The 56,457-nt window shown below is 70.9% G+C and carries 53 protein-coding genes, 1 pseudogene and 2 riboswitches; of the genes and pseudogenes, 22 read left to right on the top strand and 32 right to left on the bottom strand.

Annotation, left to right across the window (positions count from 1 at the left end):
• Window positions 1–180 precede the first annotated feature (180 nt).
• A riboswitch (TPP riboswitch) is annotated at window positions 181–293 on the top strand.
• The 6 genes from thiO (at window position 291) to ACFV9D_RS31675 (ending at window position 6,056) form a co-directional block, all read left to right on the top strand.
• Window positions 291–1,448, top strand: a complete 1,158-nt coding sequence (thiO, locus tag ACFV9D_RS31700; protein WP_385153872.1) for a glycine oxidase ThiO — start codon at window positions 291–293, stop codon at window positions 1,446–1,448. (Overlaps the previous riboswitch by 3 nt.)
• Window positions 1,445–1,705, top strand: a complete 261-nt coding sequence (thiS, locus tag ACFV9D_RS31695) for a sulfur carrier protein ThiS (protein ID WP_385153869.1) — start codon at window positions 1,445–1,447, stop codon at window positions 1,703–1,705. Before thiO ends, thiS begins: the two co-directional genes overlap by 4 nt.
• A 5-nt stretch (window positions 1,706–1,710) precedes the next feature.
• On the top strand, window positions 1,711–2,505 hold the full coding sequence (locus ACFV9D_RS31690) for a thiazole synthase (RefSeq protein WP_385153867.1): 795 nt from the start codon (window positions 1,711–1,713) through the stop codon (window positions 2,503–2,505).
• A 90-nt stretch (window positions 2,506–2,595) separates the two neighbouring features.
• On the top strand, window positions 2,596–4,521 hold the full coding sequence (gene pknB / locus ACFV9D_RS31685; protein ID WP_385153864.1) for a Stk1 family PASTA domain-containing Ser/Thr kinase: 1,926 nt from the start codon (window positions 2,596–2,598) through the stop codon (window positions 4,519–4,521).
• A gap of 6 nt (window positions 4,522–4,527) precedes the next feature.
• On the top strand, window positions 4,528–5,379 hold the full coding sequence (locus tag ACFV9D_RS31680; protein ID WP_385153861.1) for a deoxyribonuclease IV: 852 nt from the start codon (window positions 4,528–4,530) through the stop codon (window positions 5,377–5,379).
• An 86-nt stretch (window positions 5,380–5,465) separates the two neighbouring features.
• On the top strand, window positions 5,466–6,056 hold the full coding sequence (locus tag ACFV9D_RS31675; protein WP_385153858.1) for a DUF4396 domain-containing protein: 591 nt from the start codon (window positions 5,466–5,468) through the stop codon (window positions 6,054–6,056).
• Between the two features lie 11 nt (window positions 6,057–6,067).
• On the opposite strand, the gene ACFV9D_RS31670 is transcribed toward ACFV9D_RS31675, so the two are convergent.
• Window positions 6,068–6,700: a sulfite oxidase-like oxidoreductase gene (locus ACFV9D_RS31670; protein ID WP_385153855.1), complete on the bottom strand. Its 633-nt coding sequence runs from the start codon at window positions 6,698–6,700 to the stop codon at window positions 6,068–6,070.
• A gap of 176 nt (window positions 6,701–6,876) precedes the next feature.
• Between ACFV9D_RS31670 and bfr the strand changes: the two genes are divergently transcribed.
• Window positions 6,877–7,353, top strand: coding sequence for a bacterioferritin (gene bfr, locus ACFV9D_RS31665; protein WP_385153852.1), 477 nt, complete (start codon window positions 6,877–6,879; stop codon window positions 7,351–7,353).
• A 30-nt stretch (window positions 7,354–7,383) separates the two neighbouring features.
• On the opposite strand, the gene ACFV9D_RS31660 is transcribed toward bfr, so the two are convergent.
• A complete protein-coding gene (locus ACFV9D_RS31660; protein WP_385153849.1) occupies window positions 7,384–7,629 on the bottom strand; it encodes a bacterioferritin-associated ferredoxin in 246 nt (81 codons plus the stop codon).
• A gap of 143 nt (window positions 7,630–7,772) precedes the next feature.
• Complete coding sequence (locus ACFV9D_RS31655) at window positions 7,773–9,125, bottom strand: class II 3-deoxy-7-phosphoheptulonate synthase (RefSeq protein ID WP_385153846.1); 1,353 nt, start codon at window positions 9,123–9,125, stop codon at window positions 7,773–7,775.
• 156 nt (window positions 9,126–9,281) lie between these two features.
• Here ACFV9D_RS31655 and ACFV9D_RS31650 point away from each other — a divergent pair, with 156 nt between their 5' ends.
• The 3 genes from ACFV9D_RS31650 to ACFV9D_RS31640 all read left to right on the top strand — a co-directional run bounded on the left by ACFV9D_RS31650 (window position 9,282) and on the right by ACFV9D_RS31640 (window position 14,243).
• Window positions 9,282–12,062 carry an N-acetylmuramoyl-L-alanine amidase gene (locus ACFV9D_RS31650; RefSeq protein ID WP_385153843.1) on the top strand — a complete coding sequence of 927 codons (2,781 nt, stop codon included), beginning with the start codon at window positions 9,282–9,284 and terminating at the stop codon, window positions 12,060–12,062.
• 104 nt (window positions 12,063–12,166) lie between these two features.
• Complete coding sequence (locus ACFV9D_RS31645; protein ID WP_385153925.1) at window positions 12,167–12,223, top strand: trp operon leader peptide; 57 nt, start codon at window positions 12,167–12,169, stop codon at window positions 12,221–12,223.
• Between the two features lie 97 nt (window positions 12,224–12,320).
• A complete protein-coding gene (locus ACFV9D_RS31640) occupies window positions 12,321–14,243 on the top strand; it encodes an anthranilate synthase family protein (RefSeq protein ID WP_385153840.1) in 1,923 nt (640 codons plus the stop codon).
• Here ACFV9D_RS31640 and ACFV9D_RS31635 read toward each other — a convergent pair.
• The 5 genes from ACFV9D_RS31635 to ACFV9D_RS31615 all read right to left on the bottom strand — a co-directional run bounded on the left by ACFV9D_RS31635 (window position 14,240) and on the right by ACFV9D_RS31615 (window position 19,110).
• A complete protein-coding gene (locus tag ACFV9D_RS31635; RefSeq protein WP_385153837.1) occupies window positions 14,240–15,238 on the bottom strand; it encodes a 2-hydroxyacid dehydrogenase in 999 nt (332 codons plus the stop codon). The two genes, ACFV9D_RS31640 and ACFV9D_RS31635, sit on opposite strands and share 4 nt — an antisense overlap.
• Window positions 15,239–15,314: 76 nt before the next feature.
• A complete protein-coding gene (locus tag ACFV9D_RS31630) occupies window positions 15,315–16,343 on the bottom strand; it encodes a 6-phosphofructokinase (RefSeq protein WP_385153834.1) in 1,029 nt (342 codons plus the stop codon).
• A gap of 87 nt (window positions 16,344–16,430) precedes the next feature.
• Entirely contained in the window at window positions 16,431–17,120 is a 690-nt protein-coding gene (locus ACFV9D_RS31625) for a response regulator (RefSeq protein WP_385153831.1), read from the bottom strand.
• Entirely contained in the window at window positions 17,117–18,328 is a 1,212-nt protein-coding gene (gene macS / locus ACFV9D_RS31620) for a MacS family sensor histidine kinase (protein ID WP_385153828.1), read from the bottom strand. The genes ACFV9D_RS31625 and macS overlap by 4 nt, the downstream gene beginning before the upstream one ends.
• Before the next feature lie 35 nt (window positions 18,329–18,363).
• Complete coding sequence (locus tag ACFV9D_RS31615) at window positions 18,364–19,110, bottom strand: lysophospholipid acyltransferase family protein (RefSeq protein ID WP_385153825.1); 747 nt, start codon at window positions 19,108–19,110, stop codon at window positions 18,364–18,366.
• A gap of 219 nt (window positions 19,111–19,329) precedes the next feature.
• On the opposite strand from ACFV9D_RS31615, the gene ACFV9D_RS31610 reads away from it, so the two are divergent.
• Window positions 19,330–20,115 carry an alpha/beta hydrolase gene (locus tag ACFV9D_RS31610; protein ID WP_385153822.1) on the top strand — a complete coding sequence of 262 codons (786 nt, stop codon included), beginning with the start codon at window positions 19,330–19,332 and terminating at the stop codon, window positions 20,113–20,115.
• Window positions 20,108–20,743: a hypothetical protein gene (locus ACFV9D_RS31605; protein WP_385153819.1), complete on the top strand. Its 636-nt coding sequence runs from the start codon at window positions 20,108–20,110 to the stop codon at window positions 20,741–20,743. The genes ACFV9D_RS31610 and ACFV9D_RS31605 overlap by 8 nt, the downstream gene beginning before the upstream one ends.
• Before the next feature lie 29 nt (window positions 20,744–20,772).
• On the opposite strand, the gene ACFV9D_RS31600 is transcribed toward ACFV9D_RS31605, so the two are convergent.
• The 6 genes from ACFV9D_RS31600 to ACFV9D_RS31575 all read right to left on the bottom strand — a co-directional run bounded on the left by ACFV9D_RS31600 (window position 20,773) and on the right by ACFV9D_RS31575 (window position 26,028).
• Window positions 20,773–21,519 (bottom strand): endonuclease/exonuclease/phosphatase family protein, encoded by a 747-nt coding sequence (locus tag ACFV9D_RS31600; RefSeq protein ID WP_385153816.1) that lies wholly within the window; start codon window positions 21,517–21,519, stop codon window positions 20,773–20,775.
• A 74-nt stretch (window positions 21,520–21,593) separates the two neighbouring features.
• Entirely contained in the window at window positions 21,594–22,535 is a 942-nt protein-coding gene (locus tag ACFV9D_RS31595; RefSeq protein WP_385153813.1) for an ROK family glucokinase, read from the bottom strand.
• Window positions 22,536–22,601: 66 nt separating this feature from the next.
• A complete protein-coding gene (locus tag ACFV9D_RS31590) occupies window positions 22,602–23,060 on the bottom strand; it encodes a DUF5304 domain-containing protein (RefSeq protein ID WP_385153810.1) in 459 nt (152 codons plus the stop codon).
• 41 nt (window positions 23,061–23,101) lie between these two features.
• Window positions 23,102–24,223 carry an ArsA-related P-loop ATPase gene (locus ACFV9D_RS31585; protein ID WP_385153807.1) on the bottom strand — a complete coding sequence of 374 codons (1,122 nt, stop codon included), beginning with the start codon at window positions 24,221–24,223 and terminating at the stop codon, window positions 23,102–23,104.
• A gap of 492 nt (window positions 24,224–24,715) precedes the next feature.
• A complete protein-coding gene (locus ACFV9D_RS31580) occupies window positions 24,716–25,159 on the bottom strand; it encodes an SRPBCC family protein (protein WP_385153805.1) in 444 nt (147 codons plus the stop codon).
• A gap of 101 nt (window positions 25,160–25,260) precedes the next feature.
• Window positions 25,261–26,028 carry a metallophosphoesterase gene (locus ACFV9D_RS31575; protein WP_385153802.1) on the bottom strand — a complete coding sequence of 256 codons (768 nt, stop codon included), beginning with the start codon at window positions 26,026–26,028 and terminating at the stop codon, window positions 25,261–25,263.
• A gap of 256 nt (window positions 26,029–26,284) precedes the next feature.
• Here ACFV9D_RS31575 and ACFV9D_RS31570 point away from each other — a divergent pair, with 256 nt between their 5' ends.
• The gene (locus ACFV9D_RS31570) at window positions 26,285–28,081 is read left to right on the top strand and encodes an AMP-dependent synthetase/ligase (protein WP_385153799.1); all 1,797 of its coding nucleotides are present in this window, start codon (window positions 26,285–26,287) and stop codon (window positions 28,079–28,081) included.
• A 151-nt stretch (window positions 28,082–28,232) separates the two neighbouring features.
• Here the strand turns inward: ACFV9D_RS31570 and ACFV9D_RS31565 are convergent, their stop codons facing one another.
• Complete coding sequence (locus tag ACFV9D_RS31565; protein WP_385153796.1) at window positions 28,233–29,375, bottom strand: glycosyltransferase family 4 protein; 1,143 nt, start codon at window positions 29,373–29,375, stop codon at window positions 28,233–28,235.
• 66 nt (window positions 29,376–29,441) lie between these two features.
• Between ACFV9D_RS31565 and ACFV9D_RS31560 the strand changes: the two genes are divergently transcribed.
• Window positions 29,442–30,704, top strand: a complete 1,263-nt coding sequence (locus ACFV9D_RS31560; protein WP_385153793.1) for a glycosyltransferase 87 family protein — start codon at window positions 29,442–29,444, stop codon at window positions 30,702–30,704.
• On the opposite strand, the gene ACFV9D_RS31555 is transcribed toward ACFV9D_RS31560, so the two are convergent.
• Window positions 30,665–31,987 carry an MATE family efflux transporter gene (locus ACFV9D_RS31555; protein ID WP_385153790.1) on the bottom strand — a complete coding sequence of 441 codons (1,323 nt, stop codon included), beginning with the start codon at window positions 31,985–31,987 and terminating at the stop codon, window positions 30,665–30,667. The genes ACFV9D_RS31560 and ACFV9D_RS31555 overlap by 40 nt on opposite strands.
• A 95-nt stretch (window positions 31,988–32,082) precedes the next feature.
• On the opposite strand from ACFV9D_RS31555, the gene ACFV9D_RS31550 reads away from it, so the two are divergent.
• Window positions 32,083–32,613, top strand: a complete 531-nt coding sequence (locus tag ACFV9D_RS31550; RefSeq protein ID WP_385153788.1) for a PadR family transcriptional regulator — start codon at window positions 32,083–32,085, stop codon at window positions 32,611–32,613.
• A 33-nt stretch (window positions 32,614–32,646) separates the two neighbouring features.
• Here ACFV9D_RS31550 and ACFV9D_RS31545 read toward each other — a convergent pair whose 3' ends face one another.
• From ACFV9D_RS31545 to ACFV9D_RS31525, 5 genes are all read right to left on the bottom strand, one after another.
• Complete coding sequence (locus tag ACFV9D_RS31545; protein WP_385153785.1) at window positions 32,647–33,861, bottom strand: hypothetical protein; 1,215 nt, start codon at window positions 33,859–33,861, stop codon at window positions 32,647–32,649.
• Window positions 33,862–33,901: 40 nt separating this feature from the next.
• Window positions 33,902–34,927, bottom strand: a complete 1,026-nt coding sequence (locus ACFV9D_RS31540) for an NlpC/P60 family protein (protein ID WP_385153782.1) — start codon at window positions 34,925–34,927, stop codon at window positions 33,902–33,904.
• Window positions 34,928–35,113: 186 nt separating this feature from the next.
• Window positions 35,114–36,142, bottom strand: a complete 1,029-nt coding sequence (locus tag ACFV9D_RS31535; RefSeq protein ID WP_385153779.1) for an NlpC/P60 family protein — start codon at window positions 36,140–36,142, stop codon at window positions 35,114–35,116.
• Window positions 36,143–36,398: 256 nt separating this feature from the next.
• Window positions 36,399–37,763, bottom strand: coding sequence for an NYN domain-containing protein (locus ACFV9D_RS31530; protein ID WP_385153776.1), 1,365 nt, complete (start codon window positions 37,761–37,763; stop codon window positions 36,399–36,401).
• A gap of 34 nt (window positions 37,764–37,797) precedes the next feature.
• A complete protein-coding gene (locus tag ACFV9D_RS31525; RefSeq protein WP_260228851.1) occupies window positions 37,798–38,040 on the bottom strand; it encodes a hypothetical protein in 243 nt (80 codons plus the stop codon).
• Between the two features lie 156 nt (window positions 38,041–38,196).
• On the opposite strand from ACFV9D_RS31525, the gene ACFV9D_RS31520 reads away from it, so the two are divergent.
• From ACFV9D_RS31520 to ACFV9D_RS31510, 3 genes and pseudogenes are all read left to right on the top strand, one after another.
• Window positions 38,197–38,946 carry a rhomboid family intramembrane serine protease gene (locus ACFV9D_RS31520; protein WP_385153773.1) on the top strand — a complete coding sequence of 250 codons (750 nt, stop codon included), beginning with the start codon at window positions 38,197–38,199 and terminating at the stop codon, window positions 38,944–38,946.
• Window positions 38,943–39,224 carry an Lrp/AsnC family transcriptional regulator gene (locus ACFV9D_RS31515; protein ID WP_017238849.1) on the top strand — a complete coding sequence of 94 codons (282 nt, stop codon included), beginning with the start codon at window positions 38,943–38,945 and terminating at the stop codon, window positions 39,222–39,224. Before ACFV9D_RS31520 ends, ACFV9D_RS31515 begins: the two co-directional genes overlap by 4 nt.
• A gap of 79 nt (window positions 39,225–39,303) precedes the next feature.
• Window positions 39,304–39,498, top strand: a pseudogene (locus ACFV9D_RS31510) (two-component sensor histidine kinase); the annotation flags it as partial.
• Between the two features lie 37 nt (window positions 39,499–39,535).
• Here the strand turns inward: ACFV9D_RS31510 and ACFV9D_RS31505 are convergent.
• The 6 genes from ACFV9D_RS31505 to ACFV9D_RS31480 all read right to left on the bottom strand — a co-directional run bounded on the left by ACFV9D_RS31505 (window position 39,536) and on the right by ACFV9D_RS31480 (window position 46,720).
• Entirely contained in the window at window positions 39,536–40,936 is a 1,401-nt protein-coding gene (locus ACFV9D_RS31505) for an aminotransferase class V-fold PLP-dependent enzyme (protein WP_385153770.1), read from the bottom strand.
• Window positions 40,937–41,141: 205 nt separating this feature from the next.
• A riboswitch (SAM riboswitch) is annotated at window positions 41,142–41,258 on the bottom strand.
• A gap of 77 nt (window positions 41,259–41,335) precedes the next feature.
• Entirely contained in the window at window positions 41,336–42,400 is a 1,065-nt protein-coding gene (gene trpD / locus ACFV9D_RS31500) for an anthranilate phosphoribosyltransferase (RefSeq protein WP_385153767.1), read from the bottom strand.
• A 149-nt stretch (window positions 42,401–42,549) separates the two neighbouring features.
• Window positions 42,550–44,175: a cytochrome bc complex cytochrome b subunit gene (locus ACFV9D_RS31495; protein WP_385153764.1), complete on the bottom strand. Its 1,626-nt coding sequence runs from the start codon at window positions 44,173–44,175 to the stop codon at window positions 42,550–42,552.
• Entirely contained in the window at window positions 44,172–45,230 is a 1,059-nt protein-coding gene (locus tag ACFV9D_RS31490; RefSeq protein WP_385153761.1) for a Rieske 2Fe-2S domain-containing protein, read from the bottom strand. Before ACFV9D_RS31490 ends, ACFV9D_RS31495 begins: the two co-directional genes overlap by 4 nt.
• Entirely contained in the window at window positions 45,227–46,036 is an 810-nt protein-coding gene (locus ACFV9D_RS31485) for a c-type cytochrome (protein WP_385153758.1), read from the bottom strand. The genes ACFV9D_RS31490 and ACFV9D_RS31485 overlap by 4 nt, the downstream gene beginning before the upstream one ends.
• A 63-nt stretch (window positions 46,037–46,099) precedes the next feature.
• Window positions 46,100–46,720 carry a heme-copper oxidase subunit III gene (locus tag ACFV9D_RS31480; RefSeq protein ID WP_385153755.1) on the bottom strand — a complete coding sequence of 207 codons (621 nt, stop codon included), beginning with the start codon at window positions 46,718–46,720 and terminating at the stop codon, window positions 46,100–46,102.
• Window positions 46,721–46,897: 177 nt separating this feature from the next.
• Here ACFV9D_RS31480 and ACFV9D_RS31475 point away from each other — a divergent pair, with 177 nt between their 5' ends.
• Entirely contained in the window at window positions 46,898–47,299 is a 402-nt protein-coding gene (locus ACFV9D_RS31475) for a hypothetical protein (protein WP_385153752.1), read from the top strand.
• 24 nt (window positions 47,300–47,323) lie between these two features.
• Here ACFV9D_RS31475 and ACFV9D_RS31470 read toward each other — a convergent pair whose 3' ends face one another.
• The 4 genes from ACFV9D_RS31470 to coxB form a co-directional block, all read right to left on the bottom strand.
• Window positions 47,324–48,577, bottom strand: a complete 1,254-nt coding sequence (locus ACFV9D_RS31470) for an Ig-like domain-containing protein (RefSeq protein WP_385153749.1) — start codon at window positions 48,575–48,577, stop codon at window positions 47,324–47,326.
• A gap of 111 nt (window positions 48,578–48,688) precedes the next feature.
• Complete coding sequence (locus ACFV9D_RS31465) at window positions 48,689–49,087, bottom strand: cytochrome c oxidase subunit 4 (RefSeq protein ID WP_361863658.1); 399 nt, start codon at window positions 49,085–49,087, stop codon at window positions 48,689–48,691.
• Window positions 49,084–50,820 (bottom strand): cytochrome c oxidase subunit I, encoded by a 1,737-nt coding sequence (ctaD, locus tag ACFV9D_RS31460; RefSeq protein ID WP_385153746.1) that lies wholly within the window; start codon window positions 50,818–50,820, stop codon window positions 49,084–49,086. Before ctaD ends, ACFV9D_RS31465 begins: the two co-directional genes overlap by 4 nt.
• A complete protein-coding gene (coxB, locus tag ACFV9D_RS31455) occupies window positions 50,817–51,812 on the bottom strand; it encodes a cytochrome c oxidase subunit II (RefSeq protein ID WP_385153743.1) in 996 nt (331 codons plus the stop codon). The genes ctaD and coxB overlap by 4 nt, the downstream gene beginning before the upstream one ends.
• Window positions 51,813–52,098: 286 nt before the next feature.
• Here coxB and ACFV9D_RS31450 point away from each other — a divergent pair, with 286 nt between their 5' ends.
• Window positions 52,099–53,481, top strand: coding sequence for a cysteine desulfurase/sulfurtransferase TusA family protein (locus ACFV9D_RS31450; RefSeq protein WP_385153740.1), 1,383 nt, complete (start codon window positions 52,099–52,101; stop codon window positions 53,479–53,481).
• A 62-nt stretch (window positions 53,482–53,543) separates the two neighbouring features.
• On the opposite strand, the gene ACFV9D_RS31445 is transcribed toward ACFV9D_RS31450, so the two are convergent.
• Window positions 53,544–54,518: a carbohydrate kinase family protein gene (locus ACFV9D_RS31445; RefSeq protein ID WP_385153737.1), complete on the bottom strand. Its 975-nt coding sequence runs from the start codon at window positions 54,516–54,518 to the stop codon at window positions 53,544–53,546.
• A 132-nt stretch (window positions 54,519–54,650) separates the two neighbouring features.
• On the opposite strand from ACFV9D_RS31445, the gene ACFV9D_RS31440 reads away from it, so the two are divergent.
• Together ACFV9D_RS31440 and ACFV9D_RS31435 are read left to right on the top strand one after the other, a co-directional pair.
• Window positions 54,651–54,857 (top strand): hypothetical protein, encoded by a 207-nt coding sequence (locus ACFV9D_RS31440; RefSeq protein ID WP_385153734.1) that lies wholly within the window; start codon window positions 54,651–54,653, stop codon window positions 54,855–54,857.
• A gap of 70 nt (window positions 54,858–54,927) precedes the next feature.
• Window positions 54,928–56,349 (top strand): hypothetical protein, encoded by a 1,422-nt coding sequence (locus tag ACFV9D_RS31435; protein WP_385153731.1) that lies wholly within the window; start codon window positions 54,928–54,930, stop codon window positions 56,347–56,349.
• The last annotated feature ends 108 nt before the right edge of the window (window positions 56,350–56,457 follow it).

The following is a 56,457-nucleotide window of genomic DNA, read 5'->3' as shown; positions in this document are numbered from 1 at the left end:
TCTTCGACCACGCCGGCGCCGGAGCCCTCCTGGGACTCCCCTGCCCAGGTCTCCTCCAGCCGAACGTGCCCGTCCGCCGCGCGCGTGCCGACGGGATTCCCCCGGACCTTCGAGAGATCGGGCCACTGCGGAGGCTCCCTTACTGGGCGTCGGGGGCGGGGGTTAGTCTGACCGTCAACGTAGAGCACTCGCGGGAGCCCGGACGCACCGGGCTGAGAGGGAGGCTGGCCGGCCTCCGACCGTACGAACCTGATCCGGGTCATGCCGGCGAAGGGAGGGGCTGGACGCCCATGTCGCGTACATCCGACGTCCTCGTCATCGGGGGCGGAATCATCGGTCTGGTCACGGCCTGGCGGGCGGCGCAGCGCGGACTGCGCACCGCGGTCGTGGACCCCGAACCGGGCGGTGGCGCCGCCCGCGTGGCGGCGGGAATGCTGGCCGCCGTCACGGAACTCCACTACGGCGAGGAGACCCTGCTCACCCTCAACCTCGCCTCCGCGCGCCGCTATCCGGGCTTCGTCGCCGAGCTCGAGGACGCCACCGGCCACGACGTGGGCTACCGGGCCTGCGGCACGCTCGCCGTCGCGCTCGACGCCGACGACCGGGCGCACCTGCGCGAACTGCACGCGCTGCAGACCCGCTGCGGTCTGCAGTCGGAGTGGCTCAGCGGGCGCGAGTGCCGCCGTCTGGAGCCGATGCTGGCTCCGGGCGTCCGCGGCGGCCTGCGGGTCGACGGCGACCACCAGGTCGATCCGCGCAGGCTCGCGACCGCGCTGGTCACCGCCTGCGAGCGGGCCGGGGTGGTCTTCCACCGGGCCCTGGCGGAGCGGTTGACGGTGGTACGGGACCGGGCGACCGGCGTACGGCTCGCGGACACCGGTGAGCTGGGCGCGGACCAGGTCGTGCTGGCCGCCGGCAGCCTCAGTGGCCGGCTGGCGGGCGTACCGGACGAGGTGCTGCCTCCCGTACGCCCCGTCAAGGGCCAGGTGCTGCGGCTGACCGTGCCCCGGGCGTACGCGCCGTTCCTGTCCCGGACCGTCCGGGCCGTCGTGCGTGGCAGCCACGTCTATCTGGTGCCGCGCGAGAACGGCGAGCTGGTGGTCGGCGCGACCAGCGAGGAGCTGGGCTGGGACACCACCGTCACGGCGGGCGGGGTCTACGAGCTGCTGCGCGACGCCCACGAGCTCGTGCCGGGCATCACCGAGCTGCCGCTCACCGAGACCCGCGCGGGTCTGCGGCCCGGTTCGCCGGACAACGCCCCGCTGCTCGGCCCGACCGCGCTGCCCGGCCTCCGGCTGGCCACGGGGCACTACCGCAACGGGGTCCTGCTCACCCCTGTCACCGGCGATGTGATGGCCGACCTGCTCACCACCGGCGTGCTTCCGGACGAGGCCCGCCCCTTCACCCCCCGCCGCTTCTCCCCCGTACGTCAGGAGCAGCCCGCATGAACGTGCCGACGAACACCTCCACGAACGTCCCGGCGAATGTCTCGACGGACCTCCCGACGAACGTCTCCGTCAACGGCGAGGCACGCGTCCTCACCGCACCCACGACCCTCGACTCCCTGGTCGCGACGCTGACGGCGGCGCCGTCGGGCGTGGCCGCGGCCGTCAACGAGACGGTCGTGCCGCGCAGCCAGTGGTCCACGACCGTCCTCGGCGAGGGCGACCGGGTCGAGGTCCTCACCGCCGTGCAGGGGGGCTGAGCACGATGTCCGACGACACCTTCCTCCTCGGGGGTACGGAGTTCTCCTCCCGCCTGATCATGGGCACGGGCGGGGCCCCCAGCCTGGACGTCCTCGAACGCTCCCTGGTCGCCAGCGGCACCGAACTCACCACGGTCGCCATGCGGCGCCTGGACCCGACCGTGCAGGGCTCCGTCCTGTCCGTCCTGAACCGGCTCGCCATCCGCGTCCTGCCGAACACGGCGGGCTGCTTCACCGCGGGCGAGGCCGTCCTGACCGCCCGCCTCGCGCGGGAGGCGCTCGGCACCGACTGGATCAAGCTCGAGGTGGTCGCGGACGAGCGGACCCTGCTGCCGGATCCGATCGAGCTGCTCGACGCGGCGGAGACGCTGGTGGACGACGGCTTCACGGTCCTGCCGTACACCAACGACGACCCGGTCCTGGCGCGGAAGCTGGAGGACGTCGGGTGCGCGGCGATCATGCCGCTGGGCTCGCCGATCGGCTCCGGGCTCGGCATCCGCAACCCGCACAACTTCCAGCTGATCGTGGAGCGGGCGGGGGTGCCGGTGATCCTGGACGCGGGGGCGGGGACGGCGTCGGACGCCGCCCTGGCGATGGAGCTGGGCTGCGCGGCGGTCATGCTGGCGTCGGCGGTGACCCGGGCCCAGGAGCCGGTGCTGATGGCGGAGGGCATGCGGCACGCGGTCGAGGCGGGCCGCCTGGCCCGGCGGGCCGGCCGGATCCCGCGCCGGCACTTCGCGGAGGCCTCGTCCCCGGCGGAGGGCCGCGCGGCCCTGGACCCGGAGCGACCGGCCTTCTGAGGGCCGCGGACGCGTTCCACGCGTCACAGATGTGCTGCGGTCGGGGCCGGTGGGGACGGGGGGTCCTCACCGGCTCGTAAACTCAAGGCCGTGGACACGACCCTTCAGGACCCCCTCGTCGGGCAGCTGCTCGACGACCGCTACCGCGTCGACGCGCGCATCGCCGTCGGCGGGATGGCCACGGTCTACCGGGCCGTCGACACCCGCCTCGACCGGGTGCTCGCGCTCAAGGTGATGCACCCGGCCCTCGCCACCGACGTCGCCTTCGTCGAGCGGTTCATCCGCGAGGCGAAGTCCGTCGCCCGGCTCTCCCACCCCAACGTCGTCGGGGTCTTCGACCAGGGCGCGGACGGCGCGTACGTCTATCTCGCGATGGAGTACGTCGCCGGGTGCACGCTGCGCGACGTGCTGCGCGAGCGCGGGGCGCTCCAGCCCCGGGCGGCGCTCGACATCCTGGAGCCGGTGCTCGCCGCGCTGGGCGCCGCGCACCGGGCCGGGTTCGTGCACCGCGACATGAAGCCGGAGAACGTCCTGATAGGGGACGACGGCCGGGTCAAGGTCGCCGACTTCGGTCTCGTACGGGCCGTCGGCTCGGCCACGAACACCACCGGCTCCGTCCTCGGCACCGTGTCGTACCTCGCCCCCGAACAGATCGAGCACGGCACCGCGGACACCCGCGCCGACGTGTACGCCTGTGGTGTCGTCCTCTACGAGATGCTAACCGGCGGCAAGCCGCACTCCGGGGACACCCCGGCGCAGGTCCTCTACCAGCACCTGAACACCGACGTCCCGGCCCCTTCCGCCGCCGTTCCCGGCCTCGCCCTCGAACTGGACGAGCTGGTGGCGAGCGCGACCGCCCGCAACCCCGAGGTCCGGCCGCACGACGCCGTCGCGCTCCTGGCCCAGGCCCGCGAGGCCCGCGCCGCACTCACGGACGAGCAGCTGGACGCCGTACCGCCGCAGGCGCACCGGGAGGACCGCACGGGGTCCGAGGACCGGACCAGCGTGATCCCCCGCGTGCTGCCCACCGAACAGCAGCCGGCACCGCACGCACAGCCGGTGCAGCACACCAGCCGGCTGACGATGCCGCCGCCGGAGCCACGGCCGGAGTCCCGGCGCGCTCCGCGCCGCCCCCGCGGACCCCTCGTCCTCGTCGCCGTCGTCCTGCTGGCTCTCGGGCTCGGGGCCGGGGTCTGGTACATCAATTCCGGCCAGTTCACCCGCGTGCCGGCCGTCCTCGGCAAGACCGAGGCGCAGGCGACGAAGCGGCTCACGGACGCGGGCCTCGACGTCGGCGCGACGAAGCGCGCCTTCAGTGACGTGTACGAGCGGGGCACGGTCATGGCCACCGACCCCGCTCCCGGTGGGCGGATCCGGGGCAACGGCACGGTCGCGCTCACGGTCTCCCGTGGCCCCGAGATCGTGAAGGTCCCGAACCTCAAGGGGAAGCCGCTGGCGGAGGCCAAGCGGCTCCTGGCCAAGGAGGGCCTGGCCCCTGGTGTGATCACCACCGCGTTCAGCGAGGACATCGCGCAGGGCGCCGTGATCAGCTCCGACCCCGAGCCCGGCACCGAGCGCAGCCCGGACTCGGCCGTGGCCCTCGTGGTGAGCAAGGGCGTCCCGATCGACGTCCCGGACGTGGCCGGCGAATCGGTGGCCGAGGCCACGAGCACGCTCCAGGAGGCCGGGCTCAAGGTGGAGGTCGCGACCGAGCAGGTCCACTCCCCCGAGGCGGCCGGCACCGTCGCGGCCCAGTCCCTCGCGGAGGGCAGCCGCGCCGCGCAGGGTGACCGGATCGTCCTCACCGTCTCCAAAGGCCCGCGGATGATCGAGGTCCCGGACGTCGTGGGTCGGTCCACGGCGGACGCCCGCGCGAAGCTGGAGGGCGCGGGCTTCGAGGTGAAGGTCGAGAAGACCTTCCCCTACCTCGGCGACACGGTCTCGGGCCAGTCCGTCGACGGCGGCTCCACCGCCCCCGAGGGCTCCACCGTCACCATCAAGATCAAGGGACTGTAAGAACTCATGCGCAACCCCGTCGGCGGCCATGTCCCCGTGGCCGGCGGCCTCGCCACGACCGGTCTCGCCTACGCCCGCGAGCTGGGCGCGGAGACCGTACAGGTCTTCGTCGCCAACCCGCGCGGCTGGGCCACGCCGGTGGGCAACCCGGCGCAGGACGAGCTGTTCCGCGCCGCGTGCGAGGCCGAGTCCCTGTCGGCCTGGGTGCACGCCCCATACCTGATCAACTTCGGCTCCCACACCGAGGCCACCGTGGAGAAGTCGGTCGAGTCGCTGCGGCACTCGCTGCGCCGCGGCCGGGAGATCGGGGCGAAGGGTGTCGTGGTGCACACCGGTTCGGCGACCGGGGGCCGGCCGCGGGCGGAGGCGCTCGCGCAGGTACGGGAGCGGATGCTGCCGCTGCTCGAGGAGCTGACGCACCCGGAGGACCCGTTCCTGCTGCTCGAGTCGACGGCCGGGCAGGGCTTCTCGCTCTGCTCGCGCGCCGAGGACTTCGGCCCGTACTTCGAGGCGCTGGACCGCCATCCGAAGCTCGGCATCTGTCTGGACACCTGCCACATCTTCGCGGCGGGCCACGATCTGACCGGCCCGCACGGCATGACCCGGACGCTGGACCAGCTGGTGGAGACCGTCGGCGAGGGGCGGCTGAAGCTGATCCACGCCAACGACTCCAAGGACGTCGTCGGCGCGCACAAGGACCGGCACGCGAACATCGGGGCAGGCCACATCGGCGAGGATCCGTTCCGGGAACTCATGAGGCACCACGCGACCGACGGCGTACCGCTGATCATCGAGACCCCGGGCGGGAAGGAAGGGCATGCGGCGGACGTGGAGCGGCTGAAGAAGCTCAGGGGCTGACATCCCCGTTTCCCGTTGAGGAATACCCCTAGGGGGTATACGGTTCTTGCATAGGCAGGAACCGCTACCCGACGTTGGGGGCTCCCATGCAGCACGAAGCGCACGCCCATCACCACGCAGAGCACTCCACGGTGCACTCCAGCGAGCACAACGGTCACGCAGGGCACGACGGTCACGCGGGCCACGAGGGGCACGCAGGACACGAGGGGCACGCAGGCCACCACGGCCACGCGGTCGGCAAGGTCAGCTGGTCCATGGCGGCGAAGGCCACCCTCCACTGCCTCACCGGATGCGCCATCGGCGAGGTCCTCGGCATGATCATCGGCACGGCTCTCGGCTGGGGCAACGCCCCGACGATGGTTCTCGCCATCGTCCTGGCCTTCTTCTTCGGCTACTCGCTGACCCTGTGGGCGGTCGTCCGCGCCGGCCTGAGCCTCAAGGCGGCCATCGGCGTCGCGCTCGCCGCCGACACCCTCTCGATCGCCGTGATGGAGATCGTCGACAACGGCGTCCTGCTCCTGGTCCCCGGCGCGATGGACGCGCACCTCTCGGACGCGCTGTTCTGGGGCGCCCTGGCCTTCGCCTTCCTCGTCGCCTTCCTGATCACCACACCCGTCAACAAGTGGATGATCGGCCGCGGCAAGGGCCACGCGGTGGTCCACCAGTACCACCACTGAACGACCGGGAGTCAGAGCTCCGGGCCGTCCCCCGGCTCCTCCTGGTACGAGTACCGCTGCTCCGTCCACGGATCGCCGATGTTGTGATAGCCGCGCTCCTCCCAGAAGCCGCGGCGATCGGCGGTCATGTACTCCACGCCCCGGACCCACTTGGGCCCCTTCCAGGCGTACAGGTGCGGCACCACGAGACGCAGCGGGAAACCGTGCTCGGCGGTGAGCAGCTCACCGTCATGGTGGGTGGCGAAGATCGCGCGCTCCGAGGCGAAGTCGGAGAGCCGCATGTTGGCGCTGAAGCCGTACTCGGCCCAGACCATCACGTGCGTGACGTTGGCGGCCGGCGGGGCGAGCTCCAGGATCGTCCGGGCGGCCACTCCACCCCATTCGGCCCCGAGCATGCTGAATTTCGTGACGCAGTGCAGATCGGCCACGACCGTCGAGAACGGGAGCGCCGAGAACTCCTCGTGGTTCCAGCACCGCTTGTCGCCGTCCGCCGTCGCCCCGAAGACCCGGAACTCCCAGCGGTCCGGCTTGAACTTGGGGACGGGGCCGTAGTGGGTGACCGGCCAGCCGCGCTGCAGCCGCTGCCCCGGCGGAAGATCCGACTGCCCTGCTTCCCGGTGTACTCCGCTCTCCGGCTGACCCATGTCATCCATGGTGACAGACCGCGAGGGGTGGTCATGACCAGCCAACCTCGCACCCCAGCTCGATTCGGGTCAACTCCCACTAAGCCTGCACTTACTGGACGCTCCCCATCCGTGGTGCGAGGATGCGGCCATCCTGCCCAGTCACGACATAGACATGCGTGGAAGGAGCCTCTGCGATGCAGGGCGACCCCGAGGTCCTCGAGTTCCTCAACGAGCAGCTGACCGGCGAACTGACGGCCATCAACCAGTACTGGCTGCACTACCGCATCCAGGACAACAAGGGTTGGACCAAGCTCGCCAAGTACACCCGCGAAGAGTCCATCGACGAGATGAAGCATGCGGACAAGCTCACCGAGCGCATCCTCATGCTGGACGGCCTGCCGAACTACCAGCGGCTCTTCCATGTACGGGTCGGCCAGACGGTCAAGGAGATGTTCGAGGCGGACCGCCAGGTGGAGGTGGAGGCGATCGACCGCCTCAAGCGTGGCATCGAGGTCATGCGCGCCAAGGGCGACATCACCTCGGCGAACCTCTTCGAGGAGATCCTGGCCGACGAGGAGCACCACATCGACTACCTCGACACGCAGCTGGAGCTGATCGAGAGCCTGGGCGAGAAGCTGTACCTCTCGACCCTGATCGAGCAGCCGAGCTAGCTCACCGGGCCGGGCCCACCGGCGAGGCGACTAAGCGGCCTCAGGTAGCTCGTCCACCTCGGTGAGCTCCGTCGCCAGGGCGGGCATCCCCTGGTCGAGCAGCTCCCGTCGCGGGCAGTTGCCGCGCCCGAGGATGGCCTGAATGCGTCGTACGCACGAGCCGCAGTCGGTTCCGGCCTTGCAGGCCGAGGCGATCTGGCGAGGCGTGCAGGCGCCCGCGTCCGCGTGCTCCTTGACCTGCTTCTCCGTGACACCGAAGCATGAGCAGACGTACACGCGGATTCACCTCCCGCCGAGATCGATAAGGCTAACCTAACCTTACCCGGCACCTACGAGGTGTAAAGCCCTGGAAATGACGTGGGGCGCGGATCACATCGATCCGCGCCCCACAGTCGTACGAAGCTACCTACTGATCACGCTCACTGGTCGCGGTACATCTCCGCCACCAGGAACGCCAGGTCCAGCGACTGGCTGCGGTTGAGCCGCGGGTCGCAGGCCGTCTCGTAGCGCTGGTGCAGGTCGTCGACGAAGATCTCGTCACCGCCGCCCACGCACTCGGTGACGTCGTCACCGGTGAGCTCGACGTGGATGCCGCCCGGGTGCGTGCCGAGGCCCTTGTGCACCTCGAAGAAGCCCTTGACCTCGTCGAGCACGTCGTCGAAGCGCCGGGTCTTGTGGCCGGAGGCCGCCTCGAAGGTGTTGCCGTGCATCGGGTCGGTGACCCAGGCGACGGTCGCGCCGGAGGCGGTGACCTTCTCGACCAGCTCCGGGAGCTTGTCCCGGACCTTGTCGGCGCCCATGCGGACGATGAAGGTCAGCCGGCCGGGCTCGCGGTCCGGGTCGAGCCGGTCGATGTACGTCAGCGCCTCGTCGACCGTGGACGTCGGGCCCAGCTTGATGCCGATCGGGTTCGCGATCTGCGAGGCGAACTCGATGTGGGCGTGGTCGAGCTGGCGGGTGCGCTCACCGATCCAGACCATGTGGCCGGAGGTGTCGTACAGCTTGCCGGTGCGCGAGTCCGTACGCGTGAGGGCGCCCTCGTAGTCGAGCAGCAGCGCCTCGTGGGAGGCGTAGAACTCGACGGCCTTGAACTCGGCCGGGTCGGTGCCACAGGCCTTCATGAAGTTCAGCGCGTTGTCGATCTCCCGCGCGAGCTGCTCGTAGCGCTGCCCGGAGGGGGACGACTTCACGAAGTCCTGGTTCCAGGCGTGCACCTGGCGCAGGTCGGCGTAGCCGCCGGTGGTGAAGGCGCGCACCAGGTTGAGCGTGGAGGCGGAGGCGTTGTACATCCGCTTCAGGCGCTCGGGGTCCGGGACGCGGGCCTTCTCGTTGAAGTCGAAGCCGTTGACCGAGTCGCCGCGGTACGTCGGCAGGGTCACGCCGTCGCGGGTCTCGGTCCCCTTGGAGCGGGGCTTGGAGTACTGCCCCGCGATGCGGCCGACCTTGACGACGGGCACGGAGGCCGCGTACGTCAGGACGGCGCTCATCTGGAGCAGCGTCTTGAGCTTGGCACGGATGTGGTCGGCGGACACGGCATCGAAGGCCTCGGCGCAGTCGCCGCCCTGGAGCAGGAACGCCTCGCCACGGGCGACGGCTCCCATGCGGGCGCGCAGCTGATCGCACTCGCCCGCGAAGACGAGCGGCGGATACGACTCGAGGTCCGCGATCACATCGCGCAGAGCCTCGGCATCGGGGTACTCGGGCTGCTGCGCCGCGGGAAGGTCTCGCCAGGTGTTGCCACCGGTAGCGGTGGTCTTAGCGTTCACGGTCACAACCACCACATTACGGGGTCCGGCGTCATGTCCAGGGACGCGACCAATGAGTGAGACACGCGCCCGGATTGTCCCGGCGTAAGGTTCACGCCTTCGCGTGGTGTTACCCTCACGCGCGTTTAAACATCTGAGGCACAAGCGATCACAGGGGTGGGTGTGACCCAAGGGCACCGCAGGGACCGCAAGAAGAGACGGCTGCTTTACGGTGCGGCGGCGGCCGTCGTCGCCACCGCGACGATCGGCACGATCGCCGTGGCGTCGCCAGGCATCCTGAGCTCTTCGGACGACAAGAACGACGCGAACGTGTCGCTGCAGGCGCAGTTCGCGGAGGCGGCGGACGAGTTCGACGTGCCGCAGAGCGTGCTGATGGCGGTGTCGTACCGCCAGACGCGGTGGGAGTCGCACGACGGCGAGCCGAGCGTGACCGGCGCGTACAACGTCATGGGGTTGACGGACGTCGATCCCGAGGACGTCGAGGTCCACGAGGACGACGAGCGCCTCGCCCACCTCAACGCGAGCGGCCACCCGGACATCGAGAAGACCTTCGACAAGGCCAAGGCGCTGCGCAGCCTGCCGAAGGAGACCGTCGACACCGACGATCCACGGCTGCACACCCTGGACAAGGCCGCCGAGCTGGTCGACGGCTCCGCCGAGTCCCTGAAGAACGACACCGCGGAATCCATCCGCGCCGGTGCGGCGCTGCTCGCCGAGTACCAGAAGCAGGCGACCGGCGACCTGCCGGACGAGGCCGGTGCCTGGTACCCCGCCGTCGCGCGCTACAGCCAGGCGCCGGACAAGAAGGGCGCCGACCTCTTCGCGAAGCGCGTCTTCGAGTCGATCAAGACCGGCGAGCGGGAGCTCACCACGGACGGCGAGCAGGTCGTCCTGCAGGCGGACCCGTCGGTGGAGCCGGTCAAGCCGTCGAACGTGCCACTGGCCGCGACCTTCGCGGCCACGACCGCGACGCCGACACCCGAGTGCCCGTCCGGCCTGACCTGCAACTACGTCCCGGCCGAGGTGCCCAGCACCGGACAGCGCAACTACACGCTCGCCCCTCGCCCGGCCGGCGGTGTCGACATCCGCCAGATCATCGTCCACGACACCGAGGGCAGCTACGCCGGCACCATCGCCGCCTTCCAGAGCGCGACGGCCAAGGGCAGCGCCCACTACCTGATCCGTGCCTCGGACGGTCTGGTCACCCAGATGGTCGAGAACAAGAACATCGCGTGGCACGCGGGCAACTGGACCGTCAACTCGCACGCCATCGGCGTCGAGCACGAGGGCTACGCCATCAGGGCGGGCAGCTGGTACACCGAGCCGCAGTACGAGTCCTCCGCGGCGCTGGTGAAGTTCCTGGCGGCCAAGTACGGCATCCCGCTCGACCGTGAGCACATCATCGGCCACGACGAGGTGCCGGGATACAACGACGCCAAGGTCGCCGGCATGCACTGGGACGCGGGCCCGTTCTGGGACTGGAACCACTACATGTCGCTGATGGGTGCCCCGACGGGCGCCAGTGGCGCGGGTGGCCTGTTCAAGGCGGGTCAGCTGGTCCGTGTGGTGCCGCCGTTCACCACGGCGAACCAGCCCAAGATCACGTACAACGGCAGCACCGTCGCCGCCCAGCCCGCGAACTTCGGCTACCTGTACACCACCGCGTCGACCGCGACGCCCATCAAGGACCCGTACATCCCCAACGTGCTGTGGAGTGACGGACCGAACTGGGGGAACAAGGTTCTGGCGGGCGGCACTTACGTCGTCGCCGAGTCGCAGTACAACTGGACGGCGATCTGGTACGGCGGGCAGAAGGCCTGGTTCTACAACCCCGGCGGCCAGTACACGGCACCGGTCACCGGCTCCCCGACCATGGTCAAGGCCAAGGCCGGAGTGACGGCCCGGGTCTACGGGCGTTCCTTCCCCGAGGCCGCCGCCTACACCGCGGCCGGTGAGGCCCCGCCGACGGACGCGGGCGCCTACCTGACGAAGTACTCGCTCCCCGCGGGCCAGGGGTACGTGAAGGCCGGCGCCGAGGTGAAGGGCGACGACTGGTTCGGCAGCTCCCAGAAGAACGTCGTGGGCAACGACGCGTACATCCCGATCCGGTACAACCACCGCATGGCGTGGGTGAAGGCCTCCGAGGTGGACGTGGTCGCGGGCGCCGCCCCCGTCACCGCCACCAACCGCTACAACGTCATCGCCCGTGACAGCTCCGGCGTCATCTGGCAGTACCAGGGCACCGGCAACGCCTCCTGGCAGTTCCTGAACCGCTACCGCGTCGGCAGCGGCTGGCACGGCTACAACGTCATCACCCCGATGACCGCGCTGCGCGCGGACGGCATCGGCGACGTCGTCGGCCGCGACGCCTCCGGCGTGCTCTGGTACCACCAGGGCAGCGGCAACCCGTCCGCGCCCTTCAAGGCGCGGATCAAGGTCGGTCCCGGCTGGGGCGGCTACGACAAGATCGTCGGCATGCGTGACCTGACCGGTGACGGCAAGGCCGACCTGCTCGCGCGCGAGAAGTCGGGCACGATCTACCTGTACCAGGGCACCGGCAACCCGGCCGTGCCGTTCACCACCCGTGCGAAGCTCGGCACGGGCTGGCACGGCTACACCATCATCCTCGGCGCCGGCGATCTGACGGGTGACGGCAAGGCCGACATCCTGGGCCGCGAGGCGTCCGGCGTCCTGTACATGCACAAGGGCACCGGCAACGCCGCCGCGCCGTACACCAGCCGGATCCAGGTCGGCACCGGCTGGAACATGCACAACGTCATCCTCGCTCCGAGCGACCTGACCGGTGACGGCAGGGTCGACCTGATGGCCCGGGACACCACCGGCGTCGCATGGCTGTACCCCGGCACGGGCAACGCCACGTCCCCGATCGGCCAGCGCATCAAGATGGGTCCCGGCTGGGGGATCTACAACTCGATCTTCTGATTCGAAGAATCGATCCTGTCGATCCCTGAAACGGGGCCCGGCTCGCACCGTCCACGGTGCGGACCGGGCCCCGTTTCCGTGTCCGGCTGGGCTACAGTGCTCGCATGTTCGCGCAGCAGATCCAGAACTGGTGGTGGACCGCTCATCCGGCGGCCCTCTGACTGCGCGTACACCGACACACGCGAAGGCCGCCCGAGGGGCGGCCTTCTCCCGTTTCACGGGGCCGTTCCTCTCCGACTACCGGAAGGAACACGCACCATGGACCTCTCCCGACTCCTGGACCCCTCCTGCCCGCCCTTCGCCCTGCTCCGCAGGCGCACCCCGGGCCGTGATCACGACACCGTCGAAGTGCTGATCGGCGCCGTCCACGAGGCCGAGCGGCTCGCGGAGCTGCCCGTCGGCGCGCTCCCGACACTCGCCCTCGTGCCGTTCCGGCAGATCCGCGAGCGCGGCTTCGACGTCCGCGACGACGGCACCCCGCTCTCCGTGCTGGTCGCCGAGGAGGCGTACGAGCTGCCGCTCGCCGACGCGCTCGCGCAGCTCCCGACGCACGCCGTCCGGGTGGAGAGCGGCGGGTTCGACGTCTCGGACGAGGAGTACGCCGAAACCGTGCGGCGGGTCATCGACGAGGAGATCGGCTCCGGCGAGGGGGCCAACTTCGTCATCCGCCGCACCTACACCGGCGAGATCCCCGGCTTCGGGCGCGCCGACGCCCTCGCCCTGTTCCGCCGGCTCCTCGCGGGTGAGCGGGGCGCGTACTGGACCTTCGTCGTCCACACCGGGGACCGCACGCTGGTCGGGGCGAGCCCCGAGGTGCACGTCCGGATGTCGAGTGGAAGGGACGAGCGCGAAGCGCTCTCGATCAAGGGTGGTGGTGGGAGACGGGCGGGAACGGTCGTCATGAACCCGATCAGCGGCACGTACCGCTACCCCTCCGGCGCGGCGCCCACCCCCGAGGACCTGCTGACCTTCCTCGCCGACCGCAAGGAGACCGAGGAGCTCTCCATGGTGGTCGACGAGGAGCTGAAGATGATGTGCACGGTCGGGGACATGGGTGGGGTGGTGATCGGTCCGCGGCTCAAGGAGATGGCGCATCTCGCCCACACCGAGTACGAGTTGCGCGGCCGTTCGTCCCTCGACGTGCGGGAGGTGCTGCGGGAGACGATGTTCGCGGCGACGGTCACCGGTTCCCCCGTGCAGAACGCCTGCCGGGTCATCGAGCGGCACGAGTCCGGCGGGCGCGGCTACTACGCGGGGGCGCTGGCCCTGCTCGGTACGGACGAGAACGGGGGCCAGACGCTGGACTCCCCCATCCTCATCCGGACCGCGGACATCTCACGGGACGGGGCGCTGCGCGTGCCGGTGGGCGCGACCCTGGTGCGGCACTCCGACCCGGCGGGCGAGGTGGCCGAGACCCATGCCAAGGCGGCCGGGGTCCTCGCGGCCCTGGGGGTACGGGAGGGGCGGCCGCGCGACGAGTCCCCGCGGGCGCCCCGGCTCGCGGACGATCCGCGGGTGCGGGCGGCCCTGGACGCGCGGCGGGCCGATCTCGCGCCGTTCTGGCTGCGGATGCAGGTGAGGTCGGCCGAGCTGACCGGTCACGCGCTGGTGATCGACGCCGAGGACACCTTCACCGCGATGCTCGCGCATCTGCTGCGCTCCTCCGGCCTGGAGGTCTCCGTGGTCCGCTACGACGAGCCGGGGCTGCGCGAGCTGGCGCTCCGTCACGAGGGCCCCGTGGTGCTCGGACCGGGGCCGGGGGATCCATCGGACGCCGCCGATCCGAAGATGCGCTTCCTCAGGGGTCTCACAGCAGAACTCGTACGGGATCACCGGCATGGCTTGCTGGGCGTCTGCCTCGGGCACGAGCTGATCGCCGCCGAACTCGGGCTGGAGATCGTCCGCAAGCGCACCCCCTTCCAGGGGGCGCAGGTGCGGATCGATCTCTTCGGGCAGGAGCAGACGGTCGGGTTCTACAACAGCTTCACGGCCCGCTGCGACGACCGGACCGCCACCGAACTGGCCCTGCACCGGATCGAGGTGAGCCGGGACGCGGAGACCGACGAGGTCCACGCCCTGCGCGGGCCGGGCTTCGCGGGAGTCCAGTTCCACCCGGAGTCGGTGCTGACGATGGAGGGGGCGGCGCTGACCGCGTCGCTGCTGGCCGGAGTGCTGGTCTAGGACGCGGCCGGGACCAGGACGTTCTCGCTGCGCCGCCCCTCGGTGTAGTCGAGGACGTTCTGGACGGTCGTGTCGATGATCTGGCCGACCGCGTCGACCGTGTAGTACGCCTGGTGGGAGGTGACCACCACGTTCGGGAAGGTCACCAGGCGTGCCAGCGTGTCGTCCTCGACGACCTCCAGGGACTTGTCGAGGAAGAAGAGCCCGGCCTCCGCCTCGTACACGTCGAGTCCCACGCCGGTGAACCGGCCGGCGCGGAGTTCGGAGACCAGGGCCTCGGTGTCGACGAGCCCTCCGCGGCTGGAGTTCAGCAGGATGGCGTCGTCCTTCATCATCCTGAGGGCGGCGGCGTCGATGAGGTGCCGGGTCGCCGGGAGCAGCGGTACGTGCAGGCTGATCAGGTCGGACTCGGCGAGGAGCCGCTCCTTGTCGACGTACTTCATGCCGAGTTCGACGCAGGCGGGGTTCTCGGCGACGTCCCAGCCGAGGAGGTTCATGCCGAAGCCGTGGGCGATCCGGCTGAAGGCCTCGCCGATCTTTCCGGTGCCGAGGACGCCGACCGTACGGCCGCGCATGTCGCGTCCCATGAGCCCGTCGAGCCGGAAGTCGAAGTCCCGGGTCCGGTTGGAGGCGCGGACGATCCGCCGGTTCACCGCCATCGCCAGGGTCCAGGCGAACTCGGCGACGGAGTACGGGGAGTAGTACGAGACCCGGGCGACGGTGAGGCCGAGCTGTGCGGCGACATCGAGGTCGATGTTGTTGAAGCCGGTGGAGCGCTGCGCGATCAGCTTCGTACCTCCGGCGGCGAGGGACCGCAGGACCCGGCCGCCGAGGTCGGCGTTGACGCTGGTGGACACGGCCTCGTGGCCGGCCGCGATGGGGGCGGTGTCCTCGGTGAGGAACACGTCCAGGCAGCGGACGTCGTGGTGTCCTGCGAAGGCCTTCTCGATCAGCGGCTTCTCGTCGGCCTGTACACCGAATGCCAGGATCTCCACGACTTTCCCCTCTGACGTCCTCGGAAGAGCGATGGGCCGGATATGCGCGAATATACGACCCATGCCGTCGGGGCGCTCAGCCGAAGAAGACCCCCACTTCCGCGTACAGCGCAGGATCGACCGTCTTGAGCCGTGCCGTGGCCTCGGCGATCGGGACGCGGACGATGTCGGTGCCGTGCAGCGCGACCATCTTCCCGAAGTCCCCGTCGCGGACCGCGTCGATGGCGTGCAGTCCGAAGCGGGTGGCGAGCCAGCGGTCGAAGGCGCTGGGGGTGCCGCCGCGCTGCACATGGCCGAGGACGGTGGTCCTGGCCTCCTTGCCGGTCCGCCGCTCGATCTCCTTGGCGAGCCACTCGCCCACCCCCGAGAGCCGGACGTGTCCGTACGAGTCGAGCGTGCCGTCCTTGAGGACCACGTCCCCGTCCCGGGGCATCGCACCCTCGGCGACGACCACGATCGGGGCGTACGTGGCCTGGAAGCGCGAGGTGACCCAGGCGCAGACCTGGTCGAGGTCGAAGCGCTGCTCGGGGATGAGGATGACGTTGGCGCCGCCCGCGAGGCCGGAGTGCAGGGCGATCCAGCCGGCGTGGCGGCCCATCACCTCCACCACCAGGACCCGCATGTGGGACTCGGCGGTGGTGTGCAGGCGGTCGATGGCCTCGGTGGCGATGCCGACGGCGGTGTCGAAGCCGAAGGTGTAGTCGGTGGCCGAGAGGTCGTTGTCGATGGTCTTCGGCACGCCCACGCAGGGGACGCCGTACTCGTCGACGAGCCGGGCGGCGACCCCGAGGGTGTCCTCGCCGCCGATCGCGATCAGGGCGTCGATCTCGTACTTGGCGAGGTTCTCCTTGATCCGGCGGATGCCGTTCTCCACCTTGAGCGGATTGGTGCGGGACGAGCCGAGGATGGTGCCGCCGCGCGGCAGGATGCCGCGGACGGTGGGGATGTCGAGTGGGACGGCGACGCCTTCCAGGGGACCGCGCCAGCCGTCGCGGAACCCGGTGAACTCGTAGCCGTACTCCTGGACGCCCTTGCGGACGATGGCGCGGATGACCGCGTTGAGACCGGGGCAGTCGCCGCCCCCGGTCAGTACGCCGACGCGCATGGAGATCTCCTTCGCCGTGGCGGACGGATGCGCGACCCACGCTAATAGTGACGTGGGTCACTCCGACACAGCGCGAAGAGTGAATTGTCAGGCGTCGTCGAGGCCGCGCTCGATGGCGTACCGGACGAGCTCCACGCGGTTGTGCAGCTGGAGCTTGCCGAGGGTGTTCTGGACATGGTTCTGGACCGTGCGGTGCGAGATGACCAGACGCTCGGCGATCTGCTTGTAGCTCAGGCCCTTGGCGACGAGCCGCAGGACCTCGGTCTCGCGCTCGGTCAGCTGCGGGGCCTTCGGCTCGTCCGCGCCGGTCGCCGGGACGGGCTCGGAGGCGAGGCGGCGGTACTCGCCGAGGACCAGGCCCGCGAGACCGGGGGTGAAAACGGGGTCGCCGACGGCCGTGCGGCGCACCGCGTCGATCAGCTCGGCCGTGCTGGCGGACTTCAGCAGGTAGCCGGTGGCGCCGGACTTGACCGCCTCCAGGACGTCGGCGTGCTCGCCGCTCGCGGAGAGCACCAGGACCCGCAGCCGGGGGTTGGCGCCGACCAGCTCCTTGCAGACCTGGACGCCCGGTTTGGCGGGCAGGTTGAGGTCCAGGACGAGGACGTCCGGGCAGGCCGCGCCGGCGCGGCGCACGGCCTGCTCGCCGTCGCCCGCCGTGGCCACCACGTCGAAGCCCGCCTCGGCGAGGTCGCGGGCGACCGCGTCCCGCCACATCGGATGGTCGTCGACGACCATCACCTTGATCCGCTGCTCGTCCATCCGCTGCTGCTCGCTCATCGCGTTCCTGCCTTCCCCCGTGTGTCCCGCGGGACCTTCAGTTCGACTTCCGTGCCCTGGCCCGGCACCGAGATCAGCTCGGCCGTGCCGCCCAGATCCCGCAGTCTGCCCCGGATGGACAGGGCGACGCCCATCCGGCCTTCGCCCTCCGCCTGGGCGAGCCGCCCCTCCGGGATGCCCGGACCGTCGTCCCGTACCGTCACGATCACCTCGTCCGGCCAGTCCTCGACCAGGATCCAGGCCTGGGCGTTCCCGCCCCCGTGCACCCGGACATTGTCCAGGGCGGCGCCGACGGCGGCGGCCAGTTCGCGGGCGGCGGCGGGCAGCAGCAGGACCGGGGCGCCCGGGTCCGAGAGCGTGACCTTCGCCCCGGCGCGCGGTGCGAGGAGGGCGCGCAGATCGACCGGGGAGTCGTCGTCCGGCTCCTCGACGATGCGGACCACGGCTCCCTCGGACTCGTCCTCGGAGACCAGCGAGGGCCGGGTCAGCCCGCCGGCGACCAGGGTGCGCAGCGCGACCTCCTGCTCCCCCGCCATCCGGCCGAGCTCGGCGGCCTCGCCACCGAGGGCCGTACCGCGCCGCTGCACCATCGCCAGGACCTGCAGGACGCTGTCGTGGATGTCCCGGGCGAGCCGCTCCCGCTCCCGGGTCGCCGCCTCGATCTCGAGGGCGCGGGCGAGGGTGCGTTCGGAGGCTCGGGCGACCTCGACGACGTAACCGATGGCGATGGACGCCACCCAGACCAGCAGGACGTTGTGGAGGGTGTCCCGGGTGGGGTTGCCGCGCTCGATGATGTTGGCGACGGCGACCAGCGAGGAGGCGAAGCCGGCCCAGCGCCAGCCGCCCTTGATCGCGTACGCGAGGACGGCCCCCGCGGTCCATATGGACGGCAGGGTGGGGCTGTCCATCGTCCGCGCCTGCTCGTCGGCGAGCGGGGTGAGCAGGATGCCGGTGAGGGCGATGGTGAGGTCGGCGACGAGGAAACGTTTGGTGCAGCCGGCCGCGTTCGCCACCTTGGGGAGCGTCGCCAGGGTCCAGACGCACATCACGGCGAGGAAGGCGACGGCCACCCACGGCCGTTCGTAGCGGTCCCGGCCGAAGACGAAGATCAGGACGGCGTAGATCATCGTCCCGACGCGGTACGCGGTGAGCGCGCGCCACAGCGGCTGCTCGACCGACATCCGCACGACACGCTCGCGCTTGGCCATCTCCCCCACCCCCGGGCGCCCCCTCTACGAGAGGGTCAGGCGCCGGACTCTTCCCGTGCCGCGATCTCGGCCTTGACGGCCTCCTTGGCGGCCTTCTCGGCCTCCGCGATCTGACGCTTCGCCGCGGTGGCGTAGATGTCGACGTACTCCTGGCCGGACAGCTTCATGATCTCGTACATGACCTCGTCGGTCACCGAACGCAGGATGAAGCGGTCCCCCTCCATGCCCTGGTAGCGGGAGAAGTCCAGCGGCTTGCCGATCCGGATCCCCGGGCGCATCAGCTTGGGGACGACCTTGCCGGGCGGCTGGATCTTCTCGGTGTCGATCATGGCGACCGGGATGACGGGCGCGCCGGTGGCCAGGGCCACGCGCGCGAGGCCACCGGGCTTGCCGCGGTAGAGGCGGCCGTCGGGCGAGCGCGTGCCCTCGGGGTAGATCCCGAAGAGCCCGCCCTTCTCGATGACGTCGATACCGGCCTTGATCGCCGCCTCACCGGCGCCACGCGCGCCCGAGCGGTCCACGGGAAGCTGGCCGACGCCCTTGAAGAAGGCGGCGGTGAGCTTGCCCTTCACACCGGGCGACGTGAAGTACTCGGCCTTGGCGATGAAGGTGACCTTGCGGTCGAGGACGGCGGGCAGGAAGAAGGAGTCCGAGAAGGACAGGTGGTTGCTCGCGAGAATCGCCGGCCCCTCGGCGGGAATGTTCTCGAGGCCCTCCACCCAAGGCCTGAAGGCGAGCTTCAGTGACCCTCCGATGGAGAACTTCATTGCGCCGTAGATCAACTCGAGTACCTTCCGTGTGCCGTCGGACAGACCTTATCCCGCCTTTTCGCGCCTGCCCGCGCGGGTGTGGCCGTGTGCGGGGGCACCTTCGTGCGAACGGCCCTGGTCGGTGTCGGTCCGGTCGCGTACCGTGAAGGTCCTTCCCTCATTCGTCGTTGCTTCGTTGCAGGACCCGCCGTACTCGCGTCCTCGAAGCCGAACCCCGAACAGGAGACCCCGGTGCCGGTCCTTCCTGGAGCCGAGCCGTACCGCCATGAGGGCGGAGAGGTCGGCGTCCTTCTCTGTCACGGTTTCACCGGTTCCCCGCAGTCGATGCGCCCGTGGGCCGAGTATCTGGCCGAGCGCGGACTGACGGTGTCCGTGCCGCTGCTGCCCGGGCACGGCACCCGCTGGGAGGACATGCTCGTCACCACCTGGCAGGACTGGTACGCGGAGGTGGACCGGGCGCTGCAGGAGCTGCTCGCCGACCGCGAGCAGGTCTTCGTCTTCGGCCTGTCCATGGGCGGGGCGCTGGCGCTGCGGCTCGCGGCCAAGTACGGCGACTCGGTGCGGGGCCTCGTCCTGGTCAACCCGGCGAACAAGGTGCACGGCCTTTCGGCGTACGCCCTGCCGGTCGCCCGCCATCTCGTGCGCTCGACGAAGGGCATCGCCAGCGACATCGCCAAGGAGGGTGTGACGGAACTCGGCTACGACCGGGTGCCGCTGCACGCCGCGCACTCCCTGCGGCAGTTCTTCCGGACCGTGGACGCGGAGCTGCCACAGGTCACGCAGCCGGTCGTGGTGCTGCACAGCCCGCAGGACCACGTGGTGCCGCCGGTCGACACGGCGCGGATCCTGAGCCGGATCTCCTCGACGGACGTCAAGGAGCTCCTGCTGGAACAGAGCTACCACGTGGCGACGTTGGACCACGATGCGGAGCGGATCTTCGAGGAGAGCTGGGCCTTCCTCGGCCGCCTCGCTCCGGATGTGGTCGGGGAGAAGAAGGGAAGCACGAGCGGTGGCTGAGCAGCAGGACGGGGAGCGCGACCCGCAGCCCATCGACGAGGAGGCGGCGTGGGCCGCGATCGTCGCCGGGTACGGCGAGGAGCCGGCGGACCCCCCTGGGGCGAAGCCCTTCAGGTCGGTGGAGGACCTGGCGCTCCCGGAGCCGGTGGACGGCGATAGTGACGGCGACGACGAGGGTGACGACGAGGACGAGGAGGAGGACGACGAGGACGCCGACGGCGAGGATCCCCGGAAGCCCGTCCTCGGCAGCACGATCGTCTTCGCGCCCGGGGTGAGCGTGGGCGGCGGCCCGCGCGACTACGAGCTCGCGGACCCGGACGCCGAGACCGGTGAGACGGGCGGGGCGAAGTCCGGCAAGAAGGACGACGACGACGAGGGCCACTTCGTGCCGCCGGAGCCGCCGCCGCTGCCGGAGGCGGACGCGACCACGAAGTTCGCGTGGCTGGGTGTCGTCGGCGGCCCGGTCCTGATGCTGCTCACGGTGCTGCTCCAGTGGGACATGACGTGGTGGCTCACCACGCTGTGCGTGGGTGGCTTCCTCGGCGGCTTCGCGACCCTGGTGGGCCGGATGAAGCACGACGACGACGATGACGGCTTCGACGACCCGGGCCGCGGCGCGGTGGTGTAGTCCAGGTCCGGGTCCGCCGACCGTGCCGGTCAGGAGGACGCGGGGATTCTGACCGCTGCGAGGACCGGCAGGTGGTCCGTCGCGGCCTTCAGGTCCGCCGGGTCGAGGTCCGTCGGGACCCCGCAGCCCAGGAACTCGACGCCTTCGGTCGCCAGGATCGCGTCGATGCGCTGGTGCGGGTCGGTGGGCGTCGAGGTGTACTCGCCGCCCCAGGGACTGACCGCCCAGCCGTCCTGGAGCTCTTTGGTCAGACGCGTGAAGCTCCGGCCGCCGGGGCGTTCGTTGAGGTCACCGGCCACGATCGTGTGCGGGACGTCCATGGCGGCGACCCGGTCGAGGAGCATCCCGGCCTGGGCGTACCGTTCGTCCTTCTGCAGGCTCAGATGACAGCTGATGAGCCCGACCCGCGCGCCCGCGAACCGTACGACGGCGGTCGCGAAGCCGCGCCGGTGAAGCCCGGGGGTGAGCGGCAGCAGCACGTCCTCGGTACGTTCCACGGTGGCCCGCAGCGAGCACATCAGCAGCGGCCCGGCGGCCGTGGCCCCGCCGCTCAGGACGACGAGCTCGCTCTTGGCGGCGAGCCGGGCGGCGTGCTTGCGCCAGCGGAAGAAGCGCGGCGCCTCCTGGATGAAGACGAGATCGGGCGCGCAGGCCCGGATGACCCGGGCGAGGGCGTCCTCGTCGTCCCGCATCGAGCGGATGTTGTAGCCGAGCACCCGGACGACGGCCGAACCGTCCGCCTCGGTGCGGGAGTTGGGCAGCGCGGTGATCGCCATGCGCAGCAACATACGACAACCGCCCGCCGCTCCCCAGAGGGCGCGACGGGCGGGTACGGACGAGGTGCGGGTGCTCAGCCCTGGCGGGCCAGGTCCGCCGCGCCGACCAGGCCGGCCTTGTTGCCGAGCTGGGCCGCGAGGACCTGGGCGTGCGGGCGCCACTGTCCGCCGACGAGCCAGCGGCGGAAGGACTTCCGGATCGGGTCGAGGACGAGGTCGCCCTCGTCGGAGACGCCGCCGCCGACGATGAACGCCGAGGGGTCGAAGAGCGAGGCCAGATCGGCCAGGCCCGCGCCCGCCCAGCGGGCCAGCTCGCGGAACGAGTCGATGGCCACCGGGTCGCCCTGCCGGGCGGCGTCGCTGATGTGCTTGCCCTGGATGCCCTCAGCGGTGCCGTCACCGAGGCCGAGGAGGATCTCCGCGTTCTCGGGCGTGGCGGCGGCGCGCTGCTTGGCGTACCGGACGAGCGCGCGCCCGGAGGCGTACTGCTCCCAGCAGCCCTGGCTGCCGCAGCCGCACAGCAGACCGTCCGGGACGACCCGGATGTGACCGAACTCGGCCGCCACGCCGAAGCGTCCGCGGCGCAGCTTGTTGCCGATGATGATGCCGCCGCCGAGGCCGGTGCCGAGCGTGATGCAGATGACGTCCTCGTGGCCCTGCCCGGCGCCGAACCGGTACTCGCCCCAGGCCGCCGCGTTCGCGTCGTTCTCGACCACGACCGGGAGGCCGACCCGCTGCTCGACCTTGTCCTTCAGCGGCTCGTGCCGCCAGTCGATGTTCGGCGCGAAGAGGACGGTGGCGCGCTTGTCGTCGACGTAGCCCGCGGCACCGATGCCGACAGCCTCGATCTGATGGCCCTTGCCGGCCTCGGACACGGCGGCGCAGATCGCGTCGACGATGCCTTCGGGGGTCGGCGGGGTGGGCACCTTGTGCGTGTCGAGGATGTTGCCCTCCTCGTCGACCACGCCGGCCGCGATCTTCGTGCCGCCGATGTCGACGCCGATGGTGAGTCCCATGTGTCCCTCAGTTTTCGGTCGAGCCCCGCTAAGGCCAACCGTACCCGAGGGGGGCGACCGTCCTGATCAGTCCAGGTCGATGTGCTGCCCGGTTCCGGGGCCCTCGTCGTCACGCTTCGGGTCCTGGCGGGGGTCCTCGCGGGGGCCCTGGCGGGGCTCGTCGCGGCGCGGGTCGTTCGGCTCGTCGCGCGTCCAGCGGGTCTCGTGGCCCTCGACCGCCGAGCGGTAGGCGGCGAGCAGTTCGTTGCCGGCCGCGGCGAGGTGGTCGAAGACCTGCGGGTTGCGCTCGATGACCGGCTCGACAGCGGCCTTCGCCTGGTTGACGAACTGCTGCACGGTGCTCTGGGCGGCCATGCCCATCAGCGGGTTCTTCAGAGTGGAGACCTTGTCGGCGACGGCGTCGAAGAGCTTGCGGAACTCCTCGGCGGCCGAGCCGGGCTCCGCGCCGGCGCGGGCGCGGCGGCGGGCCTTCTCGGCCTCCAGGTCCTCGGCGCAGGCCTTGGCCCAGGCGTCCGAATCGCTCATGGCGTACTCCTTACGGCTTATACCGTCGACGGTACACGGAGTCACGGGGTCTTCGGCCAGAGACCGGCGTCCGGTGCGAACCGGACCCTCAGATCGCCGTCGACGAGCCCGGCGCCGGCGACCGTGCAGCGGCGCAGGGCGGGCGGCAGCGGGACGTTGCGACGGAACGGGCCTACGGCGAGGAGGAGTTCGTCCCCGCGGCGGACGAGGGAGAGCTCGCCCTTGACGGCGCCTGGCAGGGGGATGTGCCAGACGAGGATCCCGTCGGCGTCCCTGCGGTCCTCGACGGTCCACTCGGGGACGGCGTCCGGTGCGGGTTTCGCGTCGACCGCGAGCAGGGCGAGGTCCTCGGGACCGCGGAGGTCCCGGCCGAGGTGCGGGAGGGCGTGCACGGCCCCGTCGTAGCCGGTACGGAGCCGGGCCAGGTGCTCGTGCTGCTGCGCGGTCAGCGCGGCGAACCAGGGGTCGGGCGAGTCGGCGGGGAGCAGCTTGTTGGCGACCACCGTGTCGAGGGCGAGGCGGTGGAGGGCGAGGCCGAGGCGGGCCGTGCGCAGGGCGTCGGTGGCGGCCGGCCCGGGCTCGACGACGAGTCGGACGGTGGTGGTGGGAGCGTCGACGACGGCCTGGACGGCGGCGAGCTCGGCCTCCCAGCGGGCGGTCCGCTCGTAGAGCCACTGGGCGGGCATGGGGACGCCGGCGAGCTGGGCCAGCATGGGGCGCAGGGCGCGGGCGGCCTGGCGTTCGGGCGGCAGGAGGCGGCGGAGGTAACGGCGGAGCTGCTCGGGCAGGGCGAGGAGGGCGAGGGCGTCGAGCAGCGGGGGCAGGTCGACGACGACGAGGTCGTGGTCCTGGGCGGCGGCGTCGCGCAGGGCGCGGAGCAGGGCGAACTGGTGGCTGCCGGGGAGTTCGGTGAGCTCGGCGTCCTCGAAGGGCGCGGCGCCGAGGAGGTCGAGGGCGGCGCCGGAACGGGCCTGCAGGGCGAGGAACTCGCGTCGGAAGTCGGCGGCGGGGGCCGGCCGGAGGACGTCCACGCCGGGCGGCGCGTCGGCCTCGGCGGACACGAGGAGGACGCGGCGTCCGGCTTGTGCCTCGGCGAATGCGGTGGCGGCCGCGACGGTGGTCCGACCGGCGCCGCCGGTCCCGGTGACGAGCATGATCCCCATGACCGGGAACGTTACTCCCACGCCTCCGCGACACCGGGGGTCGGCTCCCGCAGGCCCTGCCCCGCTGCGGGTACGCGTCCCGCCGCGGCGCATCGCACCCGCGGGGTTGCAGGCATCCGCTCCGCTGGGGCGGCTCCCACCCTCGACCCGCACACGGGGTTGTGGGCATCCGCTCCGCGGGGGCGGACCCCACCCTCGACCCGCACACGGGGTTGTGGGCAGGCGTTCCGCAGGGGCGGAACGGGTGGGCACAACCCCACGACGGCGCCGCACCTGTGGGCACCGCACGCACCGGGAGCCTGGGCCCGGCAAGGGCGCCGTCCCGTGTGCCCACCCGTCCCGCCCCAGCGGGACAGTTGCCCACACGGCGTGAGGTGGCGGGAGGCAGGGTGGGCGCCGCCCCGGTGGGACGCGTGCCCCCGGCGGGGGCGTCGGGCCGGCATCGCGCGGGGTGGCGCCGTCCTTGATCAGGTGCCGGCCGCGGAGAGCGGGTTACGCGCCGGACTCCACGCGCTTCTTCAGGCCCGCGAGTGCCCGGTCGATGATGACCTTCTCCGCCTTGCGCTTGATCATGCCCAGCATCGGGATCTTGACGTCCACCGTCAGCTGGTACGTCACCTCGGTACGGTCGCCGCCGGCCGCCGGCGCCAGGCGGTAGGAGCCGTCCAGCGCGCGGAGCATCTGGGACTTCACCAGCGTCCAGCTGACCTCGTTGTCGCCGGTCCAGGTGTACGCCAGCGTGTGGTCGTCCTTGATCGCGCCCGCGTCCAGCAGCAGCCGCACCTTCTCCGCCCGCCCGGCCGCGTCCTTCTCCAGGACCTCGGCCTCCTTCACCTCGCCCGTCCACTCGGGGTAGCGGGCGAAGTCGGCGATCACGCTCATGACGTCGGCCGGCGCTGCCTCGATGGTGATGCTCGAGCTGGTGTGTTCGGCCATCGCTGTGGCTCCTCCACTGTGCGGTCCGGCGAGAACTCGAAGAAAATCGAAGGGCACGAACCGTGCCGACCGAAGGCTATCGCGCCGTCACCGGGGGCCCGTCACCACTCCAGCGACCAGGGCCGCCCCGTCGCCGCGAAGTGCCCCACGTTCACGCACTCCGTCGCCCCGACCCGCATCCGCCGGGCCAGCGGCTGGTGGACGTGGCCGAAGAGCGCGTACCGCGGCCGGGTGCGCCGGATGGCGTCCAGCAGGGCGCCGCTGCCGCGTTCGAAGCGGCGCGCGACCGTGTCGTAGGTCAGTTCCGGTACGTCCGGCGGGATGTGACTGCACAGCACGTCGACCTCGCCGAGCGCCTCCACCTTCGCCGCGTACTCCTCGTCGGAGATCTCGTACGGGGTCCGCATCGGGGTGCGCAGTCCGCCGCCGACGAAGCCGAAGACCAGCCCGTCGAGCTCGATCCGCTCGCCGTCCAGGACCGTGGTCCCCGGCTGCGCGTACTCGTTCCACAGCCCCGGGATGTCGACATTTCCGTAGGTCGCGTACGTGGGGTCGGGGAAGGCCGCGAACAGCTCCTCGTACTGGCGGCGCACGGCGGACTCGATGGCCGTGTCCCGGTCGACGGCCAGTTCGGCCCAGAGTCGTCGTCCCAGGTCACGGGCCTCGTCGAAGCGGCGCGCGGTGCGCAGTTCGACGATCAGGTCGGCGTTCTCGACACCGAAGAGGTCGGGGAAGATGCCGCGGCTGTGGTCGGCGTAGTCGAGGAAGAGCACCAGGTCGCCGAGGCAGACGAGGGCGTCCGCGCCCTCGCCCGCTTTGGCGAGGGCGCCCGCGTTCCCGTGCACGTCACTGACCACGTTGATCCTCATGCGGTTCAGCGTAGGGCGTCGGACCTGCGGTTACTTCCGAGTCGGGAAAGCTGTGGATTACTGTGCGCGAAGCACCGCCACAACTGTGTGATGCACCGAACATCTGGCCAGACCCCCCTATCGGGAACCGAGTACTGATGGGTAACGTCCGGGCAGTCCAGTTGTGCTCACCCCACTGAGCACCTGCCCGATCTTGGACCGCACCGGTGCATTCACACAGAGCCGTGGCGCCGGCGCCCGATGAGGAGCAGCAGTCTTGCGCGAGTTCAGCCTTCCGGCCCTGTACGAGGTCCCCTCGGACGGCAATCTGACGGATCTCATCCGCCGCAACGCCACTCAGCACCCAGATGTCGCCGTGATGGGACGCAAGGTGGCCGGTGTCTGGACGGACGTCACCGCCCAGCAGTTCCTCGCCGAGGTCCGCGGGGCCGCGAAGGGGCTGATCGCGGCGGGTGTGGAGCCGGGCGACCGGGTGGCCCTGCTGTCCAGGACGCGGTACGAGTGGGTACTCCTCGACTTCGCGATCTGGAGCGCGGGCGCGGTGACCGTGCCGGTGTACGAGACGAGTTCGCCGGAGCAGATCCAGTGGATCCTCGGTGACTCGGGCGCCTCGCTGGTGCTCGTCGAGTCCGCGGCCCATCAGGAGTCGGTGGAGTCGGTACGGGCGAACCTGCCGGCCCTCAAGGGCATCTGGCAGATCGAGGCGGACGCCGTCGCGCAGCTCACGGCGACCGGCGCGGACGTCTCGGACGAGCTGCTCGACGAGCGGATGTCGAGCGCGCACGCGGACGACCCGGCGACCATCGTCTACACCTCGGGCACCACCGGCCGCCCCAAGGGCTGTGTGCTGACGCACCGTGCCTTCTTCGCGGAGTGCGGCAACCTGGTCGAGCGCCTGAAGCCGCTCTTCCGGACCGGCGAGAGCTCCGTGATGCTCTTCCTGCCCGCCGCCCACGTCTTCGGCCGCATGGTGGAGCTCGCGGCGGTCATGGCGCCGATCAGGCTCGGCTGTCTGCCGGACATCAAGAACCTCACCGACGAGCTGGCCACGTTCAAGCCCACCCTGATCCTCGGTGTGCCGCGTGTCTTCGAGAAGGTCTACAACTCGGCGCGGGCGAAGGCCCAGGCGGACGGCAAGGGCAAGATCTTCGACAAGGCCGCGCACACGGCGATCGCCTGGAGCCGGGCCACCAGCACGCCGCAAGGCGCACCGCTCGGCCTGAAGATCAAGCACAAGGTCTTCGACAAGCTCGTCTACAGCAAGCTGCGGGCGGTGCTCGGCGGGCGCGGCGAGTACGCGATCTCGGGCGGTGCGCCGCTGGGTGAGCGTCTGGGCCACTTCTTCCGGGGCATCGGCTTCACGGTCCTGGAGGGCTACGGCCTCACGGAGTCCTGCGCGGCGACCGCGTTCAACCCGTGGGACCGGCAGAAGATCGGCACGGTCGGTCAGCCGCTGCCGGGCTCGGTGGTGCGGATCGCCGACGACGGCGAGGTGCTGCTGCACGGCGAGCACATCTTCTCGGGCTACTGGCAGAACGAGGCGGCGACGGCGGAGGCGCTGGCGGACGGCTGGTTCCACACCGGTGACATCGGCACGCTGGACGAGGACGGCTACCTCGCCATCACCGGCCGGAAGAAGGAGATCCTGGTGACGGCGGGCGGCAAGAACGTCGCCCCGGCGGTCATCGAGGACCGGATCCGTGCGCACGCGCTGGTCGCGGAGTGCATGGTGGTGGGCGACGGGCGGCCGTTCGTGGGCGCGCTGGTCACCCTGGACGAGGAGTTCCTGGGCCGCTGGGCGGCCGAGCACGGCAAGCCGGCGGACTCGACGGCGGCGTCGCTGCGCGAGGACGCGGAACTCGTCGCCGAGGTCCAGCGTGCGGTGGACGACGGCAACGCGGCGGTGTCGAAGGCGGAGTCGGTGCGGAAGTTCCGCATCCTGCCGTCCCAGTTCACCGAGGAGGCGGGCCACATCACGCCGTCCCTGAAGCTGAAGCGCAACGTGGTGGCGAAGGACTTCGCGGACGAGATCGAGGCGATCTACCGCGCGTAGCGCCGGGGTCTGAACCCCGACGGGCCCCGCAGGCCGCCGAACGGCGACCTGCGGGGCCCGTCCACGTCCGACCTGCGGGGCCGTACACGTCCGCGGGGTCCTCGCACCCTGCGAGCGGTGGCCACGCGCCGCAGGGTGCCCCCGACGGGCGCTACAGGAGCTCTTTCAGGCGCTCCGCGAGGAGGTCCCAGCGCCAGCGGTCCTCCACCCAGGCGCGGCCGCGTTCGCCCATGCGGGCGCGGAGGGCCGGGTCGAGGAGCAGGGTCGCGATGCGGTCCGCGGACTCCTCGGGGGCGTCGCCCCGGACGACCCAGCCCGTCTCCCCGTCCAGGACCGCGTCCGGCGCGCCGCCCGAGTCGCCGGCGACGACCGGGAGCCCGGTCGCGGAGGCCTCCAGGTAGACGATGCCGAGGCCCTCGACGTCGAGGCCGCCGCGGCGGGTGCGGCAGGGCATGGCGAAGACGTCTCCGGCGCCGTAGTGGGCCGGCAGCTCCTCCCAGGGCACCGCGCCCGTGAACCGTACGGAATCAGTCACCCCGGCCGTCTCCGCGAGGCTCCTCAGATCCTTCTCGTAGGGGCCGCCCCCGACGATCAGCAGCACCGCGTCCGGCACCCGCCGCAGGATCTCCGGCATGGCCCGGATCAGGGTGTCCTGGCCCTTGCGCGGGACGAGCCGCGAGACGCACACGACCACGGGCCGGTCGGTGAGCCCGAGCCGCTCCCGTACCGCCTCGCCGCCCGAGTCCGGGTGGAAGGTCTTCTCGTCCACGCCCGGCGGGAGCTGCACCATCCGCCCGGCCGCGGCCGGCGTCAGCGCCGCCGCGATCCGCGAGCGCGTGTACTCGCCGAGGTACGTGAGGGTGTCCGTGCCCTCGCCGATGCGGCGCAGGAGCTGTCGCGCGGCCGGCAGCTGCGCCCACCCCGCCTCGTGTCCGTGCGTGGTCGCGACGATCCGCCGGGCGCCCGCCCGGCGCAGCGCGGGGGCCATCAGGCCGAGCGGCGCCGCTGCTCCGAACCACACCGATTCGCAGCCGTGCTCGCGCAGCAGAGCGGTCGCCCGCGCGGTGACCCGAGGAGTGGGCAGCAGCATGGTGGTGCTGTCCCGCACCACCATGAAAGGCTGCTCGGCGTCGAACGCGGCGGTCGCCTCGATCCCCTCGCGGCTGCGCTTCCACGTGGAGGCGTAGACCACGATCCGCTCGGGATCCAGACGCAGCGCCATGTTGTGCAGGAACGCCTGGATTCCACCGGGGCGGGGCGGGAAGTCGTTGGTTACGATCAGGGTCTTGTGCATCGTCGCCGAATGTACGTGACCGCACCCCCCGCCCGGCAACATCGATGAGAAAAGGACGAGGTAGGAATGACGGGCGTACTGGGTACGGCTGCCGAGCGCGCGAGAAGGAACCCCCTCCTCCTCTGGGGGCTCACCCGGATCATCCTGCTCCTGTGCGTCTTCAAGGTCGTCACCGTCCCGGGGCCGGACGTCACGAGCGACATAGAGCAGATCTACCAGGGCTGGTTCGAGGTCCTGAAGACCGGCACGTACCCGCTGGACGACGTGACGTGGCAGTACCCGCCGCTCGCGGCCCTGGCGATCCTGTCCCCCGCGCTGCTGCCGTTCCTGGGGTACTCCGCCGCCTTCTTCGTGCTCGCCTTCCTGTGCGACGCGCTCGTCTTCGGGCTGCTGATGTACGCGGGGCGGCGCCGCGGCCGGAGCCGGCACGGTGCGTGGATCTGGATCGCGGGCGTGCCGCTGCTCGGCCCGACCGCCTACGCCCGGTACGACCTGATGGTCACCGCCGTCGCCGTGGCCGCGCTCCTCGCCGGGCTGTCCCGCCCGCGGGTGCTGGGCGCGCTGGCCGGTTTCGGCGCGATGCTGAAGGTCTGGCCCGCGCTGCTGCTCGCGGGCACCCCGCGCGGCCGCGCCACCTTCCGCTCCTGGTCGACGGCGGCGGGCGCCGCCGCGGGGCTGCTGCTGCTGTGTGTGCTCGCGGCGCCGGGGGCGCTGGCGTTCCTGAACTTCCAGCGCGACCGGGGCACGGAGGTCGAGTCCCTGGGCGCGATGGTCTTCCATGTGGCCCGGCACCTCGGCTGGGACGGCGAGGCGCGGATGAACTACGGCTCGATCGAGTTCCTCGGGCCGTACGTCTCCACCGTCTCCAGCGCGGCCATGGTGCTGACCATCGCCGCCTTCGGCTGGCTGCTGGTGTGGCGGATCCGGGCCCGCGCGTTCTCGACGTCGACCCCGGCGGACACGGCGTTCGTGGCGGTGCTGCTGTTCACCACGACGAGCCGGGTGATCAGCCCCCAGTACATGATCTGGCTGATCGGTCTGGCGGCCGTGTGCCTGGCCTACCGGTCCAGCCGGATGCGCCGGCCGGCGCATCTGGTGGTGTGGGCGACGGCGGTGACGCAGTTCGAGTTCCCGGTGTGGTTCTCGCACGTGACGGAGAGCGATCCGCTGGGCATCGCGCTGCTGCTGGTGCGGAACGGTCTGCTGGTCGCCGCCTCGGTCTCGGCCTGCCGCATCCTGTGGCGGCAGACGGTGACCGAGCCGCGGCTCGTCCCGGCGGTCATTCCGGTTCAGCAGCCGGAGCGGGCGAGGAGCCTGCCCGTCGCCTGAGCGGCGGGGGTACGGCGGTGCAGCAGGCCGAGAGCCGCGCACTGTCCCGCTGTCGCGAGGCCCATCGCCAGGCAGATTCCGGCGAGCCCCAGGCCGGAGAAGGCGTACGCGAGCGGGAGCTGGGTCAGGACGCCGACGAGGGTGATCCTGGCGAGCCGCGGGCTGCCGCCGCTGCCCTCGAAGACTCCGGCGAGGGCGATGAACCCGGCCAGCAGGACCAGATGGGGGCCGAGGCAGCGCAGGAAGAGGGCGCCGGCGGCCGCCACGTCCGGCTCCGCGCCGAAGCCGCGCATGACCGGTCCCGCGGTGAGGAACAGCAGGCCGGCGGCGGCCGTGCCGAGAACGCCCCCGAGGAGCAGGGCCTGCCGGCCGACGGCCCGGCGCTCGTCGCGGCCCGCGCCGAGCAGGTGCGCGGTGTGGATGGCGGCGGCCTGGCGTACGGCGTAGAAGGCCATGGTGGCGACGTACATGGCCTTGGTGGCGATGCCGTAGGCGGCGACCTGGGTGACGCCGAGCCGGGCCACCACGGCGACCAGGGCGAGCGCCCCGGCCATCCTGACGACGAAGTCGGCGGACATGGGCAGGCCGGTGGAGGCGGTGCGGCGCAGTGCTGCCAGGGTCCCTTCGGAGGACCGGGCGGCCCGCGCGGCCCGTAGGAGCGGGTTGCGGCGCAGCGCGAGGAGTCCGGCGCCGAGGGCGACGGTGCGGCCGACGACGGTGGCGAGGGCGGCGCCCCGCACCCCGTACGCGTGGATGAGCAGCGGGTCGAGGACCAGGATCAGCCCGTTGGCGAGGAACGCGAGGCGCATCGGGGTGCGGGTGTCGCCCGCGCCCTTGAGGATGCCGTCGACGACGGTGGTGGCGAAGAAGACGGCCGTGCCGGGGAGTGAGATCGCGAAGTAGGCGGTGGCGAGGGCGAGGGCGGGGGTGTCGGCGCCGCCGAGGACGAGCCGGGCGAGGGGTTCGCGCAGCAGATAGCCGCCTAGGGCGACGGGCGGGACGAGCAGGGCGCCGAGCAGCAGCCCGCCGCGGACCGCGGACCGTACGGCGGCGGGGTCCTCGGCGCCGCGGGCGCGCGCGACGAGGACGGTGGTGCCGGAGGCGGCCATGAGGACGATGCCGAGCGCCACGTTCTCGACGTTGGTGGCGACGGCGACGGCCGCCACGGCGTCGCCGCCGAGGCGGGCGACCCAGACCATGGAGATGATTCCGGCGGCCACCGAGGCGAGGAGCTCGCCGTAGACGGGGTACGCGAGCCGGATCAGTGTGCGTCGGTGTGTCATCGTCTCCCCCTCGAACCGAGATACCTCGATTCGAGGCACCTCGATTAGAGGTAGCATGACGCGCGGGTCCGGGACAAGCGCGAAGGAGGAGCGGGGTGCTGGAGCTGACGATCCTCGGCTTTCTGTACGAGAAGCCGCTGCACGGGTACGAGTTGAAGGACCGCATCCAGGGGCTGAGCGGCCATGTGCGCCCGGTCAGCGACGGGGCGCTCTACCCGGCGATCACCCGGATGGTGAAGGCGGGGCTCATCGAGCGCCGTACGGAACCGGGCACGAGCGCGGCGCCGCGGCGGATGCTGTCGCTGACCGCCGACGGCCGCGCGGAGCTGTTCGCACGCCTCCGCGACCCGAAGGACGCCGAGATCACCGACGGCCAGCGCTTCTTCACGCTGCTGTCCTTCCTGGGCCTCCTCCCGGACCGCGCGGCCCAGGCCGCCGTCCTCCGCCGCCGCCAGGCCTTCCTGAACACCCCGGCCAGCTTCTTCTACAAGGACGGCGCCCCGGTGCGCGCCGAGGAGGAACCGGACCTGTTCCGCCAGGGCATGCTGCGGATCGCCCGCGCGACGGGCACGGCGGAGAAACAGTGGCTGACGGAGGCCCTGGCAGAACTGGAGTCCGAGGCCTGACGGCCGGCTGGGCCATGATCCGCCGGACAGGACCTAGCCCAGCCGCTCCCGCAGGAACGTCCGCCAGTCCGCGGTGAACGCCTCCGGGGTCGTGCCGAGTACGTCGGACATCGCCTTCTCCACCGAGCCCTCGCGGCCCGGGTGGGCGCCGACCGCGCGGTAGAAGTCGGTCAGCTTCGCCTCGCCCCAGCGTTCCGCGATGAGGGTGCAGGCCAGCCATCCGCTCTCGTACGCGCGCGCCAGGGCGTCCGCGTCGCCGCCGAAGGCGAAGGCCTTGTCGTCCGGCAGGGCCGCCGGGAGGTCGCCCGCGCGGACCGCGCGGCGCAGTTCCGGCGCCGCCTGAACGGCCGTGCGGCCCGTGCCCCGGTACGCGACCCAGTCGGCGAAGCCCTCCGACAGCCACACGGGCGTGGCCGCCGAGGTCGCGGTGCGGGTGGCCACGTGCGTCGTCTCGTGCGTGAGGACGACCTGCTGACCGAAGTCGCCGAGGACCCCGTACGCCTCGGGGTTCACGATCACCCGGTCCGCCGGGGCGTCCGGGCCGCCGCCGACCTCGCCGGTCGTGACGGCCGCGATCCCCCGGTACGAGGCCGCCGGCGCCCCGAGCAGCCCGCCCATGGCGTCCAGCGAGGCGGGGACGAGCACCACGACCCGGCCCGCCCAGGGCGAGGACCAGGCCGCCGAGACCGCGGGCACCGCCCGGTCGGCCGCCGCCGCGATCGCCTTCAGGCGCTGCTCCGACTGCCCGACGCCGAGGACGAGGCTGCGCCCGCCCCGTACCGCCTCCACCTCGCCCTGCTGCCACAGCTGCTGGGCGGCGCCTTCGCCGGCCCGGTCGGCGGTCACGTACCAGCGGCCGTCCCGCTCGATCAGGTCCAGGACGCGTTCGGCGGTGACGGGCCCGGAGTCGTAGCCCTTGATCCGGTACGTGAGGTCGGCGCGGACGGTCGCCCGGTCCCCGCCCGCCCGGTCGACGTCCTTGAGCCGGTAGTCCCACGAGGCCAGCGGCACCTCGGCGAGGTGATCGAACTCCTTCAGCGCGGCGGGCGCGAGCGAGGGGTCGAGCGCGAGTGCGTAGGCCGCCTCGTCCCGGGCGAGCACCGCCCGCGCGTGCCGGTCGAGGAGCGTCCGGATCTGCCCCGGCGCGGGGTCGGGCGGCTCGGGGGCCGCGCACCCGGCGAGGGCCAGCAGGACGGTCAGCAGACAGACCGCGGCCCTGCGCGCCGCTCCACTCCCCTGACCTGCCACGCTCCCGATCGTACGGGCAGGCGAGCGGGCGGTCGTACGGTCAGACCCGGGTCACCGTCGCGTGGGACATCATCCCGACCGGGTCGTAGCGCACCCGCGCCCCGGGGTACGGGGCGTGGATCACCTGCCCGTTTCCCGCGTAGATCCCGACATGGCTGGCGTCGCTGCGGTACGTCACGAGGTCGCCGGGCTGCGCCTGCGAGAGCGGCACCTGCCGTCCCGCGTACCGCTGCGCGGAGGACGTCCGCGGCAGGCTGATCCCGGCCTGCCGGTACGACCACACCATCAGGCCGGAGCAGTCGAAGGCGCGCGGGCCGGTCGCGCCCCACACATAGGGCTTGCCGATGGCGCTGCGCGCCGCGATCACCGCGGCGGCGGCGCGGGAGGAGGCCGGACCGAGGTCGGCGAGCGGCGGCAGCTCCTCGTCGATGCCGTCGCGGCCCGAGCGGGAGGCCCGGGCGTCCCGGTCGAACTCCGCGCGGTCCTGGGCGCTCAGGGACTCCAGGACCCGGCGCGCCTCGGCGAGCTTCCGCTCGACGGTGCGCTTGTGCCGGGCGACCTGTGTCCGGCTGCGCTCCAGTTCGGCGAGGAGGCGGCCGGCCTCGGTCCGCTTCTGGTTCAACCGCCGCTGCTCGGCCTGGAGCTGGCCGAGCGCCGCGCCCTGTCGGGCGGCCACCCGGTCGAGCACGGAGGCCCGGTCGAGGTACGAGTCGGGGTCGGCGGAGAGCAGCAGCGCGAGGGCGGGGTCGATGCCGCCGGAGCGGTACTGGGCGCCGGCGACCGAGCCGAGCGCGCCCCGCATGCGGTTGATCCGCTCCTGGCCGCGGGCCAGGCCGTCCCGGGCCTGGGAGACCGACGTACGCAGCGCATCCGCCCGCTCGTCGGCCTTGTTGTAGCCCTCGGTGGCCCGCTCGGCCTCTTCGAAGAGCCGGTCGACCGTGGCCTTGGTGGCCTCCGTGGTGCCGCTCGGGTCGGCGTTCGCGGGGACGGCACCGAAGGCCGTGGCCGCGGTGGCCGCGGCGGCGGTCAGGACGGTGACCCTCGCGGGTCGGCGGTGGGACGCCACGTAGCGCGCTCCGATCGACTGGTACCCAGACTGGCGCGGCAGACAGTAGCCGGTGATCACCCCCCGTCCAACGAAGGCGCCGGGCACACAAAGTGACGCCCCGCCGGAGACCACAGGTCACCGGCGGGGCGTCACGTCAGTCGAGGATGCGACGAACCACCCGATTGGGCGTCATGTCGGGATGCGTCAGATGCGCACGCCGAACTGGAAGGTGCCCATGTAGCTCATCGACTCGTAGCGGACCGAGGCGCCCGGCTTGGGGGCGTGCAGGATCGTGCCGTTGCCGGCGTACAGGCCCACGTGGGACAGGCTGTTGAAGAAGACCAGGTCGCCCGGCTTGAGCTGGCTGCGGCCGATCTTCACACCGTCGTTCTGCTGGGTGTAGGTGGTGCGGGTGAGCGAGACGCCGGCCTGGCGGTAGGCCCACTGCGTCAGCCCGGAGCAGTCGTACGAGTTGGGGCCCTCGGCACCGGAGACGTACGGCTTGCCGATCTGGGTGGCGGCGGCGCTGAGCGCGGCCTGGCCACGCGCCGAGGCCGGCACCTCGTTGCCGAGGTCGACGCGGTCGCCCGCGGCGCGGCTGGCGCGCTGCTCCTCGTCCTGGATCTTGGCGCGCTCGGCGGCGGTCAGGGTGTTGAGCAGCTTCTGCGCGTCGGCGAGCTTGCCCTGGAAGGTCTTCTTCTTCTCGCCGAGGGTCTTGCGGACGTCCTCGAGGTCGGCGAGCTTCGTCGTCGCCTCGGCGCGCTGCTGGGCGAGGGTGCGCTGCTTGGCCTGGATCGACTGGAGCACGTCGGCCTGCTTGGCACCGAGCTGGTCGATCGCGGACGCCTTGTCGAGGTAGGTGTCCGGGTCGGCGGAGAGGAAGAGCTGGATGGCCGGGTCGATGCCACCGGAGCGGTACTGCGCGCTGGCGACCGAACCGATGTTGTCCCGCAGGGAGTTGAGCTCCTGCTGACCGCGGGCCACCTTGTCCTGGAGGGCCCCGATCTCCTTCTGCAGCTTGCCCCGACGCTCCTCGGCCAGGTTGTACTGCTCCGTGGCCTCCTCGGCCTCGTGGTGCAGCTTGTCGACCTTCGACTTCACGTCGTCGATCTTCGGCTTCGGAGCCGCCTGGGCACCGGTCTGGGCGGAGAGCGCGACAGCGGCTGCGGCGGTCGCGGTGAGCACGGTCACACGGGTGCGGCTCGGCTGCTTGGGACGACGGTGGGACGCCACGAAGGCGAGCTCCTTCTTCCTCGAGCCGCCCAACCAGGCTGCGGCAGGCGGTTCCTCCGCTGTCATCCCGGATGGACGATCAACCGTGCGAAGGTTCGAGGCCTGACCCTAGTGACCAAGTTGTGATCAGTTCAAATCCTCATGAGCAAAATCTCGCTCACGCAGCACTTTATTTACACACACCACACGGGCAGTAGCGGCCACTTGACCGTACGCCCTCCAGAATTCGGGCATTAAGCCCAGGAGTTACGAGACATCACGAGGTGCGCGAAAGCCGCTTCAGCAACAAGGCGGACGTGACCGGGCGCGCACCGGCCTTCGCCACACCGTCGGCGACCTCGCGGTCGGTGGAGACCACGACGACCGGACGGCCCGGCGGCTCGGCGCGCACCAGCTGACGGATCAACTCGTCGGCGGTGACACCCGGCTTGGAGAACAGCACCCGCACCCCGCGCGGCGGGGCGAGCAGGACCGGGGCCGCGAGCTCCGCGCCGTCGAAGACACAGGTGATCTCGGCGCCCGAGCGGGCCGCGAGCGCGGAGAGCCCGCCGAGCAGCCGCAGCCGCTGCTTCTCCAACGGCATCGTCGGATAGCCGGTCTTGGTGACGTTGTAGCCGTCCACGACCAGATGGGCCTGCGGCAGGGCGAGCAGCTGGTCCAGGAGCGCGGGATCGGTCTCGGAGAGCGCGCGGGCCGCGATGTCCTTCGGGGACATCCGGCCCGGCTCCACCGCGTCGACGGTGTCGGCGGGGTGGACGGAAACGGGCGGCAGGGCCAGTTCGCGGCGCAGCCCCTGGGCGGCGTCGAGCACCGTGTCGAGCAGCAGGCGCAGCCGCATGTCCTCCACGGAACGCCCCTCACGGGCGGCGCGCCGGCTGGCCTCCAGGGCCGCCTCGACCTCGCCGAGCCGGGCCTTGAGCCGCCGGGTCTCGCTCTCGGCGGCGGAGACCTGCGCGGCCGCCTCCGCCCGGAAGGTGTCGATCTCGGTCTGGACGCGACGCAGCGCGGCTTCACCGCGCTTCACATCGCTCTGGGCGCTGCGCAGCTTGCGGTGAAGCGATTCGGCTTCCTTGCGGGCCGCCTCCAGATCGGTGCGCAGCTGCTCGGTCTCCGCGCGGCCGCGCTCCTTGGCGGTGGCGACCTCCTCCCGCAGCCGCTCCAGCTCGCGCCGGCCGGCCTCGTCGGCCCGCTCGGCGTCCGCGCGCTGGGCCTCCTCACCGGCGGCGGCGACCAGCTTGACCCAGCCGGTGGGGCGCAGGACGTAGGCGGCCGCGGCGACGTCGACGGGGTCGGCCGCGGCGGGCGGGGCGCCGGACTCGACGGCCCCCGCCAGCTCGGGCTGGGCCTCCTTGAACCGCTCGCCGATCCGCTGCCGGAAGAGCGGGTCGCTCTCCAGGGCGGTGGCCATGGCGTTGCCCGCGAACTTGGCGCGCCGGCTCGCGGTGAACCGCGCGTACTGCCGCAGGGGTGCCGGAAGCTCCGCGACGGTCAGCCCGCCGAAGGCGTCCGAGACCAGCGCGACGACCCTCCGCCGCACGCCGTCCGGCAGCGGGCGGTCGAGCGTCTCGGCAGCGTCACCTGCCGCGCCGGCCGGTTCACCACCGTGCGCGGGCTGCTCCACGATCCGTCACCCCATCGTCATGGGCTCCGCTCCGTCAGGAGGCGGTGCCGGGCCTGTCCACCAGTTCGATCTGGTCCACCGCGTTGCACCAGCGGCACCGGACCGACTCGATGGTCTCACTGACCACCTCGCGCTCCTCGACCTTCGGTTCGCCAGCGAGGTCCAGATGGACGTACTCGACGACCTTGGAAGAGCGGGTCACGTCGAACCGGGTCAGATTGCCGCAGAGCGTGCAGCGCCAGCGGGTCTCGGCGGTCGGCAGGGGAACCGTCGTCATCGTGCCGTCCTCTTTCATGTGCGTGATGCGGGTGCGGGTGCCGCGGTGCGCCGTTGAACTGCGGAGGTACTGCCCGTAACCCTACGGCCTCGCAGGTACCCCGTGTCGCGGCGAGGCACTCTGTCCAGTTGGGCCCCGTTACGCCATGATCTGTCCATGATCGACTGGCGGCGGTTCGACTGGCCGGAGGCGGCCCGGGGTGCGTGGCGGGGCGCCCGGACCGGCCCCGCGGTGACGTACGGCCTGATCGCCGTCTGCTGCTTCACGTTCCTGATCAGCCCGGTGTCCGGCCTCAATCCGGCGTACGGGACCGGGGACGCGGCCCTGGCGGCGCAAAGCGCGTACTTCCACCGCTGGGGGGTCGTACCGGCGGAGCTGATGAGCAGCGAGCCGCGCGCCCTGCTCACCCCGCTCACCGCCCTCTTCGTCCACGGCAGCTGGCTCCATCTGCTGGGGAACATGCTGTTCCTGTACGTCTTCGGCGCGATGGCCGAGGAACGGATGAGGGCCGTCCCCTTCCTCCTCTTCTACCTCGGCTGCGGCTATCTGGCGCTGCTGGGCTACGCGGCGGCCCACGCGAGCAGCGAGCAGACGCTGGTGGGGGCGTCGGGCGCGATCTCGGGGGTTCTCGGGGGGTTCCTGTATCTCTTCCCGCGCTCCCGGGTGACCAGCCTGTTCCCGTTCCTCTTCTTCCTGCCGTTGCGGTTCCCGGCCTGGATCGTGCTGGTCTTCTGGTTCGTGCTGCAGTGGCTCGCGGCGCGGACGGCCGGGTCCGGGCCCGGAGTCGCGTACCTGGCCCATGTGGTGGGCTTCGCCGTCGGCTTCCTCTATGCCTGGGGGCGCTACCGAGGTGGGGATACAGTGAGGTCCCCAGCCGCGGCGACCGAGGGAGAAAGCCAGCCGTGATCACCGCGATCGTGCTCATCAAGACCAGTGTGGACCGCATCCCCGAGATCGCGGAGTCGATCGCCGCGCTCGACAGCGTCAGCGAGGTCTTCTCGGTGACCGGCACGTACGACCTGATCGCCATGGTCCGGGTGCCCCGGCACGACGACCTGGCGGACGTCATCCCCGGCCGGATCAGCAAGATCCCCGGCGTCGAGGCGACGGACACGCACGTGGCCTTCCGTACGTACTCCCAGCACGACCTGGAAGCGGCCTTCGCCATCGGTCTGGAGTCCTGACTACGGCGCCGATGTCCACGGTGAGGATGAAGGAATCCTCATCGGGGCCTCATCCCGGCGGCCGCTCGCGCGCGCCGGCCGGGCGGTCGTCGACGAGGCATTCCGCGCTCTGCTTGCCATATCGGGCGTGGCGCTGCCGATGACGACCGGGATCGGCTGGGCCGTCGCGGGCCGCATCCTTGCACCCGTAAGAGTGGTGCGCGCGACGGCCGCCGAGCTGACCGAGCGCGATCCGACCCGGCGGATCCCCGTCCGGGGCCGGGACGACAGCGCCACGCCGGGGACCCGGCCGGCGACGTGAGGGGGACGGATCAGCCGCGGTCCGGGACGCAACGGCCGCCCTCGGTGCGGTAGTTCCACTGCGCACCGTTGCGGACGAGCTCCTTCACCGCCTGGACGAAGCGCTCCACGTGCTCGTCCGGCGTACCGGCGCCGAAGCTGACCCGGATGGCGTTGAGCGACTTCTCGCCGGGCGCCGCCTCGGGGGCCCCGCACTCGCCCTGGGTCTGCGGGTCGCTGCCGAGCAGGGTGCGGACCAGCGGGTGGGCGCAGAAGAGACCGTCGCGGACGCCGATGCCGTACTCGGCGGAGAGCGCGGCGGCGAAGTGGGAGCTGTTCCAGCCCTCCACCACGAAGGAGATGACGCCGACGCGGGGCGCCTCGTCGCCGAAGAGCGAGAGCACCTTCACCTCGGGCACCTCGGCCAGGCCCTCCCGGACGGTGGTGATCAGGTGCTGCTCGCGGGCGACGAGCGCGTCGAACCCGGCCTCGGTGAGCGCCTTGCAGGCGGAGGCGATGGAGTAGACGCCGATGACGTTCGGCGAACCGGCCTCGTGGCGGGCGGCGGTGGTGTGCCACTCGACGTCCACTCCGCCGTCCGTGCGGCGGGCGACCTTCTTGGACGCGCCGCCGCCGGCGAGGTACGGCTCGGCGTCCTGCAGCCAGTCGGCGCGGCCGGCGAGGACGCCGGAGCCGAACGGGGCGTACAGCTTGTGCCCGGAGAAGGCGACCCAGTCCACGTCCAGCTCCTGTACGGAGACGGGGTGGTGGGGCGCGAGCTGGGCGGCGTCGAGGACGATCCGGGCGCCGTGCGCGTGGGCGGCGGCGGCCAGCTCCTTCACCGGCCACAGCTCCCCGGTGACGTTGGACGCGCCGGTCACGCAGACGAGGGCGGGCCCGTAGGGGTCACGGTCGGCGAGGGCGCGCTCCAGGGTCTCGACCGCCTGGGCCGGGGTGCGGGGCGCGTTCAGGTACGTCACCCGGGCGTCCTTCCACGGCAGCAGCGAGGCGTGGTGCTCGGTCTCGAAGACGAAGACCTCGCAACCGGCGGGGAGCGTGGCGGCGAGCAGGTTGAGCGAGTCGGTGGTGGAGCGGGTGAAGACGACCTGGTCGCCGGGGCGGCAGTCGAGGAACTCGGCGACCGTGGCGCGGCTGTTCTCGAAGAGGTCGGTGGAGAGCTGCGAGAGGTACCCGGCTCCGCGGTGGACGCTGCCGTAGTACGGGGCGTAGGCGGCGACGTCGTCCCACACCCGCTGCAGGGCCGGCGCGCTGGCGGCGTAGTCGAGCGCGGCGTAGGTGACCTCGCCCCCGGTCACGAGCGGGACGGTGACGTCCCGGCCGAGGACCGGAAGCGGGGCGGCGCAGCAGGGGTCGCCGGCCTCGGAGTCGGTGGCGGTGGCAGTGGTGGCGGCGGCGTTCGGGTACGCGGACATGGCGGTATCTCCTGGCAGGACTGGGCAGCGAAAGGCCCGCAGGGCAGCGCGAAGTGGGGTGCCTCGTACGGGTGTTGCCTCGACACACGGTGTTCGTGCGGAGGGTGGGGAAACGGGGCCGAAGGCCCTAACGCATTCGCTTGCTCACGAGACTGCTCCCTTGAGGACCAGGACCCCAGGGCCGCACACATTCAACGCGTGCAGGGGTCCGCGCTTGCCGTAGACCTTGCTGCCTACGGCCTGGTCTTCACCCGGGGCACCCCGCCACGGACGGAGGGTTGCCGGACAGCCAGCCGGGGCTTAATGGCTGTCACTCATGACCTGGCACAGAACGTATGCCACGTGATCGCCGCCGCGCAACCCCGTTCCGGATTCCGGAACGGGGTCCGCGCCGTGCGCCTACCTGTTGCTGGCCGCGACCCAGCGCTCCAGCGCCTGCCTCGCAGCGCCCGAGTCGATCGACTCCGCCGCCTTCGCGATCCCCTCGCGCAACTGCTCCACCAGGGTGCCCTCCCCCGGCTCCAGGGCCGTCAGCGCCGCCGCCGAGTTCAGCAGCACCGCGTCCCGTACCGGACCGGTCTCGCCGGCGAGCAGCCGACGGGCCACATCGGCGTTGAACGAGGCGTCGGCGCCGCGCAGCGCCTCCACCGGTACGAGTTCGATGCCGACGTCCCGCGGGTCGAAGGCCTCCTCGCGCACCGCACCGTTCCGTACCACCCACACCCGGGAGGTGGCCGTGGTCGTCAGCTCGTCCAGGCCGTCGTCGCCGCGGAAGACCAGCGCCGAGGAGCCGCGCTCCGCGAGCACGCCGGCCATGATCGGGGCCATCCGGGCGTCGGCCACACCGGTCGCCTGGGCCTTGACCCGGGCCGGGTTGGTGAGCGGACCGAGGAAGTTGAAGACGGTCCGTACGCCGAGCTGGCCGCGGGCCGCGGCCACATGGCGCAGCGCCGGGTGGAACTTCACCGCGAAGCAGAAGGTGATCCCGGCCTCCTCCGCGACCTCGACGACCCGCTGCGGGGTCAGCTGCAGATTGACACCGAGCTTCTCCAGGACGTCGGAGGCGCCGCTCGCGCTGGACGCGGCCCGGTTGCCGTGCTTGACGACCTTCGCGCCGGTGCCGGCCACCACGATCGCCGACATGGTGGAGATGTTGACGGTCTTGGCGCCGTCGCCGCCCGTGCCGACGATGTCCACGCTCGGTCCCGGCACGTCGATCAGGTTGGCGTGCGCGTACATCGCCTCGACGAGGCCGGTGAGCTCCTGGACCGACTCGCCCTTGGCGCGCAGGGCCACCGCGAATCCGGCGATCTGGGCGTCGGTGGCCTCTCCGCTCATGATGCGGTCCATGGCCCAGGCCGCCGCCTCGCTGCCGAGGTCGTCGCCGCCGAGCAGGGTGTTCAGGACGCCGGGCCAGGAGCGGTCCGCCGACGTCGGTCCTCCAGCGGGGGTCGCAGCGCTCATGGCAGCTCCTGGTCAGTGCGTAACGGATAGGACACCACCCTATCGATCCGCGGGGACGGCAAAGAGCCCCGTCCATCGAATGGACGGGGCTCCCGCTGTGGCGACCTTCAGGGGTCCCCCCTCAGGGCGAAGCCCTGGGGGGAAGGTGATCAGTGGTGGCCGTGGCCGCTGGTGATCTCCTTGTACTCCTCGGCGGTCGGCTTGGCGATCTGGTTGTCCTCGCCGTAGTAGCCCTTGCTGAGCTTGACCCGGAGCTTCTCCATGCGGCCGATCTTGCGCTCCACGCCGTTCTCGTCGACGAGCGGGCCGAGCTCGGCCGGCTTGTTCTGCTCGTGCGCCGTGAGCTTGTAGAGCTCGCCCTGGCTGAGCGGCTGGTGCACCTCGACGAACTCACCGTGCGGCAGGCGCTTGATGATGCCGGACTCGCGACCGTGCAGCACCTTGTCCTTGTCCCGGCGCTGGAGGCCGAGGCAGATCCGCTTGGTGACGATGAACGCGATGACCGGTCCGACGAAGAAGGAGATCCGGACGAACCAGGTGATCGAGTTCAGCGACAGGTGGAAGTGGGTGGCCCAGAGGTCGTTTCCACCACCGACGAGCATGATCATGTACGCCGTGATCCAGGCGACACCGAAGCCGGTGCGCGTCGGAGCGTTGCGCGGGCGCTGCGCGATGTGGTGCTCGCGCTTGTCGCCGGTGATCCACGACTCGATGAACGGGTAGACCGCGATCGCCGCGAGGACCAGCGGGAAGATCGCCAGCGGGATCATCACGCCCAGGACGAGCGTGTGGCCCCAGAGGTTGATCTCCCAGCCCGGCATGACACGGATCAGACCCTCGGCGAAGCCCATGTACCAGTCGGGCTGGGCGCCGGTGGAGACCTGGTCCGGACGGTACGGACCGAGTGCCCAGATCGGGTTGATCGAGGCGATCGCCGCGATGACCGCGATGACACCGAAGACCAGGAAGAAGAAGCCTCCGGCCTTGGCCATGTAGACCGGCAGCAGCGGCATGCCCACGACGTTCTTGTTCGTACGGCCGGGGCCCTCGAACTGCGTGTGCTTGTGGTAGAAGACCAGGATCAGGTGGGCGACCACCAGACCGAGCATGATGCCGGGCAGCAGCAGGACGTGCGCCGAGTAGAACCGGGCCACGAAGTCGCCGCCGGGGAACTCCCCGCCGAACAGGAACATCGACAGGTACGTGCCGATGATCGGCACGGACAGGATCGCGCCCTGCATGAAGCGGACACCGGTGCCGGAGAGCAGGTCGTCCGGGAGCGAGTAACCGGTGAAGCCGGTGAACATGCCCAGGAAGAACAGCAGGAAGCCGAACAGCCAGTTGATCTCACGCGGCTTGCGGAACGCGCCCGTGAAGAACACGCGCATCATGTGCACGAACATGCCGGCGAGGAAGATCAGCGCCGCCCAGTGGTGGATCTGCCGGATGAGCAGGCCACCGCGCACATCGAAGGAGATGTGCATGGTCGAGTTGAACGCCTCGGACATCAGCTGTCCCTGCAGCGGGACGTAGCTGCCGTGGTACTCCACCTCGTTCATCGACGGGTGGAAGAACATCGTCAGGTAGACGCCCGTGAGGATGATGATGATGAAGCTGTAGAGGCAGATCTCACCGAGCATGAAGGACCAGTGGTCCGGGAAGATCTTCCGCATGTTGGCCTTGGCCAGGGAGTAGATCCCCAGGCGGCCGTCGGCCCAGTCGGCGACCCGCTCACCGGCGGGCGCCTTCTTCTTGGTGTCGGTCACAGTGCTCATCCGCGCTCCCAGAAGGACGGGCCGACGGGCTCGTCGAAGTCGCCGAGCGCCTCGAGGAAGCCCTTGTCGTTCACGCCGATCCGCAGCTGCGGGAGGGCGTGACCGGCCGGGCCGAAGATGACGCGGGCGCCGTCGGAGAGGTCGAAGGTGGACTGGTGGCACGGGCAGAGCACGTGGTGCGTCTGCTGCTCGTACAGGGAGATCGGGCAGCCGACGTGGGTGCAGATCTTAGAGAAGGCGACGATGCCCTCGTGACCCCACTCCAGCTCCTGCTTGTCCTTGATGTCCTCCGGCTGAATGCGGACGATCATCAGGGCGGCCTTGGCGATCTGGACCTGGAAGTCGTGGTCGTGCTCCGACAGGCCCTCGGGCATCGCGAAGGTCAGCGAACCGACCGCGACGTCCTCGGGACGCAGCGGCTCGTGCGTGTTCATGTTGATGAGCTGCTTGCCCTGGGCCCACAGGGTGGACCGGAGCTTCTTCTCGGGCAGCGGGCCCATGTCACGCAGCAGCACGATGCCGGAGAGCGGTACGAGCGACAGCGCGCCGAACATCGTGTTGCGGATCAGCTTGCGCCGACCCATGCCGGACTCGGCGGCACCGGCCGCGAAGTCCGCCATGACCTTCGCCTTGGTCTCCGGGGAGGCCTGGATCGGGTGACGCTCGTCGGCGATCTCCACGTCGGACATCAGGGTGCGGGCCCAGTGGACCGCGCCCGCGCCGATGAAGAACAGCGCCGCACCGAGGGTCAGACCCAGGGAGAAGTTGAGCGCGGACACCCGGCCGAACGGCCAGATGTACACGATCTTGTCCACCGGGAAGATCACGTACGAGGCGATGAAGGCGACGGTGGCCAGCATCGACAGCGTGAACATGAAGGCGACCGCACGCTCGGACCGCCGGGCGGCCCGCTCGTCGATGTCCTGGATGCGCGGCTTGTGGGGCGGCAGGCCCGGGTCGGCGAACGGGTCGTCCGCGACCGCGACCTTCACCGCGCCGTGCGCGGTGTCCTGCTCAGCGGGCAGGTTCTCTTCTGGAATCTCTTGGCTACTCATGACTTCTTGGCCTTAGCGGTGTGGGCCGCGACCCAGACGGCAACTGCGATCAGCGCACCCAGACCGAAGATCCATCCGAACAGACCCTCGCTGACGGGGCCGAGGCCACCGAGCTTGAGGCCGCCGGGGCTGTCGGACTTGTCGCTGTTGACAGCCTGGACGTACGCGATGATGTCCTTCTTCTCCTTCTCCGGCATCGTCGTGTCCGGGAAGGAAGGCATGTTCTGCGGGCCGGTCTGCATGGCCTCGTACAGGTGCTTCGGGCTCACGCCTTCGAGGTTCGGGGCGTACTTGCCGTTCGTCAGCGCGCCGCCCTCACCGGTGAAGTTGTGGCACTGGGCGCAGTTGGAGCGGAACAGGTCGCCACCACGGGCGATGTCGGCGCCGTCGGGGCTGTACTGGCCCTCCTTCGGCGTGATCGGGCCGGCACCGAGGGAGGCGATGTACGCCGCGAGCTGATCGATCTCAGCCTGCGTGTAGATGACCTTCTTCTTCGGCACCTGGGCGCCCGGCTGCTGGGCCGGCATGCGGCCCGTGCCGACCTGGAAGTCCACGGAGGCCGAGCCGACGCCGACCAGGGAGGGGCCGTCAGTGGTGCCCTGACCGCCGGTTCCGTGGCAGCTGGCGCAGCCGACGGCGTAGAGCTTCTGGCCCTCCTCGATGGCGAGGGACTGGGCGGTTTCATCGGCCTTCGCCGTGCCCGCAGGCGCGAACGCGGCGTACAGCCCCCCAGTGGCCGCCAGCGCGAGAAGGAGGACGACGACCGCCGCCAGCGGATGGCGTCGTCGTGCGGAGAGCTTTTTCACGGATTACCCCGGTGTCAGGATCTTCTGCGTCGATGCTTGCTGGATGTCTCGGGCGGAGCCCGATTACTTGATCATGTAGATCGTGGCGAAGAGGCCGATCCAGACGACATCGACGAAGTGCCAGTAGTAGGACACGACGATGGCGGCGGTTGCCTGCTCGTGAGTGAACCTCTTGGCGGCGTACGTCCGGCCCAGGACCAGCAGGAAGGCGATGAGACCGCCCGTCACGTGCAGGCCGTGGAAGCCGGTCGTCAGGTAGAACACCGAGCCGTACGGGTTCGACGAGAGCGAGAGCCCCTCGTGCTTGACCAGCTCGGTGTACTCGAAGACCTGGCCGCCGATGAAGATCGCACCCATCACGAACGTGATGATGAACCACGTCCGGAGCTTCTTCACATCGCCCCGCTCCGCGGCGAAGACGCCGAGCTGGCAGGTGAGGGAGGAGAGCACCAGGATCGTGGTGTTGGTCGCCGAGAACGGGAAGTTCAGGGCAGAGGCCTGTTCCTCCCAGAATTCGGCACCCATCACCGATCGCAGGGTGAAGTACATCGCGAAGAGGGCCGCGAAGAACATCAGCTCGGAACTCAGCCAGATGATGGTTCCGACGCTGGTGAGGTTCGGTCGATTGACCGACGGGTGCGCGTGCCCGGTTTCTACTGTCGTTACTGTCGCCACGACCGACATTATGTCGGTCGCTTATCCCGCCCTCACTCCGGGGGGTGCCGTTCGGAGTGTCAGGGGCGTGTGTCCAGCCCGAACGGCCCATCGAAGCGGCCTCCCTGGCCGTGTCGAACCGGTGTTGACGGGGTGTGGGACGGAGTAGCATCCCGCGCATCGGTTGATGACCTTCACGGAGGAACGATGCAGTCGAGCGCCACGGTCCTGGTCTACAGCGACGACGCGAACACGCGGGAGCAGGTGCGCCTCGCCGCGGGGCGCAGGCCCGCGGCCGACGTTCCGCCGGTCGAGTTCATCGAGTGCGCGACACTCCCGGCCGTGTTGAAGCGCCTGGAGGAGGGCGGCATCGACGTCTGCGTCCTGGACGGCGAGGCCGTACCGGCGGGCGGGATGGGCGTGTGCCGGCAGATCAAGGACGAGGTCTTCCACTGCCCGCCGGTGCTGCTCCTGATCGGCCGCCCGCAGGACGCCTGGCTGGCCACCTGGAGCCGCGCGGACGCCGCCGTCACCCTTCCGGTGGAACCGGTCGAGTTCGCGGCGTCCCTGGCCGCCCTGCTGCGTTCCCGGCTGTCCATCGACGCCTGACAGGACCCGAGGCGAACCGAGCCTCTAGACAAGGGGCCGCAGACGGGTCGGGTCCGGCTGGTGGGCGGCGCTCTTGGTGTCGGCCACCAGGGCGCTGCCCTGACGCCACTTGTCCCAGGCCAGGTTCCAGTCGCCGAAGCCGTTCCCGAACGGGTCCATCGTGTCGCCGATGCTGTTGACGGTCTGCACGATGTCGCCCGGGCGGACGGTCTCGAAGAACCAGGCCGCGTTGCCCGTCGACATGCCGACACAACCGTGGCTGACGTTGGCGAATCCCTGTGAGCCCACGGACCAGGGCGCGGCGTGGACGTACTCACCACTCCAGGTCACCCGTGTCGCGTAGTAGACGGGCAGGTCGTACGACTCCGAGCTGCCCTCCGCGATGCCGACGCTGGTACCGCGCATCCGTACGAAGTACTCCTTGCCGAGCACCACCTTGATGCCGTTGCGCGTGGAGAAGCCCGGTTTGCCGGTGGTCACCGGCATGGTCTTGATCACTTCTCCGTTGCGCCGCACGGTCATGGAGTACGAGCCCGCGTCCGCGACGGCCTCGATCCGGTCGCCGATCTTCAGCTGCAGCGGCTTCGACTCCCCGCCGTACACCTTGTCGCCGACCTTGACGCCGGCGAGGTTGCCGGTGACCGAGACGGTCGCGCCCGCGGGCCAGTACTCCTTCGGACGGAAGTGCAGCTTCTTGTCGTTCACCCAGTGCCACGAGCCCTCGACCGACGGCGTGGAGCGGACCTTGAGGGCCCGTTCGACGACCGCCCTGGCCGTCCGGTCCTTGACCGGGAGGCTGAGGTCGGCGGTGATGGGCTGTCCGACGCCGTACGTGCCCGCCTCCGGGCCGAACGCCACCGTCAGGCCCCGCTTGGCCGGGGCGGTCTCGAAGGTGAACGTACGGGCGCCGGGGGCGCCGTCCTCGTCCTCCGTGGAGACCCTGACGGTGTAGCGGCCGCCGGCCGTCAGCGCGCCCGTGGAGCGCCAGAGCTGCCCGTCCGCGGTGAGTTCGCCCGCCAGGTGGTGCCCGGTCTCGTCGGTGGCCGTCACGTCGGTGATACGGCCGTCGGAGCCCTTGGCCGTGATCTCCAGCGCCTTGTCCGGGTCGGCCTTCCTGCCGTCGGCCGGGGCGTTGAAGGAGACCTGCTGCGCCGCGTCGTACGGCTTCGCCGACAGCGGATGGCCATCGGAGCCGGCGCAGGCCACGGCGCCCGCGGAGACGAGGAGAGCCAGAAGAGTGCAGCTCAAAACAGTCCGAATGCGCGGCGTGTCGTTCATGACATCACCGTAAGAACATTCTTCGCACCCAGCGCGTCGAGTGCTGCAAACGAGGGGCCCGGACGCTTCGTGACGAAGTGTCCGGGCCCCTCGGGGTGTTGCGGGGTACTGCTACTGGTTCTGGTTCTCACCGCGGTAGAACTCGAACACCCAGCCGAACAGGCCGACCAGGATCAGCGGAGCCGAGAAGTACAGCAGCCACCATCCGATCGCGATCGACAGGAAGGCGAGGGCACCACCGATGGCCAGCGAGAGCGGCTGCCAGCTGTGGGGGGCGAAGAAGCCCACCTCGCCGGCCTCGTCCGCGACGTCGGCCTCCTTGTCGTCCTGCGCCATCGCGTCGACCCGCCGGGCCGTGAAGGCCAGGTAGTAGCCGACCATGATGGCCAGGCCGAAGGCCAGGAAGAGCGCCGTGGTGCCGACCGGCTCCTTCGACCACACGCCATAGAGGATCGCCATGGCGAGGATGAAGACGCTCAGCCAGATGAACATCTTGCCCTGGATCTTCACTTGCCGGCCTCCTTGCTGCCGGTGAGGGCCGGGGCCTCGTGCGGCTTGTTCTCCAGCTGGTCGACCGCCGCGATCTCAGGGTGGTGCAGGTCGAACGCCGGGGATTCGGAACGGATCCGCGGCAGGGTGAGGAAGTTGTGCCGCGGCGGCGGGCAGGAGGTCGCCCACTCGAGCGAGCGGCCGTAGCCCCACGGGTCGTCGACCTCGATCTTCTTGCCGTACTTGGCGGTCTTCCACACGTTGTAGAGGAACGGCAGGATCGACAGACCGAGCAGGAACGAGGAGATCGTCGAGATCGTGTTGAGCGCGGTGAAGCCGTCGGCCTCGAGGTAGTCCGCGTAACGACGCGGCATGCCCTCGGCACCCAGCCAGTGCTGCACCAGGAACGTGCCGTGGAAGCCGATGAACAGCGTCCAGAACGTGATCTTGCCGAGCCGCTCGTCCAGCATCTTGCCCGTGAACTTCGGCCACCAGAAGTGGAAGCCGGCGAACATCGCGAAGACCACGGTGCCGAAGACGACGTAGTGGAAGTGCGCGACGACGAAGTACGAGTCGGAGACGTGGAAGTCCATCGGCGGCGAGGCCAGGATGACGCCGGTCAGACCACCGAAGGTGAAGGTGACCAGGAAGCCGATCGTCCAGAGCATCGGTGTCTCGAAGGACAACGAGCCCTTCCACATCGTTCCGATCCAATTGAAGAACTTCACGCCCGTCGGTACGGCGATGAGGAACGTCATGAAGGAGAAGAACGGGAGGAGCACGCCACCAGTGACGTACATGTGGTGGGCCCACACGGTCACGGAGAGACCGGCGATCGCGATCGTCGCGGCGATCAGACCGATGTAGCCGAACATCGGCTTGCGGCTGAAGACCGGGATGACCTCGGAGACGATGCCGAAGAACGGCAGCGCGATGATGTACACCTCGGGGTGGCCGAAGAACCAGAAGAGGTGCTGCCACAGCAGCGCGCCACCGTTGGACGCGTCGAAGATGTGCGAGCCGAACTTGCGGTCGGACTCCAGCGCGAAGAGCGCGGCGGCGAGCACCGGGAAGGCGAGCAGGACCAGGACACCGGTCAGCAGCACGTTCCAGGTGAAGATCGGCATGCGGAACATCGTCATGCCCGGAGCGCGCATGCAGATGATCGTGGTGATGAAGTTGACCGAGCCGAGGATCGTGCCGAAGCCGGAGAAGGCCAGACCCATGATCCACATGTCGGCGCCGACACCCGGCGAGCGGACGGCGTCCGAGAGCGGGGAGTAGGCGAACCAGCCGAAGTCGGCCGCACCCTGCGGGGTGAGGAAGCCGGCCACGGCGATGATCGAGCCGAAGAGGTACAGCCAGTACGCGAACATGTTCAGCCGCGGGAACGCCACGTCGGGCGCGCCGATCTGCAGCGGCATGATCCAGTTCGCGAATCCGGCGAACAGCGGCGTCGCGAACATCAGCAGCATGATCGTGCCGTGCATCGTGAACGCCTGGTTGAACTGCTCGTTCGACATGATCTGCGTACCCGGACGGGCCAGCTCGGCGCGCATGAAGAGCGCCATGAGACCGCCGATGCAGAAGAAGACGAACGACGTGACCAGGTAGAGCGTGCCGATCGTCTTGTGGTCGGTGGTGGTCAGCCACTTCACGACGACATTGCCGGGCTGCTTGCGGCGTACCGGGAGCTCGTTCTCGTACGAGTCCTCAGCCGCGGCCGCACCCTGGGGTTCGTTGAGGATGCTCACAGTTGGTTCTTCTCCGCATTCCTGGCCGGGTCCGTCTGCTCGATGCCCGACGGGATGTAGCCGGTCTGCCCCTTCTCCGCCAGCTCCTTCAGGTACTCCTGGTAGCGCTCGGGGGAGACCACCTTGACGTTGAAGAGCATCCGGGAGTGGTCGACACCGCACAGCTCGGCGCACTTGCCCATGAAGGTGCCCTCCTGCGTCGGAGTCACCTCGAAGGCGTTGGTGTGACCGGGGATGACGTCCTGCTTCATCAGGAAGGGGACCACCCAGAAGGAGTGGATGACGTCACGGGAGGTCAGGACGAACCGGACCTTCTCACCCTTGGGCAGCACCAGGGTCGGACCCGGGTTGCCGGTCTGCGGGTTCCGGTCGCCGGGGATACCGGCCTCGTAGACACCGCCGGCGTTGGCCGGGAAGTCGTCGAGGTACTTGTCCGGAATGGCCTGGAGGTTCGGGGCCGTCTTCGCGTCACCCTCCACTCCGGGCACGTTCTCGATGTAGTTGAAGCCCCAGCTCCACTGGTAGCCGACCACGTTGATGGTGTGGGCCGGCTTGTCGGCGAGCGACAGGAGCTTCGACTCATCGCGCGCGGTGAAGTAGAAGAGCACCGAAACGATGATGAGCGGGGTGACCGTGTACAGCGCCTCGATGGGCATGTTGTACCGCGTCTGCGGAGGTACCTCGACCTTGGTGCGGCTGCGCCGGTGGAAGATGACGGACCACAGGATCAGCCCCCAGACCAGGACGCCCGTGACGAGCGCGGCCGCCCACGAGCCCTGCCAGAGGGAGAGGATCGTAGGTGCCTCTTCCGTGACCGGAGTGGGCATACCAAGGCGGGGGAAGTCTTCCCAGTTGTACGAGCAGCCAGTGGCTGTCGCCAGGATCAGGCCCGCAGTCAGCACCTGCGGCAGCTTCCGCCGCATCGGGCGCCGAGACGTGGGGGTACCACCCGCGCCTTGGCTGCGGGGGAGGTCGGAGCCGTTGGGACTCACGTAGCGCCTTCCCGAGAGTCTCGGCCCGCGCTGGTCGGCTACGGCCGCCTCGCTGGTCGGTCGCCGCCCCGGCCGCGGGCAGGGGTTTGGATGTTTATGCGGACCAAACCCTACTGGACGCTATTTGGGGTCGCGCGGGGAGGGTGCCCAACGCGCCGTCCGACTCCCCGAAGGGATGGACGGGATCATTCCGCGGAGGGTCTCCCAGGTGGTCGCGGGGGTGCGATCGGCGGTGCGGGCCGGGTATCTGACGGGGTCTTAAGTGCGGGAGCTCTACCGTTGTCCCGTGCCCTACTTCGATGCCGCCTCCTCCGCCCCGCTCCACCCCGTCGCCCGCCAGGCGCTGCTTGCCTCCCTCGACGAGGGCTGGGCCGACCCGGCCCGGCTCTACCGGGAGGGCCGGCGGGCGCGACGCCTCCTGGACGCGGCGCGGGAGGCCGCGGCGGAGGCTGTCGGCTGCCGCCCCGACGAGCTGGTGTTCACTCCTTCGGGGACGCGCGCCGTTCACTCCGGAATTTCCGGTGCGCTCGCGGGCCGTCGGCGTGTCGGAACGCGGCTCGTGGCCTCGGCGGTCGAGCACTCCTCCGTCCTGCACGCCGGCGAGACGCACGTGGCGGCGGGCGGATCGCTGACGGAGGTGCCGGTGGGCCGGTCCGGCGCGGTGGTCCCCTCGGCCTTCGCGGCGGCCCTTGTGGAGGGGACGGCCCTGGCGTGTCTGCAGTCCGCCAACCACGAGGTGGGGACGGTCCAGCCGGTGGCCGAGGTCGCGGAGGCGTGCCGGGAGGCGGGGGTGCCGCTGCTCGTGGACGCGGCGCAGTCGCTGGGGTGGGGGCCGGTGGAGGGCGGCTGGTCGCTGCTCGCGGCGAGTGCGCACAAATGGGGCGGCCCGGCGGGGGTGGGGCTGCTCGCCGTACGGAAGGGGGTGCGGTTCGCGCCCCAAGGCCCGGCGGACGAACGGGAGTCGGGGCGGGCGGCCGGTTTCGAGAACCTGCCGGCGATCGTGGCCGCGGCGGCGTCGCTGCGGGCGGTTCGGGCGGAGGCGGAGGCCGAGGGGGCTCGGCTGCGTGGTCTTGTCGACCGGATCCGCGCGCGCGTGCCGGAGCTGGTGCCTGATGTGGAGGTGGTGGGCGATCCGGTGCGCCGGCTCCCCCATCTCGTCACCTTCTCCTGTCTCTATGTCGACGGGGAGACACTGCTGCACGAGCTGGACCGGGAGGGTTTCTCCGTTTCGTCCGGTTCGTCATGCACCAGCTCGACGCTGACGCCCAGCCATGTGCTGCGCGCGATGGGGGTGCTGAGCGAGGGCAACGTCCGGGTGTCGCTGCCGGCCGGCACGCCGGAGGCGGACGTGGACCGCTTCCTGGAGGTGCTGCCGGGGGTGGTCGCGGAGGTACGGGAGCGGCTGGGGGCCCCGGAGGCGGTGACCCGGGCGGGCGCCTCGGGCTCCCTCGTGGTGGACGCGCTGGGCAAGCGCTGCCCGATCCCGGTCATCGAGCTGGCGAAGGTGATCGCCGACGTCCCCGTCGGCGGCACGGTCACGGTCCTCTCCGACGACGAGGCCGCCCGCCTGGACATCCCCGCCTGGTGCGAGATGCGCGGCCAGGAGTACGTGGGCGAGGAGCCGTCCCCGAAGGGCGGCACGGCGTACCTGGTGCGGCGGCTGGCGTAGGGCCCCGCGCGAGGCGGGGCGCGTAGAGGCCCCGCGCGAGGCGGGGCCCCTCTCCCGCTGCCTCAGCTCAGGTGCGTCTGGACCTCGGCGGCGGCCTCGTCGCCGTACGCCTTGGTGAAGCGCTCCATGAAGTTCGCGCGGCGCAGCGTGTACTCCTGGGTGCCCAGGGTCTCGATCACGAGGGTCGCGAGCATGCAGCCGACCTGGGCCGCGCGCTCCAGGCTGACGCCCCAGGACAGACCGGTCAGGAAGCCCGCGCGGAACGCGTCGCCGACGCCCGTCGGGTCGACCTTGGCGTCCTCCTCCGGGCAGCCGACCTCGATGGACGGCTCGCCCACGCGCTCGATGCGCACACCGCGCGAGCCGAGCGTGGTGACCCGGTGGCCGACCCGGTCCAGGATCTCCGCGTCGCTCCAGCCCGTCTTGGACTCGATGAGGCCCTTCTCGTACTCGTTGGAGAAGAGGTAGGTGGCGCCCTCGAGCAGGGTGCGGATCTCCTGGCCGTCCATCCGCGCGATCTGCTGCGAGAAGTCGGCGGCGAAGGCGATCCCGCGCGTCTTGCACTCCTCCGTGTGGCGCAGCATCGCCTCGGGGTCGTCGGCGCCGATCAGGACGAGGTCGAGACCGCCCACGCGGTCGGCGACGGCCTTCAGCTCGATCTGCCGGGCCTCGCTCATCGCGCCGGTGTAGAAGGAGCCGATCTGGTTGTGGTCCTTGTCCGTGGTGCAGACGAAGCGGGCGGTGTGCAGGACCTCGGAGATCCGCACGGAGCCGGTGTCGACGCCGTGGCGGTCGAGCCAGGCGCGGTACTCGTCGAAGTCGTAGCCGGCCGCTCCCACCAGGATGGGGTTGCCGCCGAGCTGGCCCATGCCGAAGCAGATGTTCGGGCCGACGCCTCCCCTTCTGATGTCGAGGTTGTCGACGAGGAAGGAGAGAGAGACCGTGTGCAGCTGGTCCGCTACGAGCTGGTCTGCGAACCGGCCGGGGAAGGTCATGAGGTGGTCGGTGGCGATGGAGCCGGTGACTGCGATACGCACGGCTGGGCGCTCCTGCGGGACGGAAAGGGGTTGACAGTTCACGCTACCGGGTGGGGAGCGCCCTGCCGAACAGTGGAAACTACCCCAGAGTAGGTCTTTTCCCCGGAGCCGTGGCGTGCGTACGGTGCGCCTATGTCCACGTACCCCGCTCCTCGTGAGCATCAGGAGTCCGAGTTCAGCCTGGCCCAGCTGCGCGGCGACAGCGCGCGGATGGCCCCGCACTGGGTGGTGCCCGCGGTCGCCGCCCCCGCACCGGTCTCTCCGACACGCATCCACGGGGTCGTCGTCCCGCCCGCCTCGGCGCGGCTGATCGAGGCCACCTCGGAATACGGCGCCTGAGACACGGAACCACCCGCTCGCCCGTTCCGTCCCACCGATGTCTCATGGACAGGAGTGAAGGAGCGATGCGGTGAGCGGTACGGAGAACCGGCGGATGCGGCACCGGCCGCTGCTCGTCGCCTCGGTGGCGGCGAGCGTCCTGCTCGCCGGGGGCGGCGGGGTGTATCTCGCCACCACGGCGTCCGACGGCGACGCCACCCGGCCTGCCGCGGCGGGCGCTCCCCCGCCGCTGAGGCTCGACGACAAGAGCGCCGCGGACGGCGGGCCCGGCGGGCCCGGCATCGCGCCGGGTGAGCCCGACCCCGGCGGCAGCGGCGTCGTCTACGAGGCCAAGGGCCCCCTCCCCGACGGGCCCTCCTCGGCCGCGGTCCACCGGCCCGAGGGCCGGGTCACCGCGGCGGAGGTGACCCGGCTGGCGAAGGCCCTGGGCATCACGGGCGCGCCGAGACTGGAGGGCGAGGTCTGGAAGATCGCGCCGGAGAAGGACGGGCAGGGGCTGCGGCTCGACGTGGCCGCCGAGGCCCCGGGCAGCTGGACGTTCTCCCGGTACGACGGCGGCCCGTCCGGCGATACCTGTCTCAAGGGCAAGGCGTGTCCACCCCCGGGCGAGGTGAAGCCCCCGAGCGGTGGGCCGGTGAGCGAGGCGGCGGCGAGGGCGGCGGCCACTCCCGTACTGAAGGCGATCGGCCAGGAGGACGCGAAGCTCGACGCGAGCCAGCTGATGGGCGCGGTACGGGTGGTCAACGCCGATCCGGTCGTGGGCGGGCTGCCGACATACGGCTGGTCGACCGGGATCCATGTCGGTCCCGGCGGTGAACTGGTCGCGGGCAGCGGGCAGTTGAAGGAGCCGGTGCAGGGCCACAGCTATCCGGTGATCGGCGCCGAGAAGGCACTCGAGGAGCTGAACAAGGCGTCCGCGGGTCCGGGCTCGATCGGTATCGGCGGCTGCGCGACGGACCCGCCGGCCGGGGACGCGCCGAACGTGACGTGCGAGCCGGACGCCAAGCCGAAGAAGCTGGCGGTCACGGGCGCGGTCCTCGGTCTCGCGGCGCAGTTCGTGGACGGCGAGCGGGCGCTCGTCCCGTCGTGGCTGTTCCGGGTGGAGGCGGAGGCGGGCGCCAAGCCGTACACGGTCGTGCGGACAGCGGTGGCTCCGGAGCATCTGGCGCCCCCGGCGAAGCCCAGCCCCACCCCGACACCGGATCCGGGCGAGGGCACGGCGCCCGTGCGGCAGATCGACTCGTACAAGGTCGACGGTGCCGGCACGAAGCTGTCGGTGACCTTCTGGGGCGGGGTGTGCAGCGAGTACACCGCGACGGCCGCGGAGAGCGCCGACAAGGTCACCGTGCGGGTGACGGAGAAGCCGATGGACCCGGGCAGGGCGTGCATCGCCATCGCGGTGGAGGTGACCCGGACGGTGACGCTGGAGCAGCCGCTGGGCGGCCGGGTGGTCGTGGACGCGGCGAGCGGGCAGCCCGTGCCGAGGAAGTGAGCGACGGGTACGACGTACGAAGGCGGCCGCCCCGGAATCCCTGACTCTAATACACAAATGACGCAGACGACCACCAAAGGGGTTTAGAACACGGTGGACGCCGAATCA

It is taken from the genome of Streptomyces sp. NPDC059875, from assembly GCF_042731085.1.
Classification (GTDB): Bacteria; Actinomycetota; Actinomycetes; order Streptomycetales; family Streptomycetaceae; genus Streptomyces.
The sequence above is the reverse complement of the archived record's forward strand: the minus strand, read 5'-3'. Positions and strand labels throughout refer to the sequence as shown.

Bases quoted from the DNA above. Each gene is read 5' to 3' on its own strand.
- thiO (WP_385153872.1), top strand. From the start codon at position 291: ATGTCGCGTACATCCGACGTCCTCGTCATCGGGGGCGGAATCATCGGT.
- ACFV9D_RS31595 (WP_385153813.1), bottom strand. From the start codon at position 22,535: ATGGGACTCACCATCGGCGTCGACATCGGCGGCACGAAGATCGCGGCC.
- ACFV9D_RS31625 (WP_385153831.1), bottom strand. From the start codon at position 17,120: ATGAGCGAGCAGCAGCGGATGGACGAGCAGCGGATCAAGGTGATGGTC.
- ACFV9D_RS31555 (WP_385153790.1), bottom strand. From the start codon at position 31,987: ATGACACACCGACGCACACTGATCCGGCTCGCGTACCCCGTCTACGGC.
- ACFV9D_RS31505 (WP_385153770.1), bottom strand. From the start codon at position 40,936: ATGTCCGCGTACCCGAACGCCGCCGCCACCACTGCCACCGCCACCGAC.
- ACFV9D_RS31585 (WP_385153807.1), bottom strand. From the start codon at position 24,223: ATGGGGATCATGCTCGTCACCGGGACCGGCGGCGCCGGTCGGACCACC.
- ACFV9D_RS31670 (WP_385153855.1), bottom strand. From the start codon at position 6,700: ATGGGTCAGCCGGAGAGCGGAGTACACCGGGAAGCAGGGCAGTCGGAT.
- macS (WP_385153828.1), bottom strand. From the start codon at position 18,328: ATGGCCAAGCGCGAGCGTGTCGTGCGGATGTCGGTCGAGCAGCCGCTG.
- ACFV9D_RS31490 (WP_385153761.1), bottom strand. From the start codon at position 45,230: ATGAGTAGCCAAGAGATTCCAGAAGAGAACCTGCCCGCTGAGCAGGAC.
- bfr (WP_385153852.1), top strand. From the start codon at position 6,877: ATGCAGGGCGACCCCGAGGTCCTCGAGTTCCTCAACGAGCAGCTGACC.
- ACFV9D_RS31680 (WP_385153861.1), top strand. From the start codon at position 4,528: ATGCGCAACCCCGTCGGCGGCCATGTCCCCGTGGCCGGCGGCCTCGCC.
- ACFV9D_RS31590 (WP_385153810.1), bottom strand. From the start codon at position 23,060: ATGAGCGATTCGGACGCCTGGGCCAAGGCCTGCGCCGAGGACCTGGAG.
- ACFV9D_RS31560 (WP_385153793.1), top strand. From the start codon at position 29,442: ATGACGGGCGTACTGGGTACGGCTGCCGAGCGCGCGAGAAGGAACCCC.
- ACFV9D_RS31630 (WP_385153834.1), bottom strand. From the start codon at position 16,343: ATGCGCGTCGGCGTACTGACCGGGGGCGGCGACTGCCCCGGTCTCAAC.
- ACFV9D_RS31520 (WP_385153773.1), top strand. From the start codon at position 38,197: ATGATCGACTGGCGGCGGTTCGACTGGCCGGAGGCGGCCCGGGGTGCG.
- ACFV9D_RS31675 (WP_385153858.1), top strand. From the start codon at position 5,466: ATGCAGCACGAAGCGCACGCCCATCACCACGCAGAGCACTCCACGGTG.
- ACFV9D_RS31565 (WP_385153796.1), bottom strand. From the start codon at position 29,375: ATGCACAAGACCCTGATCGTAACCAACGACTTCCCGCCCCGCCCCGGT.
- ACFV9D_RS31525 (WP_260228851.1), bottom strand. From the start codon at position 38,040: ATGACGACGGTTCCCCTGCCGACCGCCGAGACCCGCTGGCGCTGCACG.
- ACFV9D_RS31580 (WP_385153805.1), bottom strand. From the start codon at position 25,159: ATGGCCGAACACACCAGCTCGAGCATCACCATCGAGGCAGCGCCGGCC.
- ACFV9D_RS31690 (WP_385153867.1), top strand. From the start codon at position 1,711: ATGTCCGACGACACCTTCCTCCTCGGGGGTACGGAGTTCTCCTCCCGC.
- ACFV9D_RS31640 (WP_385153840.1), top strand. From the start codon at position 12,321: ATGGACCTCTCCCGACTCCTGGACCCCTCCTGCCCGCCCTTCGCCCTG.
- ACFV9D_RS31470 (WP_385153749.1), bottom strand. From the start codon at position 48,577: ATGAACGACACGCCGCGCATTCGGACTGTTTTGAGCTGCACTCTTCTG.
- ACFV9D_RS31495 (WP_385153764.1), bottom strand. From the start codon at position 44,175: ATGAGCACTGTGACCGACACCAAGAAGAAGGCGCCCGCCGGTGAGCGG.
- ACFV9D_RS31575 (WP_385153802.1), bottom strand. From the start codon at position 26,028: ATGAGGATCAACGTGGTCAGTGACGTGCACGGGAACGCGGGCGCCCTC.
- ACFV9D_RS31600 (WP_385153816.1), bottom strand. From the start codon at position 21,519: ATGGCGATCACCGCGCTGCCCAACTCCCGCACCGAGGCGGACGGTTCG.
- ACFV9D_RS31475 (WP_385153752.1), top strand. From the start codon at position 46,898: ATGCAGTCGAGCGCCACGGTCCTGGTCTACAGCGACGACGCGAACACG.
- ACFV9D_RS31480 (WP_385153755.1), bottom strand. From the start codon at position 46,720: ATGTCGGTCGTGGCGACAGTAACGACAGTAGAAACCGGGCACGCGCAC.
- ACFV9D_RS31440 (WP_385153734.1), top strand. From the start codon at position 54,651: ATGTCCACGTACCCCGCTCCTCGTGAGCATCAGGAGTCCGAGTTCAGC.
- trpD (WP_385153767.1), bottom strand. From the start codon at position 42,400: ATGAGCGCTGCGACCCCCGCTGGAGGACCGACGTCGGCGGACCGCTCC.
- thiS (WP_385153869.1), top strand. From the start codon at position 1,445: ATGAACGTGCCGACGAACACCTCCACGAACGTCCCGGCGAATGTCTCG.